The 56,328-nt window shown below is 54.1% G+C and carries 56 protein-coding genes (1 of these 56 only partly in view); 34 read left to right on the forward strand and 22 right to left on the reverse strand.

Features of this window, described 5'->3' with window-relative positions; all coding sequences use genetic code 11:
* The first annotated feature begins 321 nt into the window (after positions 1–321).
* From AUQ43_RS02890 to AUQ43_RS02905, 4 genes are all read left to right on the forward strand, one after another.
* Entirely contained in the window at positions 322–621 is a 300-nt protein-coding gene (locus AUQ43_RS02890; protein ID WP_062954324.1) for a DUF2282 domain-containing protein, read from the forward strand.
* 127 nt (positions 622–748) lie between these two features.
* Positions 749–1,627 carry a DUF692 family multinuclear iron-containing protein gene (locus AUQ43_RS02895; protein ID WP_062954325.1) on the forward strand — a complete coding sequence of 293 codons (879 nt, stop codon included), beginning with the start codon at positions 749–751 and terminating at the stop codon, positions 1,625–1,627.
* The gene (locus AUQ43_RS02900; protein WP_062954326.1) at positions 1,624–2,418 is read left to right on the forward strand and encodes a DNA-binding domain-containing protein; all 795 of its coding nucleotides are present in this window, start codon (positions 1,624–1,626) and stop codon (positions 2,416–2,418) included. The genes AUQ43_RS02895 and AUQ43_RS02900 overlap by 4 nt, the downstream gene beginning before the upstream one ends.
* On the forward strand, positions 2,405–2,947 hold the full coding sequence (locus tag AUQ43_RS02905) for a DoxX family protein (RefSeq protein WP_062954327.1): 543 nt from the start codon (positions 2,405–2,407) through the stop codon (positions 2,945–2,947). Before AUQ43_RS02900 ends, AUQ43_RS02905 begins: the two co-directional genes overlap by 14 nt.
* 32 nt (positions 2,948–2,979) lie before the next feature.
* Here AUQ43_RS02905 and AUQ43_RS02910 read toward each other — a convergent pair whose 3' ends face one another.
* Positions 2,980–3,741: a GntR family transcriptional regulator gene (locus tag AUQ43_RS02910; RefSeq protein WP_062955222.1), complete on the reverse strand. Its 762-nt coding sequence runs from the start codon at positions 3,739–3,741 to the stop codon at positions 2,980–2,982.
* A gap of 334 nt (positions 3,742–4,075) precedes the next feature.
* On the opposite strand from AUQ43_RS02910, the gene AUQ43_RS02915 reads away from it, so the two are divergent.
* The 5 genes from AUQ43_RS02915 to AUQ43_RS02935 all read left to right on the forward strand — a co-directional run bounded on the left by AUQ43_RS02915 (position 4,076) and on the right by AUQ43_RS02935 (position 9,703).
* Positions 4,076–5,194, forward strand: a complete 1,119-nt coding sequence (locus tag AUQ43_RS02915; RefSeq protein ID WP_181838587.1) for a TRAP transporter substrate-binding protein — start codon at positions 4,076–4,078, stop codon at positions 5,192–5,194.
* A 1-nt stretch (position 5,195) separates the two neighbouring features.
* Complete coding sequence (locus AUQ43_RS02920) at positions 5,196–5,765, forward strand: TRAP transporter small permease subunit (RefSeq protein WP_062954328.1); 570 nt, start codon at positions 5,196–5,198, stop codon at positions 5,763–5,765.
* 6 nt (positions 5,766–5,771) lie between these two features.
* A complete protein-coding gene (locus AUQ43_RS02925; RefSeq protein ID WP_062954329.1) occupies positions 5,772–7,097 on the forward strand; it encodes a TRAP transporter large permease subunit in 1,326 nt (441 codons plus the stop codon).
* 120 nt (positions 7,098–7,217) lie between these two features.
* Positions 7,218–8,807 (forward strand): gamma-glutamyltransferase family protein, encoded by a 1,590-nt coding sequence (locus tag AUQ43_RS02930; protein ID WP_062954330.1) that lies wholly within the window; start codon positions 7,218–7,220, stop codon positions 8,805–8,807.
* A 239-nt stretch (positions 8,808–9,046) separates the two neighbouring features.
* On the forward strand, positions 9,047–9,703 hold the full coding sequence (locus AUQ43_RS02935) for a hypothetical protein (protein WP_147250485.1): 657 nt from the start codon (positions 9,047–9,049) through the stop codon (positions 9,701–9,703).
* A gap of 110 nt (positions 9,704–9,813) precedes the next feature.
* Here the strand turns inward: AUQ43_RS02935 and AUQ43_RS02940 are convergent, their stop codons facing one another.
* The gene (locus tag AUQ43_RS02940; protein WP_062954332.1) at positions 9,814–10,755 is read right to left on the reverse strand and encodes an aldose epimerase family protein; all 942 of its coding nucleotides are present in this window, start codon (positions 10,753–10,755) and stop codon (positions 9,814–9,816) included.
* A gap of 273 nt (positions 10,756–11,028) precedes the next feature.
* Here AUQ43_RS02940 and AUQ43_RS02945 point away from each other — a divergent pair, with 273 nt between their 5' ends.
* The 4 genes from AUQ43_RS02945 to yjfF all read left to right on the forward strand — a co-directional run bounded on the left by AUQ43_RS02945 (position 11,029) and on the right by yjfF (position 15,644).
* A complete protein-coding gene (locus AUQ43_RS02945) occupies positions 11,029–11,976 on the forward strand; it encodes an ABC transporter substrate-binding protein (RefSeq protein WP_297006876.1) in 948 nt (315 codons plus the stop codon).
* A 146-nt stretch (positions 11,977–12,122) separates the two neighbouring features.
* The gene (locus AUQ43_RS02950) at positions 12,123–13,619 is read left to right on the forward strand and encodes a sugar ABC transporter ATP-binding protein (protein WP_062954334.1); all 1,497 of its coding nucleotides are present in this window, start codon (positions 12,123–12,125) and stop codon (positions 13,617–13,619) included.
* Positions 13,620–13,660: 41 nt separating this feature from the next.
* Entirely contained in the window at positions 13,661–14,680 is a 1,020-nt protein-coding gene (locus AUQ43_RS02955; protein ID WP_232310567.1) for an ABC transporter permease, read from the forward strand.
* Positions 14,667–15,644 carry a galactofuranose ABC transporter, permease protein YjfF gene (yjfF, locus tag AUQ43_RS02960; protein WP_062954336.1) on the forward strand — a complete coding sequence of 326 codons (978 nt, stop codon included), beginning with the start codon at positions 14,667–14,669 and terminating at the stop codon, positions 15,642–15,644. Before AUQ43_RS02955 ends, yjfF begins: the two co-directional genes overlap by 14 nt.
* 186 nt (positions 15,645–15,830) lie before the next feature.
* On the opposite strand, the gene AUQ43_RS02965 is transcribed toward yjfF, so the two are convergent.
* Positions 15,831–16,580: a FadR/GntR family transcriptional regulator gene (locus AUQ43_RS02965; RefSeq protein ID WP_062954337.1), complete on the reverse strand. Its 750-nt coding sequence runs from the start codon at positions 16,578–16,580 to the stop codon at positions 15,831–15,833.
* Between the two features lie 394 nt (positions 16,581–16,974).
* Complete coding sequence (locus AUQ43_RS20220; RefSeq protein ID WP_157088427.1) at positions 16,975–17,121, reverse strand: hypothetical protein; 147 nt, start codon at positions 17,119–17,121, stop codon at positions 16,975–16,977.
* On the opposite strand from AUQ43_RS20220, the gene AUQ43_RS02970 reads away from it, so the two are divergent.
* A complete protein-coding gene (locus AUQ43_RS02970) occupies positions 17,120–17,893 on the forward strand; it encodes an SDR family NAD(P)-dependent oxidoreductase (protein WP_062955224.1) in 774 nt (257 codons plus the stop codon). The two genes, AUQ43_RS20220 and AUQ43_RS02970, sit on opposite strands and share 2 nt — an antisense overlap.
* A 59-nt stretch (positions 17,894–17,952) precedes the next feature.
* On the forward strand, positions 17,953–18,942 hold the full coding sequence (araD1, locus tag AUQ43_RS02975; RefSeq protein ID WP_062954338.1) for an AraD1 family protein: 990 nt from the start codon (positions 17,953–17,955) through the stop codon (positions 18,940–18,942).
* Between the two features lie 173 nt (positions 18,943–19,115).
* On the opposite strand, the gene AUQ43_RS02980 is transcribed toward araD1, so the two are convergent.
* The gene (locus AUQ43_RS02980) at positions 19,116–20,333 is read right to left on the reverse strand and encodes an MFS transporter (protein WP_062954339.1); all 1,218 of its coding nucleotides are present in this window, start codon (positions 20,331–20,333) and stop codon (positions 19,116–19,118) included.
* Between the two features lie 107 nt (positions 20,334–20,440).
* On the opposite strand from AUQ43_RS02980, the gene AUQ43_RS02985 reads away from it, so the two are divergent.
* On the forward strand, positions 20,441–21,457 hold the full coding sequence (locus AUQ43_RS02985; RefSeq protein ID WP_062954340.1) for an AraC family transcriptional regulator: 1,017 nt from the start codon (positions 20,441–20,443) through the stop codon (positions 21,455–21,457).
* Here the strand turns inward: AUQ43_RS02985 and AUQ43_RS02990 are convergent.
* Positions 21,442–22,203, reverse strand: coding sequence for an IclR family transcriptional regulator (locus tag AUQ43_RS02990; protein ID WP_062954341.1), 762 nt, complete (start codon positions 22,201–22,203; stop codon positions 21,442–21,444). The genes AUQ43_RS02985 and AUQ43_RS02990 overlap by 16 nt on opposite strands.
* A gap of 135 nt (positions 22,204–22,338) precedes the next feature.
* On the opposite strand from AUQ43_RS02990, the gene AUQ43_RS02995 reads away from it, so the two are divergent.
* From AUQ43_RS02995 to AUQ43_RS03015, 5 genes are all read left to right on the forward strand, one after another.
* On the forward strand, positions 22,339–24,066 hold the full coding sequence (locus tag AUQ43_RS02995; RefSeq protein ID WP_062954342.1) for a thiamine pyrophosphate-requiring protein: 1,728 nt from the start codon (positions 22,339–22,341) through the stop codon (positions 24,064–24,066).
* Between the two features lie 815 nt (positions 24,067–24,881).
* Complete coding sequence (locus tag AUQ43_RS03000; protein WP_062954343.1) at positions 24,882–26,696, forward strand: alpha-amylase family glycosyl hydrolase; 1,815 nt, start codon at positions 24,882–24,884, stop codon at positions 26,694–26,696.
* Between the two features lie 182 nt (positions 26,697–26,878).
* Positions 26,879–27,964 (forward strand): hypothetical protein, encoded by a 1,086-nt coding sequence (locus AUQ43_RS03005; RefSeq protein WP_147250484.1) that lies wholly within the window; start codon positions 26,879–26,881, stop codon positions 27,962–27,964.
* A gap of 157 nt (positions 27,965–28,121) precedes the next feature.
* Positions 28,122–28,595 (forward strand): hypothetical protein, encoded by a 474-nt coding sequence (locus AUQ43_RS03010; protein ID WP_062954345.1) that lies wholly within the window; start codon positions 28,122–28,124, stop codon positions 28,593–28,595.
* A 159-nt stretch (positions 28,596–28,754) separates the two neighbouring features.
* Positions 28,755–29,240 (forward strand): PAS domain-containing protein, encoded by a 486-nt coding sequence (locus AUQ43_RS03015; RefSeq protein WP_062954346.1) that lies wholly within the window; start codon positions 28,755–28,757, stop codon positions 29,238–29,240.
* Between the two features lie 14 nt (positions 29,241–29,254).
* On the opposite strand, the gene AUQ43_RS03020 is transcribed toward AUQ43_RS03015, so the two are convergent.
* Both AUQ43_RS03020 and AUQ43_RS03025 read right to left on the reverse strand, forming a co-directional pair.
* Positions 29,255–30,487: a hypothetical protein gene (locus AUQ43_RS03020; protein ID WP_062954347.1), complete on the reverse strand. Its 1,233-nt coding sequence runs from the start codon at positions 30,485–30,487 to the stop codon at positions 29,255–29,257.
* Positions 30,480–31,316, reverse strand: coding sequence for a mannosyl-3-phosphoglycerate phosphatase (locus tag AUQ43_RS03025; RefSeq protein ID WP_062954348.1), 837 nt, complete (start codon positions 31,314–31,316; stop codon positions 30,480–30,482). Before AUQ43_RS03025 ends, AUQ43_RS03020 begins: the two co-directional genes overlap by 8 nt.
* Positions 31,317–31,605: 289 nt before the next feature.
* On the opposite strand from AUQ43_RS03025, the gene AUQ43_RS03030 reads away from it, so the two are divergent.
* The 4 genes from AUQ43_RS03030 (at position 31,606) to AUQ43_RS03045 (ending at position 34,892) form a co-directional block, all read left to right on the forward strand.
* Complete coding sequence (locus tag AUQ43_RS03030; RefSeq protein ID WP_181838586.1) at positions 31,606–32,514, forward strand: ABC transporter substrate-binding protein; 909 nt, start codon at positions 31,606–31,608, stop codon at positions 32,512–32,514.
* 198 nt (positions 32,515–32,712) lie between these two features.
* On the forward strand, positions 32,713–33,879 hold the full coding sequence (gene pobA, locus AUQ43_RS03035) for a 4-hydroxybenzoate 3-monooxygenase (protein WP_062954350.1): 1,167 nt from the start codon (positions 32,713–32,715) through the stop codon (positions 33,877–33,879).
* A 231-nt stretch (positions 33,880–34,110) separates the two neighbouring features.
* Positions 34,111–34,404, forward strand: a complete 294-nt coding sequence (locus AUQ43_RS03040) for a YqjD family protein (protein WP_062954351.1) — start codon at positions 34,111–34,113, stop codon at positions 34,402–34,404.
* Positions 34,401–34,892 (forward strand): hypothetical protein, encoded by a 492-nt coding sequence (locus tag AUQ43_RS03045; RefSeq protein WP_062954352.1) that lies wholly within the window; start codon positions 34,401–34,403, stop codon positions 34,890–34,892. Before AUQ43_RS03040 ends, AUQ43_RS03045 begins: the two co-directional genes overlap by 4 nt.
* A 41-nt stretch (positions 34,893–34,933) precedes the next feature.
* Here AUQ43_RS03045 and hpt read toward each other — a convergent pair whose 3' ends face one another.
* Both hpt and AUQ43_RS03055 read right to left on the reverse strand, forming a co-directional pair.
* A complete protein-coding gene (hpt, locus tag AUQ43_RS03050; RefSeq protein ID WP_008891923.1) occupies positions 34,934–35,470 on the reverse strand; it encodes a hypoxanthine phosphoribosyltransferase in 537 nt (178 codons plus the stop codon).
* Positions 35,471–35,694: 224 nt separating this feature from the next.
* Positions 35,695–36,438, reverse strand: coding sequence for a glutathione S-transferase (locus tag AUQ43_RS03055; RefSeq protein WP_084271970.1), 744 nt, complete (start codon positions 36,436–36,438; stop codon positions 35,695–35,697).
* A 277-nt stretch (positions 36,439–36,715) separates the two neighbouring features.
* Here AUQ43_RS03055 and AUQ43_RS03060 point away from each other — a divergent pair, with 277 nt between their 5' ends.
* Positions 36,716–36,934 (forward strand): DUF3126 family protein, encoded by a 219-nt coding sequence (locus AUQ43_RS03060; protein WP_062954353.1) that lies wholly within the window; start codon positions 36,716–36,718, stop codon positions 36,932–36,934.
* A 61-nt stretch (positions 36,935–36,995) separates the two neighbouring features.
* On the opposite strand, the gene AUQ43_RS03065 is transcribed toward AUQ43_RS03060, so the two are convergent.
* Positions 36,996–37,226, reverse strand: a complete 231-nt coding sequence (locus tag AUQ43_RS03065; protein ID WP_062954354.1) for an MTH895/ArsE family thioredoxin-like protein — start codon at positions 37,224–37,226, stop codon at positions 36,996–36,998.
* A gap of 16 nt (positions 37,227–37,242) precedes the next feature.
* Positions 37,243–38,571, reverse strand: a complete 1,329-nt coding sequence (locus AUQ43_RS03070) for a permease (protein ID WP_084271971.1) — start codon at positions 38,569–38,571, stop codon at positions 37,243–37,245.
* Positions 38,572–38,974: 403 nt separating this feature from the next.
* Between AUQ43_RS03070 and fdhA the strand changes: the two genes are divergently transcribed.
* Positions 38,975–40,171: a formaldehyde dehydrogenase, glutathione-independent gene (fdhA, locus tag AUQ43_RS03075; RefSeq protein WP_062954355.1), complete on the forward strand. Its 1,197-nt coding sequence runs from the start codon at positions 38,975–38,977 to the stop codon at positions 40,169–40,171.
* A gap of 167 nt (positions 40,172–40,338) precedes the next feature.
* Positions 40,339–40,998 carry a hypothetical protein gene (locus AUQ43_RS03080; protein WP_062954356.1) on the forward strand — a complete coding sequence of 220 codons (660 nt, stop codon included), beginning with the start codon at positions 40,339–40,341 and terminating at the stop codon, positions 40,996–40,998.
* Positions 40,999–41,066: 68 nt separating this feature from the next.
* Here the strand turns inward: AUQ43_RS03080 and AUQ43_RS03085 are convergent, their stop codons facing one another.
* The 3 genes from AUQ43_RS03085 to AUQ43_RS03095 are packed head-to-tail and all read right to left on the reverse strand — an operon-like array spanning position 41,067 to position 43,775.
* Positions 41,067–41,861 carry a siderophore-interacting protein gene (locus AUQ43_RS03085; protein WP_062954357.1) on the reverse strand — a complete coding sequence of 265 codons (795 nt, stop codon included), beginning with the start codon at positions 41,859–41,861 and terminating at the stop codon, positions 41,067–41,069.
* Positions 41,858–42,355: a MarR family winged helix-turn-helix transcriptional regulator gene (locus tag AUQ43_RS03090; RefSeq protein WP_062954358.1), complete on the reverse strand. Its 498-nt coding sequence runs from the start codon at positions 42,353–42,355 to the stop codon at positions 41,858–41,860. Before AUQ43_RS03090 ends, AUQ43_RS03085 begins: the two co-directional genes overlap by 4 nt.
* Before the next feature lie 16 nt (positions 42,356–42,371).
* On the reverse strand, positions 42,372–43,775 hold the full coding sequence (locus tag AUQ43_RS03095; protein WP_232310568.1) for an MFS transporter: 1,404 nt from the start codon (positions 43,773–43,775) through the stop codon (positions 42,372–42,374).
* Positions 43,776–44,091: 316 nt separating this feature from the next.
* Between AUQ43_RS03095 and AUQ43_RS03100 the strand changes: the two genes are divergently transcribed.
* Entirely contained in the window at positions 44,092–45,297 is a 1,206-nt protein-coding gene (locus AUQ43_RS03100) for a calcium-binding protein (RefSeq protein WP_181838585.1), read from the forward strand.
* A 21-nt stretch (positions 45,298–45,318) separates the two neighbouring features.
* Here the strand turns inward: AUQ43_RS03100 and AUQ43_RS03105 are convergent, their stop codons facing one another.
* Positions 45,319–45,990, reverse strand: coding sequence for a class I SAM-dependent methyltransferase (locus AUQ43_RS03105; RefSeq protein ID WP_062954360.1), 672 nt, complete (start codon positions 45,988–45,990; stop codon positions 45,319–45,321).
* A gap of 129 nt (positions 45,991–46,119) precedes the next feature.
* Here AUQ43_RS03105 and AUQ43_RS03110 point away from each other — a divergent pair, with 129 nt between their 5' ends.
* Positions 46,120–47,172: a hypothetical protein gene (locus AUQ43_RS03110; protein ID WP_062954361.1), complete on the forward strand. Its 1,053-nt coding sequence runs from the start codon at positions 46,120–46,122 to the stop codon at positions 47,170–47,172.
* Here the strand turns inward: AUQ43_RS03110 and AUQ43_RS03115 are convergent.
* A complete protein-coding gene (locus tag AUQ43_RS03115; protein WP_062954362.1) occupies positions 47,167–48,378 on the reverse strand; it encodes a TIGR03862 family flavoprotein in 1,212 nt (403 codons plus the stop codon). The genes AUQ43_RS03110 and AUQ43_RS03115 overlap by 6 nt on opposite strands.
* Positions 48,379–48,657: 279 nt before the next feature.
* Between AUQ43_RS03115 and AUQ43_RS03120 the strand changes: the two genes are divergently transcribed.
* The 4 genes from AUQ43_RS03120 (at position 48,658) to AUQ43_RS03135 (ending at position 51,933) form a co-directional block, all read left to right on the forward strand.
* The gene (locus tag AUQ43_RS03120; RefSeq protein WP_232310569.1) at positions 48,658–49,719 is read left to right on the forward strand and encodes an ABC transporter substrate-binding protein; all 1,062 of its coding nucleotides are present in this window, start codon (positions 48,658–48,660) and stop codon (positions 49,717–49,719) included.
* A gap of 79 nt (positions 49,720–49,798) precedes the next feature.
* Complete coding sequence (locus AUQ43_RS03125; protein WP_062954363.1) at positions 49,799–50,572, forward strand: ABC transporter ATP-binding protein; 774 nt, start codon at positions 49,799–49,801, stop codon at positions 50,570–50,572.
* On the forward strand, positions 50,562–51,395 hold the full coding sequence (locus AUQ43_RS03130) for an ABC transporter permease (RefSeq protein ID WP_062954364.1): 834 nt from the start codon (positions 50,562–50,564) through the stop codon (positions 51,393–51,395). Before AUQ43_RS03125 ends, AUQ43_RS03130 begins: the two co-directional genes overlap by 11 nt.
* Before the next feature lie 49 nt (positions 51,396–51,444).
* Positions 51,445–51,933 carry a GNAT family N-acetyltransferase gene (locus AUQ43_RS03135; protein WP_062954365.1) on the forward strand — a complete coding sequence of 163 codons (489 nt, stop codon included), beginning with the start codon at positions 51,445–51,447 and terminating at the stop codon, positions 51,931–51,933.
* Here AUQ43_RS03135 and AUQ43_RS03140 read toward each other — a convergent pair.
* The 5 genes from AUQ43_RS03140 to pcaQ all read right to left on the reverse strand — a co-directional run.
* Complete coding sequence (locus AUQ43_RS03140; protein ID WP_062954366.1) at positions 51,930–52,880, reverse strand: helix-turn-helix domain-containing protein; 951 nt, start codon at positions 52,878–52,880, stop codon at positions 51,930–51,932. The genes AUQ43_RS03135 and AUQ43_RS03140 overlap by 4 nt on opposite strands.
* Before the next feature lie 123 nt (positions 52,881–53,003).
* A complete protein-coding gene (locus AUQ43_RS03145) occupies positions 53,004–54,395 on the reverse strand; it encodes a TRAP transporter large permease (RefSeq protein WP_062954367.1) in 1,392 nt (463 codons plus the stop codon).
* A complete protein-coding gene (locus tag AUQ43_RS03150) occupies positions 54,388–54,885 on the reverse strand; it encodes a TRAP transporter small permease (RefSeq protein WP_062954368.1) in 498 nt (165 codons plus the stop codon). Before AUQ43_RS03150 ends, AUQ43_RS03145 begins: the two co-directional genes overlap by 8 nt.
* An 83-nt stretch (positions 54,886–54,968) precedes the next feature.
* Positions 54,969–56,000: a TRAP transporter substrate-binding protein gene (locus AUQ43_RS03155; protein ID WP_062954369.1), complete on the reverse strand. Its 1,032-nt coding sequence runs from the start codon at positions 55,998–56,000 to the stop codon at positions 54,969–54,971.
* Between the two features lie 238 nt (positions 56,001–56,238).
* On the reverse strand, positions 56,239–56,328 hold the final stretch of the coding sequence (gene pcaQ, locus AUQ43_RS03160; RefSeq protein WP_062954370.1) for a pca operon transcription factor PcaQ. Its footprint extends 852 nt past the window's final position; only the last 90 of its 942 coding nucleotides appear in the window; its start codon lies off the right edge, out of view — the gene reads right to left on this strand; the stop codon is at positions 56,239–56,241.

Consider the following 56,328-nt stretch of genomic DNA (forward strand, 5'->3'; position numbering starts at 1 on the left):
CCGATGGTACTTTGTCTTAAGGCACGGGAGAGTAGGTCACCGCCGGGCCTTCCAAATACAGCATCATATTCCCTATAAACACACGACTTTGAAAACCCTCGACCTTAACTGGTCGGGGGTTTTGTCGTTTCAGGTTTACATCATCATTGTGCGTTACCACCTCACGGAACGGTTCACGCGGTTGTGAGGAGATGTGGGGAATGTCTCACGTGTCTTTGACTGCGCGTGTGCGAATGGTGCAGTGACGAAAATACACATCGCGCTTACGGTTAAGTCATCGCTTGGAATTGATGTTCCTAATTTAACCGAAGGGAAACGACGATGAAAAAAGCAATGGTTTTGGGCGCAGCATTGAGTGCTGCTGTTTCGATGGCTGCAGTCGATCAGGCAGCTGCCGATGGCGCCAAGGAGAAATGTTTTGGTGTGTCGCTGGCTGGTCAGAATGACTGTGCCGCTGGTCCGGGTACAACCTGTGCCGGGACGTCGACTGTCGATTATCAGGGCAATGCCTGGAAACTGGTTCCGGCAGGTACCTGCGAGGATATGAGCTTCACCACGGCGGATGGCCGCGAAGTGACGGGCAGCCTCGAAGAACTTGATCGTGATCTCCCGCAGGGCTAACGCCCAAACCTAACTTGCCCCCTCTATGGGCGGTCAGCACCGATCTGCATGTTTGCAAATGTCTCCTCCTGTCCCGATGTGCTGACCGCCCGCCCGAGCTACGACTTACTGTTTGAGGTTGCTTGCCATGAAAACGCCAACACAGCTTGCTGATCGAAAGCTTCCTGACCAGGCAGGTGTCGGCTTCAAGGCCGAGCACGCGCAAGATGTCTTTGACGCAGCACCGGCTGCGGGCTGGTTTGAGGTGCATCCGGAAAACTACATGGTTGCCGGTGGGCCACGACTTGCCATGCTCGAAGAGCTTTGTGCCCGGTATCCGGTCTCGATGCATGGGGTCGGGTTGTCGCTTGGCGGCGGGGAGCCGTTAAACAAGAACCATCTGGCCGATCTCAAGCGTCTGGTAGACCGGTTCAACCCCGCCATGGTGTCTGAACATATTGCATGGTCCGCGCATGAGGGGCTTTATATGGCCGACCTGCTGCCAACGCCGATGACGAAAGCTTCGCTTGCGCAGTTGGTGGATGCGATCAATACGGTGCAGGACTTTATTGGCCGCCGGATCCTGATTGAAAACCCGACCTCTTACGTGCCGCTGCCACAAAATTCGATCCCCGAGCTTGAGTTTATCAGGGAGGCCGCTGAACAGAGTGGCTGTGGTTTGCTGATTGATGTAAACAATGTTTACATTTCGGCCCATAATTTGGGCTTTGATGCCAATGCGTTTATTGATGCGGTGCCCGCTGATCTGGTTGGTGAAATTCATCTGGCCGGGCATGAGCGTGACGCGAACCCCGTAGATGATGTTCTGATCGATACCCATTCACGTCCGGTGGCCGATCCGGTATGGGACCTGTTTGATCGGCTGATTGCCCGCATCGGGCGCCGGCCGACGCTGATTGAATGGGATAATGACGTGCCCGGTTGGGATGTGTTGGCGCGTGAGGCAGCCCTTGCTGATCGCCACCTTGAATATGCCGTGAATGGGCAGCTTGAGGCCGCGTCATGAGGGATCTCAGGACATTTTATGACGGCTTTGCCGAAGCGCTGCGTGCACCGGAACCGGACGCGGTGCCGCATAGTGTTGCCGAAGGTTATGCGCACCGCTTTGCAATTTACCGCAACAATGTTCATCGCGGTCTTTATGACGCGCTGGGCGCTGCTTATCCGACTGTGCGCAAGCTGGTTGGAGATGGCTTTTTTGACCGCCTTGCACAGGGTTTTGTGCAGACAGAAACATCGCGTGCAGGATCGCTTGCCCTTTACGGCGCAGGCTTTGCCGACTTTCTTGAGACCCATTCTGTGCGCGAAAGTCTGCTATACCTGCCAGATGTCGCGCGGCTTGAACGCGCGCGGCTTGAGGCCAGCACAGCTGACGATGCCGAACCGCTTCTGGCTTCCGACCTTGTCGGGTTTGAGGACCATCTTGAGGGCATGAAGCTGAACGCCCATCCGGCGTGTCGAGTAGTTACATCAGAACACCCGGTATTTGCAATCTGGACCGCACAGAACGGAGATGCCAGCGGACAAAGCGGCAAAACCCGCATTGTGCAGCGGCCGGTAACTGTTCTGATTGCGCGACCTTTCATGCATGTCGAGATGCATCTTTTAAGCGCCGGGCAGGCTGCATTCTTTGAGGCGGTGACGCGTAACGGGCTTGGCCTTGGGGATGCCTGTGCCAAAGCACTTCAGGCTGATCCGGATTTTGATGTCATCGCCCGTTTTGCAGAATTTTTGACAATGGGTGCGTTTGACGCCCGCATGGATACCCCGAAAGGAAACGGGCATGATGATGAATAATGTACATAACGTAATGGGCGGCTTTGCCCGTTTTGAGACGAAAATCGATTCCCTGGCAGGACGGGACTATGTCGGTCTTGGCGCCCGGGTTCTTTTTGTTGTTGTGTTGCTGCCATACTACTTCAATAGCGCGTTGACCAAAATTGATGGCTTTGGTCTGAGTGCGGGGGCATTTGCCCAGATCCTGCCACCAATTGCAGAACAGTATATGTATGATACGTCTGCCATCCCGTTCTTCCCGTGGCACCTGATCGTCTGGGCCGGGACGATTGGCGAGTTTGTCTTGCCGCTTCTGATCGTTGCTGGCTTGTTTACCCGACTTGCCGCCCTTGGCATGATTGGCTTTGTGATTGTGCAAACCGTGGTTGATGTAGCGTTTCATGGCGCGACCCTTGGCATGCTTGCCAACGGTCTGCCGACAGAGCTGATTGATCAGCGCCTGCTTTGGGTTTCGCTTTTGGCTGCTTTGGTGTTTGCCGGCGGCGGGGTGGTCTCGCTTGATCGGTTGGCGCGTAGGACAGTCGCCTAAGACCAGCCATAGAGCCGCGCCCTTAGGGGTGATTATTCCCCGACCGCGATGTCATTTGAAACGCCGTCAGAGGCCAAATCTTCTGACGGCGTTTTGCCGTCGCCTTCACGCAGGCTTGCCAGATATTCCTGACTGATGTCATGCACGGCCATGATGTGCCCGTAAAGGAGCTCTTCGGCGGCCTTGAAGTCACCGCGCAGGATAGCATCAACAATGCCCTGATGTTCGCCATGAGATGCGGCAAGGCGGGGTAGGCTTGAAAACTGTACCCGGCGAAATGGTGCAACACGACGGCGCACCGAAAAGGTAACATCAACCAGCACGTCGTTATGGGTGCCGCGATAGAGCGTGTTGTGGAAGGACCGATTCAGGGCCTCATAACCGTCGCTGTCGCCCAGACGGACTGTCTCGGCCAGTTCATGATGGAGCTTTTCAAGCGTATGGCGTTCTCCGCTGGTCATACGTTTGGCAGCAAGCCGCCCGCATGTCCCTTCCAGCTCTGCCATGCTTTCAAACATTGCCGTGAGGCGTTCGGGCGTTGCCAGTGAAACATATACGCCGCGATTTGGGATTTTTTCGGCAAGTTCAGTTGCCGTAAGCAGCTGAAGGGCTTCGCGAACCGGCGTGCGCGATACGCCAAACCGCTTGGCAAGAAGCGGTTCTTCAAGTCGGGTGCCGGGCGCCAGTTGCCCGGAAACAATATCATCCTCCAGTGCCTGGCAAAGCTGTGCGGCAATGCCGATCGGTTCTGGTTGTCCGATTGGGCTGGAAAGTGTTTGGCGGAGCATGGACATCTGGCGTTTCAACCCTTCTTGCGAGGTTTTGAGAGGTTAATCCCTCTGAATGTATACACCAGGTTAGTGTGGAAAGCCAAGTACGTCCGTACGGTGTAGATGCAGGCTTAAAAATCATGCGTAAAATTGTATAAAAATTATGCATTAAATTTACGCGCATCAAAGAAATGATCAAAAAATGTGCTTTTTGCGAAATGAATGAGTCGCAATAATTCTGTAAGTTGTTGAAAATAAAGGAATGGCATGTGTGTTGCTAGATGTATACACATCGTGAAACTCATTCCGATGAGCTTTCCTCCTAGAAGAAAACGCTATCTCTATCAGGGAGACTTCAATGACAAACATTAAACGACGCGACTTTCTGACCAAGTCGGCAATCGGCGCTGCGGCAACGGGGGCAGGGGTAATTGCCGCCCCGAACATCGTGCGCGCCCAGGAGACCTTTAACTGGAAAATGACCAATGCCTATGGTCCGGGATCACCCTTTTATGTGACGGGTCCGGGTAGCCCCGAAGATTTCTGCAAGCGCGTGACAGAAATGTCCAATGGTCGTCTGAACATTCAGCATTTCGCCGCTGGCGAATTGATCCCGGCCCTTGAGGGTTTTGATGCCGTTCAGGCCGGGACGGTCGAAATGAATGCCGCCAATGCCTATTTCTGGGCTGGTAAAATCTTTGCCGCGCAATATTTCACGACCGTGCCATTCGGCTTGAATTTCCAGGGCGTGAATGCCTGGTTGTACCATGGCGGCGGGCTTGAGCTGTGGCATGAGGTTTACAAGCCATATGGTCTTGTGGCTTTCCCGATGGGGAATACTGGTGTTCAGATGACCGGCTGGTTCCGCGAGCCCATTGAAAGCCTCGATGATTTCAACGGCCTTAAAATGCGTATTCCGGGTCTTGCCGGAAAGGTCTATCAGCAGATCGGTGTTGAAGTGAAACTGCTTCCGGGCGGGGAAATCTTCCCGGCACTGGAACGTGGTGTGATTGATGCGGCCGAATTCGTGGGCCCGTATCAGGACCGTCGTCTGGGCCTGCAGAAAGCAGCCAAATACTACTACACCACCGGCTGGCATGAGCCGTCCAACGTGACCGAACTTCTGATCAATCAGCAAGCATGGGAAAGCCTTCCGGCGGATCTGCAGGCGATTGTCAAAAATGCGGCACAGGCCTGCAACCTTGATAGTCATTCATGGTGTGAAGCCAACAACGCAGCCGCCCTGCGTGATCTGGTCGAGAACTTTGGCGTCACCGCCCAAACCCTGCCCGATGATGTCGTCACCAAGCTTAAGGACATTACGGCAGAAACGCTTGAAACCGAAGCGGCCAAAGACCCGATCACCAAGAAGGTCCATGACAGCTTCATGGCGTTCCGCGACACGCACCGTGAATGGGCTGCAATCAGTGAAAAACCCTATCACGGGATCATTTCCTCGAAAGGCGGGATGAGCTGATATGACGTCGACCCGTTCTGAACCGTTATTCGACCGCGCCCTTGGTTTTGTTGTCGATGCGGCCGGGTGGGTGGCTGCGCTCAGTGGTCTCGCACTTGTGCTTGTGGTCGGTGGCAATGTGTTGCTGCGCTATCTGTTTAATTCGGGGAGCGTCGCGATGCAGGAACTTGAATGGCATCTGGTTTCACCAATTGCCCTGATGGGGATGGCCTATGGCATGCGTCATGGTGGTCATGTCCGGGTCGATTTTCTTTATGAGCGTCTGGGCCCAAGGGCCCAGGCGATCATTGATGTCTTTTCTGCTGTGTTGATGGCTATTCTTGGTGCAGCCCTGATCTGGTTTTCGATCCCCTATGTCGAGCAATCCATCATGATGGGCGAAGGATCGCCTGATCCGGGGGGCTTGCCTTATCGCTTCATACTCAAGGCCTTTATCCCGATTGGTTTTGGTCTGTTGCTGATTCAGGCAATCGCACAGAGCTTGATCAGCTATCGCCAAATTTTCGCTGAACACAGCGCCCCTGCCTTTGATGCATCGAACGTGGCGAAACAAGTCGGTGCAGGAGACTAATCAAAAATGACCGGAAATGAATGGCTGGCCATTGGCATGGTCGGAGGCTTCTTTGGCTTCCTCGTGCTCGGTGTGCCAGTGGCGATCTCGCTTGCGATTTCGGGATTTGCCTTTGGAATTATGGGGTTTGGTACCGGCTTGTTTAACTTGCTGCCTGCCCGTGTGTATGGCGTTGTGACCAATTACACGCTGCTTGCATTGCCGCTTTTCATCTTTATGGGGGTGATGCTTGAAAAGTCGAAACTTGCCGAAGAACTGATCGATGTGATCGGCCACGCCATGGGACGCCTCAAGGGCGGCATGGGGCTTGCCATCGTAATCGTCGGCGTTCTGATGGGGGCATCATCGGGCGTTGTTGGGGCGACTGTTGTCACTGTCGGCTTGCTGTCGCTTCAGCCGTTGATCAACCGGGGCTATGACAAGGGGGTTGCCAGTGGCGTGATTTGCGCATCCGGGACGCTGGGACAAATTATACCGCCCAGTCTGGTTCTGATCTTGCTGGCGGACATTTTGGGGGAATCTGTCGGGACCCTGTTTGCTGCGGCCATGGTGCCGGGCTTGATCCTTGCGGGGATGCTTGGACTTTATCTGGTGCTGCTTGGTATCTTCAAACCCGAAATGGTGCCCGCGATCCCCAAGGATGAGCGCGATGCCATGAGCACGCAGCAATTGTTGCTCAAGATTGGCAAGGTCGTTGTGCCGCCGTTGGCCCTTGTCTTTGCGGTGCTTGGCTCGATTGTGGGGGGTGTTGCTGCCCCGACCGAAGCGGCATCCATGGGCGCGCTTGGGGCATTGCTTCTTGCGCTGTTTACCGGACGCCTGAATTTCGGTGTGATGCGCGATGTGCTGCATGACACTCTGATTACCAGCGCTATGGTATTCTTTATCCTGATTTGCGCACAACCCTTTGGTCTTGCGTTCCGCGGGCTTGGTGGCGAAGGGCTTGTGCATGCCCTGTTTGACTGGGTGCCAGGCGGGGATATGGGCAATCTTCTGTTCATGATGGCCCTGATCTTTGTCCTGGGCTTCTTCCTTGAATGGATCGAGATTTCCTATATTGCGCTGCCGATGTTTCTGCCGGTGTTCCAATATAGCGGGATCGACATGGCCTGGCTTGCCATTCTGGTCGCGATGAACCTTCAGACCAGTTTCCTGACCCCGCCGTTTGGCTGGGCTTTGTTCTTCCTGAAGGGGGTTGCGCCAAAATCGGTTTCCACAGTTGATATCTATCGCGGGGTGATTCCGTTTATCGGGATTCAGGCGGTTGCACTGATCTTGTTGTTCATGTTCCCGGGATTGACCAGCTGGTTGCCCGACCTGATTGGTTGGTAGGGCAATTCTACGATGTGAAAAGGCGCTGAACGAATTGTAAAAACAGCGCTATGAACAAACCGGGCATGTCGCACAGCACGCGGCATGCCCGAAAGCATAAGGCAGGGAGGCCACAGCACTATGTTACGTTCAAGAACCGCCCTCGGGGGCATGGTTACCGCACCCCATCATCTGGCGTCCGAGGCCGGGCGTGACATTCTGCGCGAAGGTGGCAACGCGGTTGAAGCCATGATTGCCGCGGCTGCGACCATTGCGGTTGTCTATCCGCACATGAACGCGATTGGTGGCGATGGATTTTGGCTGATCTCCGCGCCCGGCAAGGACCCGGTTGCCATCCGGGCCTGCGGCGGGGCGGCGGGGCTTGCAACGCCCGGCTTTTATCGCGAACAGGGCAAGGACGCGATCCCGGCCCGTGGTCCACTTGCGGCACTGACTGTCGCTGGTGCGATTGGCGGCTGGATCAAGGCGGCAGAGGTTGCTGCATCACTCGGCGGCAAAATCCCGCACAGTCGCCTGATGGCAGATGCGGTCCATCATGGCAAAGCTGGTGTGCCGGTTACCAAGTCGCAGGTTGCCCTGACCACGACCAAAATGGCGGAATTGAAAGACTCACCGGGCTATGTTGATACCTATGCCGCCAACGGTATTCCTGCCATTGGCGACGTGTTGAAACAACCGGCCCTTGCCGCAACGCTAGAACATCTTGGTCGTGTTGGTTTTGATGATTTTTATCGCGGTGATATCGCGCGAACCAATGCCCGCGGGCTTGAAGCGGTCGGAAGCCCGCTTCGCCTTGCCGATTTTGAGGCCTACGACGCCAAAATCATGACGCCGCTCTCGGTCAAGCTTTCGACCGGTACCGTTTTCAACATGGTCCCGCCGACCCAGGGTGTGGCGTCGCTGATGATCCTTGGCCTGTTTGATCGGCTGGGATTGTCCGGTGCGACACTGGACGGGTTTGACCATGTCCACGGATTGATCGAGGCAACCAAGCGCGCTTTCCTGAAACGTGACGCCCATGTTGGCGATCCGGACCGGATGAGCATTGATCCGATGGCGTTGCTGTCTGATGAGATGCTCGATCATGAGGCAGTCAAGATTGATATGAAGACAGCACTTTCTTGGCCGCATGTTGCCAAGCCGGGCGATACGATCTGGATGGGGGCGGTTGACGCCAACGGTGTTGCGGTCAGCTATATCCAAAGCATCTTCTGGGAGTTCGGATCTGGTGTCGTGGTGCCGGAAACCGGCGTGCTTTGGCAAAACCGCGGCTCAAGCTTCACGTTGCATGATGGCCCCAATCAGCTTGGACCGGGCCGCTTGCCGTTCCATACGCTTAACCCGGCCTTGGCAAAGCTCAATGACGGATCGGTGCTGACCTATGGCACCATGGGCGGTGAGGGACAGCCGCAAACCCAATCGGCGATCTTTACCCGCAATGTGATGTATGGACAGGACCTGCAGGAAGCCGTCACCGCGCCACGCTGGTTGCTGGGCAAAACATGGGGCGAAGACACCACAACCCTTAAACTCGAAAGCCGCTTTGACCCGGCCCTGATCGAACAACTGAAAACAGTCGGTCATACGGTCGAAGTCGTTGGCCCCTATGAAGACATGATGGGCCATGCCGGCGGCATTCGATTGCGTAAGGATGGTGTGATGGAAGGTGCAACCGATCCGCGCGCGGATGGGGCGGTTGCTGCGTCTTGACGCAAAGGGTGTGCTCTCTATGTGTTGGGCGAAGTGTCTTCGAATGGTATATGCATTTTTTATGATTTTTTGCATAGGGTGAAATGGGCTGAAACAGAAGTGGCAGCTCATTGAGTGCTTTTCTCTGATTGAGTAAGGGATTCCTTTGGTAAATTTTTAGTATGGGTTTAGTGTTTGTTTAAATAAAAAACTCATTTCCGTGTTAGCAGAGATACATAATGTACTCCGTTGGAGGATCCATGCTTGTATATGTTGCCTACGTATTTTGTGCTGTTTTCGCTCTTTTGAGCATCTTTTTCTTGTTTAGTAATAGGCAGAATATAAAAAGTTTGAGTTTTTCTGAAAAATCATCAGTGCTTAGCAGTTCTGCTCAAGTTATCTTTATATCACTTGGTTCTGCAGTAGCACTCTCGTCACTTGATGTTGCTATACTGCAAGGAACACGTGCTCAGCAGTTTCGAACTTCAGAGATTCTCGAGAAATATGATCCGGATAAGATGGACGAGAAAATCCGGAAGTACAATGAGTTTATGAGCTTACTGCTCCGGAAGGCATATAGAAATGACCTTGAGCCGTCTGCACGTTTGGAAAAGGCTACAGAGCTCTTTCAGGCCGGTTTGGTGGAAGATCATGATTGGTTGACGGGGGCGCTGTCTGAGCTGCTTGTTTGTGGCGAAGTTGAGGTGTGTAACTCAGATAGAATAAAGAAAACAGTTTGTTTTTTAACTGACGACCAAATTCGAAACCTTGTTCGAGAGCCATTATTTAGCATACCGGGTTCGTTAAGTAATTTCGTCTTCGATTCACGCGAAAATATGGCGCGCCTTCAGCGAGAATCTTGCGGTGTGATTTCTTCTGCAATAGATTACTACGACGAAAAATGGCGCGTGCAATAGGTTCCACGGTAGTTATTTGTCCAAGTGATTTCTATTTCTTCTGGCTTCAATGAATCTTGCTTGTTATCAGTTTGTTTAGGCGAGGCTTAGTTTTACGAATGTGATCTGGTTTAAGTAATCTCCCACTCAATAACGTGGTGATACGTCTCGCCGGGTTTGAGCCACGGGCCTGGGAAGTCCGGGTTATTTGGGCTGTTGGGGTAGGTTTGCGGTTCAAGGGCGATGCCGCCCGATGTGTGAAGCGGCACGCCGTTTTCGGTTTTCATTGCATCATTGAAATGCTGCGCGAGATAGAATTGCAGACCGGCCTCGGTCGAAAACAGGTTGATCGACCGCTTGCTTGTTGGATCTGACAGGGTGGCGATCTGGCGCAGCTCGCCGCGGGGGCCGGTCAGGCAGAAATTGTGATCAAAGCCTTGGGACGCCTGCGGCAGCATATCGGAAATCCGCGCCGGGCTGCGGAAGTCATAACCCGTCCCCGTAACATCGCGGATTTCGCCCGTCGGGATCAGTTTGTCATCCACCGGAAGCCATTGATTGGCGTTGATTTTCAAGACGTGATCGCCGGCCGTCTTATCAAACGTGCCCGACAGGTTCCAATAGGCGTGGCTTGTCATGTTGACCGGGCAGGGCTGATCGCAGGTGGCGGTAATTTCAAGCCGCAGACGATTATCCGCAACCAGTGAATAGGTCGCAGATGCGCTCAGATTTCCCGGATATCCCTGGTCGCCATCGGGCGAGGTCAGCTTAAACGTAACACTGCGCTCTGTTTGATCGGAAATGGTCCACAGCCGCCTGTCAAAGCCATCCGGTCCGCCATGCAGGTGGTGTTCGCCTTCATTGGCGGCAAGCTGAACAACGTCGCCGTTTTCATCCCTGTAGCGCGACTTTTCGATGCGATTGGCATAACGCCCGCACACCGCGCCGATATAGCTATCCTGATCAAGATAGGCGGCGTCATCGATCAGGTTGACCGCGATATTGGTTTCGTGTCCGTCCTTTGGATCACGCAAATATAGCCCGCAAAGGCGCGCGCCAAGTGCAGAAACCAATACGCGAATCTGAGAGCTCTCTAATGCCGCGCGGGGGGCATTTTCGCCCTTTTGAAGTGTGTTAGTATGGGGTTTTGCCATGTATGGTATCGCGATGGTTTGTGACATTCGATTCTTGCCAACATATTGATTTTTATTGGTTTGGCCAAGTTTAAATGTCGCCGGGCGCGATCACACGAAAGGATTAGGCACTATATGGTTGAGAGCAAAGAAATCATATTGTAATACTATATGGCTTTTAAGCAATAAACCACTCTTAGGGAGGAAATCGTGGTGAATTTTAAGAAGCTCGCAGTTTCAACTGCAGCGCTGGGTGTTGCTCTTGGTCTATCAGTAGCCGCACAGGCCGAAATGATGATCGGCTTCTCGCAGATTGGTTCTGAAAGTGGCTGGCGGACATCCGAAACCGCGTCGATTAAAGCCGAAGCAGAACGTCGTGGTATTGATCTGAAATTCTCTGATGCACAGCAGAAGCAGGAAAACCAGATCAAGGCCGTCCGTTCGTTCATCGCACAGGGTGTCGATGGCATTCTTCTGGCCCCGGTGGTTGAAACCGGTTGGGACCAGGTTCTGAAAGAAGCCAAAGACGCTGGTATTCCGGTTGTTCTTGTTGACCGTGGTGTTGATGCCGACAAAGACCTGTATCTGACCAAGGTCGCATCGGACTTCGTAGTTGAAGGTGCCTTGGCCGCGGCTTGGCTGGCAGCAGAAACCAATGGCGTTTGTGACGTTGTTGAACTGCAGGGTACTGTTGGTTCGTCCGCTGCGAATGACCGTAAAGAAGGTTTTGAGTCGGTTGTCTCGAACTTCCCGGCCATCAATATCATCCGTTCGCAGTCCGGTGACTTCACCCGTTCCGGCGGTAAGGAAGTTATGGAAAGCTTCCTGAAAGCCGAAAACGGTGGTGCCAACATCTGTGCTGTTTACGCGCACAATGATGACATGGCTCTGGGTGCCGTTCAGGCCATCAAGGAAGCCGGTCTTAATCCGGGTGATGACATGCTGATCGTATCGATCGATGCCGTGCCCGATATCTTCAAGGCGATGGCCGAAGGCGATACCAACGCAACCATCGAACTGAACCCGCATCTTGGCGGCCCGTCCTTTGACGCGATCAAGGCGGCAATGAACGGCGAAGAAGTTCCGAAATGGATCAAGGCAAATGGCCCGCTCTATCTGCCAGATACCGCCGCGGAAGAATACAAAATGCGCAGCAAATAACATCTGATCCTTCCGGCGGGCTTTTGTCCGCCGGAAAGACCGGATTGCTACTCATTGCATCGGACGTGCTCCGGCGAATGCCGGGGTGCGTCCGACTGTATCCGCGACAGGATATCTAAAAAGAGTGACTGGGAGAGGGGCAGGATATGTCAAACACAGTGCTTTCAGTGCGCGGTGCGGGGAAGTTCTTTCCCGGCGTCAAGGCGCTGGAGGATGTTGATTTCGACCTTGAACGCGGCGAAATTCACGCCCTTCTGGGCGAAAACGGGGCCGGCAAATCGACCCTGATTAAAGTGATTACCGGTGTGCATCCCCGAGATGCCGGTAAGGTACTGCTTGAAGGGCAGGAAATTCATCCACAGCATCCGGGCGATGCCCAGGGTTTGGGTATTTCGACCGTTTATCAGGAAGTCAATCTGGTCCCGACGCTGTCGGTGGCCGAAAACCTGATGCTGGAACGTCAAACGCGCAAGTTTGGCCTGATTTCATGGAAAAAAACCGAGGCGGACGCCAAGGCCGCGCTTGAAACGCTTGGTCTTGATATTGATGTAAACCGACCGCTTGGCTCCTATTCAGTGGCCATTCAGCAGTTGGTTGCGATTGCGCGTGCCGTCGCACTTGATGCCAAGATGCTTATTCTTGATGAGCCGACAGCATCCCTTGATGGCGAAGAAATTCAGACGCTGTTTCGTATTATGCGCGAACTGCGCGACAAGGGGTTGGGGATTGTCTTCGTTACCCACTTCCTTGATCAGGTTTATGCGGTCACAGACCGGATTACGGTGCTGCGTAACGGGCGACTGGTCGGAACCTTTGTGACCAAGGAACTAGCCCAGATTGACTTGATCAATCACATGCTGGGTCGTGAACTGGCCGAAGTCAGTGCCCATCGGCATCTGGACGAGGGCAGCTATGATGGCCCGAAACGTCAAATCCAGATCAAGAACCTTGGCAAGAAGCGTGTGCTTGAACCGGTTTCACTTGATCTGAACGCCGGTGAGATTGTCGGCTTGGCCGGGCTTTTGGGATCGGGCCGGACGGAGCTTTCCGAGCTGGTGTTCGGGACCCAGAGAGCCGATAGCGGGCTTGTGTTCCTTGATGGGGAACCGGTCATGCTGCGTTCTCCGCGTCATGCGATCCGGTCGGGCTTTGGTCTGTGTCCTGAAGATCGCAAACAGGACGGCATTGTTGCCGAACTGAGTGTGCGCGAGAACATCGTGCTTGCCCTTCAGGGGCGGCGTGGTTGGCTGCGTCCGATCCCGCGCGCCGAGCAACAGAAATTTGCCGATGACATGATCAAGGCATTGGGCATCGCCACGCCAGACAGTGAAAAACCGGTCGGGCAACTGAGTGGCGGCAACCAGCAAAAGGTCATTCTGGCGCGCTGGCTGGTCTCCAAGCCGATCTTGCTCATTCTTGATGAACCGACGCGCGGCATCGATGTCGGTGCCCATGCCGATATCATCAAGCTGATCAAGGAGCTTTGTGACGAGGGGCTGGCCTTGCTGGTGGCTTCTTCGGAGCTTGAGGAAATCGTTGCCTTCGCTGACCGGGTTGCCGTGATGCGTGACCGCGAAAAGGTTTCGGAACTTGTCGGTGCCGAAATCACGCAAGACAAGATCATCGAGGCGATTGCGCGATGACCAGCTTGCAAGAGAAAAAGAAATTACGGGAAAGCAGCACCATGTCTGCATCTTCTTTGATAAGTCGGCCGTGGTTCGGTCCGGTAGCGGCACTTGTTCTGATTGTGCTGGGGATCGGGGTGATTTCGCCCGACTTCTTTAGTATCCGAATTGTTGACGGGCACCTTTATGGATCGCTGGTCGACGTGGTTCACCGTGGCGCGTCAACAGCACTTGTGGCTGTTGGTATGGCGATTGTCATCGGGACGCGCGGGATTGACCTTTCAGTGGGGTCGATCATTGCCATTTCCGGGGCGGTCATGGCGGTTTTGATCCGCGACACCGATTTGCATCCGGCAGTGATTATTCTGGCCGCACTTGGCGCCGGGGTGTTGTGTGGATTGTGGAACGGGGTACTTGTTGCGTTCCTTGATATTCAGCCGATCATTGCCACCCTGATCCTGATGGTCGCCGGGCGCGGTATCGCCCAGATGATCACCGGGGGGCAGATCGTGACCTTCCATGGCGAATTTTTCGAGGCCATTGGCAGCGGCTATTTGCTTGGCATTCCATGGCGCGTGATTATTGCGGCTGCGGTGATTGCCGCGATCTATTTCATCATGCGCAAGACGGCCCTTGGCCTGTTTGTTGAGTCGGTTGGTGGCAACGCACGCGCCAGCCGGGTTGCGGGCATTGATGCACGCGGCATCAAGCTGATGGCCTATGCGGCTTCTGGCCTGTGTTCGGCCTTTGCCGGGATCATTATCGCTGCTGATATTCGCGGCGCGGATGCCAACAACGCGGGGCTCTGGCTTGAACTTGATGCCATTCTGGCGGTCGTGATTGGCGGCGCGTCGTTGATGGGGGGACGCTTCTTTATCGGGATGACCGTTATTGGCGTTCTGATCATTCAGGCGCTGACCACCGGCATTCTGTTGTCGGGTCTTCCATCGCAATACACCCTGATCGTTAAGGCGGCTGTAGTGATGGTTGTTCTTCTTGTACAGGCGCCAAAGTCCCGTGAACTGGTCGGGCAGGCGATGGAACGGATGAAGCGGGGGAAATCCGATGAAAATCAATGAACGTTTTTACCCGATCCTGGCCACCATCGCCGTTCTGGTGTTGTTGTATGGATACGGGATAATTGAACATCGCGCCTTTTCCGACACCTATGTTCTGGGCGCGCTTTTGACGGACAATGCCTTTTTGATCATTACTGCTGTTGGCATGACCTTTGTCATTCTGTCTGGCGGCATTGATCTTTCGGTTGGCTCGATGATTGCCTTTATCGGGGTGCTGATGGCCGAACTTGTTGCAGGTTTTGGCATGCATCCCGTTACAGCAGCATTGATTTCCCTTGTTGTCGGTGCTGGTTTCGGGGCGTTTATGGGCGTGATGATCGCCAAGTTCGATATTCAGCCCTTCATCATCACCCTGGCTGGCATGTTCTTTCTGCGCGGGATGTGCTTCCTGATCAATCTGGATTCCGTTCCAATTGACCATCCGTTTGTCTCCGCCTTTAGCGGTTTCAAGGTGCCCTTGCCGGGCCGCGGTTGGTTGACAGCATCGGCTCTTTTGATGCTGGCGACCGTGATTGGCGGGGTCATCATTGCCCATTACACGCGGTTTGGCCGCAATGTGTATGCGATCGGCGGTGATCGTCACTCTGCAGAACTGCTTGGTATCCCGGTGCATAGCACCATTATCCGGGTTTATACCCTGTCGGGCTTCTTCAGTGCGCTGTCGGGTGTGGTTTTTGCCTTCTACACGGCATCTGCCTATCCGCTGGCAGCCGTTGGGGTCGAACTTGATGCCATTGCCGCTGTGGTGATCGGTGGCACGCTTCTGACCGGGGGCATGGGCTTTGTTCTGGGGACGTTCTTTGGCGGGATCATCATGGGCGTGATCCAGACACTGATCGCCTTTGACGGGTCGCTTAACAGCTGGTGGACCAAGATCATGATTGGTGCATTGCTGTTTGGCTTTATCGTCTTGCAGCGCCTGATTACCCGGTCCTTCTCGGGGATGCGGGCTGGTACGACATGACGTCAGTGACTGACGCCTGATTTATCGCAAGGGCGGCCGATTTGGTCGCCCTTGTTTTATGATGCGTGGAAACCTGAATCTGGTGACGGTCTTGCCTTCGTCACCAAGTCATCCCTTTGGAAACGAGAAAACCGGCCAAAGGGCCGGTTTTGCGTATTATCTTGGTATGTGTTTGGACCAATGGCGTTACAGGCCGATCTGGTCCCAGTCATGTTCAACCGACATGCCCAATTGATGGCGAAGCTGACGCATGGTCCGGCGCAGCAATCTATGCATGGTCGAGCGGGCTTCTTCAGGGTCGCGGTGACTGATGGCGGCAAAAACAGCCTGATGATCGGGCAGTGATTGCACATGGGGGGCAGGGCCACCGGATGACAGGCGGAACGACCCGATCAGGGCTGTTTCAATCAGCATGCCAAACGATTTCATGAAGTCATTACCCGATGCGTTCAGGATATTCTGATGGAAATCCAGATCGGTCAAATAGACGGCCTCGGTGCCCGGCTCGGCATTTTCCATCGAATCATAGGCATCGCCAATGGCCTTGATTTCATCGGGTGTTGCCCGTACAGCAGCCATGGCTGCTGTGTTGGGTTCAATGATCAGGCGGGTTTCAAACAACGCATACAGGAACGCCGGGTCCGGATCGGGGAAGTGCCATGACAGCACATCGGGATCAAGCAGGTTCCAGCTTGACCGTGGCTTAACGCGCGTCCCTGTTTTGGGGCGCGATTCAATAAGCCCCTTGGCCGACAGGATCTTGATTGCCTCACGAAGGGCTGTGCGCGATACGTCAAGGGATTCACTTAATGCCGCCTCTGTCGGCAGGACATCGCCAGGCACCAGCTTGCCCGAAACAATGCGTGCACCAAGATCATGTGCAACAATGCTGTGCAGGCTGCGTTTGGCGTAAGTTCTCGACATGGTGGACGACATATATTCCCTCCGGCGTGGCCCTGAATGGAAAGCGAAAGGCAAGAAGGCCCGCTTTGCAATTATTCATATAATATGAATTAATTTTCAGAGCAACTTATCTGGCACCCGCAAGGGCTTGTGCTGCAAAGCATATAATTATTTCGGAGATACCGGTACAGGGGTAATTATGTATTTTCGTATGTCATGAACTTATAAACAAAGTTTGCCCTGACCGAAAGGAAAGAGTTGGTGGTTTGACGCTTGACAGGCCCGGATATCCTGATCATTAATGTTATTGTATGAAGAATAAAAAACAAGATTTTCAGGAGGAAGCATCATGACGCCGTGCGAGGGAACGCGCCCGGCCCTTTAAGTGGGGCTGGATTGCATCGGCAGGGATGAGAAACAGCTGATCTCAGATTTCTTTTTTCTGCTGCGCCGCACATTTGGCAATGGATGAACTTTCTGTCAGTTTTGTCGTGAAATCATGACCGGCGCGTAAGGGAGTCTTGCGCGCGGCACCGAAGAACAGAAACCACATGACGGGAGATGAAACGATCATGTCTGATCGCATGCCGACACATTACACAAGCCTTGAAGACAAATCGGTATTCATCACCGGTGGTGCGTCGGGCATTGGCGAGGCGATTGTAACCGCCTTTGTTGAACAGGGCGCAAAAGTTGCCTTTGTTGACATCATGGAAGATGCAGGCAACGCACTTGTTGAAAAGCTTTCCAAGGATGCGCGCAACGCGCCGCTCTTCATCAAATGTGACCTGACCGATATTCCTGCCCTGCAGGCCGCAGTGGCCAAGGCCGCAGAAGTGAACGGTCCGATCACCGGCCTCATGAACAATGCGGCGAACGATACCCGTCATAAATGGCAGGATGTTACCCCGGAATACTGGGATGAACGCCAGGCGATCAATATTCGCCCGTCCTTCTTTGCCATTCAGGCGGTGGCGCCGATGATGCAAAAAGCCGGTGGCGGCGCGATCATCAATTTCGGATCGGTCAGCTGGATGATGGGGCAGGGCGGCATGCCGGGCTATACCACGGCAAAGGCGGCAACCCATGGCCTGACACGTGGCATGGCGCGCGACCTTGGCAAGGATCATATCCGCGTCAACACCCTTGTGCCCGGTTGGGTCATGACCCAGCGCCAACTTGACCTGTGGGTCGATGAAGCTGCCGAACGCGAAATCGACCAGCGTCAGTGCCTTAAAAACAAGGTCCTGCCGGACGATATCGCCCGCATGGCGCTGTTTTTGATTTCTGATGAAGCCCGCATGGTTACTGCGCAGAACTTCATCGTTGACGGTGGTTGGGTCTGATCCGCACCAGCAAAAAGACAACTCTTAGCAACTAACCCAGACCTTTCAGGACAGAATTAATGAGACTGGTTCAATTCAAAGATACGGCTGGCGCGCAGCATGTCGCCGTGGTCGAAGACGAAAACACCCTGATCCCGCTCAAGGGTGTTTCCACTACCCGTGAACTTGCGACCATCGCGCTCGCCAAGGGCATGACGATGATCGAGAAAGCCAAGTTGCGTATGGGCGACACCACCGTCGACTATAACGAAGTTGCTCGTGATGGCCGCCTTTTGCCGCCGGTTACCCATGTTGATCCGGCGCATTTTCTTGTGACCGGCACCGGCCTTACCCATCTTGGATCGGCATCGGCGCGTGCGAACATGCACAAGGCTGATAACAAGGACGCCAACGAAACCGATTCCATGAAAATGTTCCGCATGGGTGTCGAGGGCGGCAAGCCCAAGGCTGGCGAACACGGTGTACAGCCGGAATGGTTCTATAAGGGTGATGGTTCCATCGTTGCCAATCCGGGTGCCGATATTCCAAGCCCGTCCTTCGCCCTTGATGGCAGTGAAGAACCGGAAATTGCTGCGGTTTATGTCATTGACCATGATGGTACCCCGGTGCGCATCGGCTTTGCCATCGGGAACGAGTTTTCCGACCATGTGATGGAGCGCCAGAACTACCTGTATCTTGCGCACTCGAAGCTGCGTCATTGCTCTATGGGGCCTGAATTGCTGCTTGGTGATTTGCCAAGCCATGTCGAGGGCACTTCGCGCCTGTATCGCGATGGCGAGGTGATCTGGGAAAAGCAGTTCGTCAGCGGCGAAGACAATATGTCGCACTCGCTTGCCAACCTTGAATATCACCACTTCAAATATGACCTGTTCCGCCGTCCGGGCGATGTGCATGCGCATTTCTTCGGGACCGCGACGCTCAGCTTTGCTGATGGCGTGACCACGCAGGATGGTGATGAGTTCGAAATTGAATCGCCGCTATTTGGCCGTCCAATTCGCAACCGCTTGATGCAGCAGGCCGAACGCCCGCTCAACATCAAGGCGATCTGAGGTCTCTCTGAGACTCCCAAGGGCTAAAAACCCTGTCTACCTCCAAAACGACACGACTGCAGCCGGCCCAGAGATGGGCCGGTTTTTTTATGCGGCGGACATTCAAAAAAATAAGGACAGCAGGGAGATCTGCTGTCCTTGGTATGTTGTGTGGTGACGGCACGATAGGGGTGTTATGTCTGTTCGCTCACAATCGGGGCAGGGCGAAGTGCAATGGTCACAATAACCGATGCAACAACAAGCACGGTGCCACCCACGCCAAACACGCCAAGCGATCCGACGAAATCAAACAGAAGCCCGCCGATCACAGCACCGCTGGCAATCGCGGTCTGGAAACCGGCTACGACAAGGCCGCCGCCACTTTCGGCTTCGTCCGGGACGGTGCGTGTAATCCAGGTTGACCATGCGACGGGCACACCACCGAATGCAGCACCCCAGATCGCGACAAGGACGATGGTCGGGTTAAACGCACCATTGATCATCACCATGCCAAGGGTGGCGAGCCCCATGACAAGCGGCATCAGTGCGATGGTCATGCGCAGTGATTTTGCGATCAGCGCGCCTGCCAGATGGGTGCCCACAAAATTGGCAATCCCGAAGCCCAGCAACACGCCCGAAACGCCTGCCGTTGCCACGCCTGTGATGTTTTCAAGGAATGGGCGGACATAGGTAAATAGCGTAAAGTGACCGGTGATAATGATCACCAGCGAAAACAGGCCAAATTTCATGCCCGGACGATTGATTAGATCAATCAGGGTGCGAAGGGATGCGCGCCCGCGCGGTGGCAGCGATGGCAAGGTCATGAATTGCACGATAAAGGTGATTACACCAATACCGGCTGCGAGCATGAAGACGGCACGCCAGCTGATAATATCACCAAGGAAGCTGCCAAGCGGTGCGGCAAAAACGGTCGCGGCCGAAACGCCGCTAAACATGATAGCAAGGGCACGCGGAACGCTTTTCTCCGGGACAAGGCGCATGATGGTGGCAGCCGACATGGTCCAGAAGCCGCCCAGGCCAATGCCAAGGAGCACGCGACCGGCCAAGAGCAACGCGAAGTTTTCAGCCGTCGCCACCATAATGCTCGAGATCACCAGCAAGACCGAGAAGCTCAGCAGCACATTGCGGCGGTCAAACCGGCGGGTGACGGTTGCAATCAGAAGACTTGTGATCAGGGCAAGGATGGCGGTGGCCGAGACGGCCTGACCAGCCAGCCCTTCGGTGACATTCAGTTCGTTTGCCATTGGGGTGAGCAGGCTGACCGGTAGAAACTCGGCGGTTACGAGCCCGAACACCCCGAGCGTCATGGAAATCACAGCGGCCCACGCAGCAGGTGCAGGCTTGGCTGTTTGATCCGTTGCGGATGTGGGGCGGGATTGCGGTTCACTCATGGAAAAGTCCTTTGAGTTGATGTTTTGCTTTGCACCCAAAATAGTCTGGACCCGTCGGACGATCTATGACAGGCTGTCCGTATTAATTGATCAATCGTCCGAAAATCATGTCACCCACACCCAATATCGACCTCAACAGCCCATCTGATCAGATCGAAGGCCAGTTCAATGCATCCGGTCACGACATGGTCAGTGAACTTCTTTCAGGTGTCCGTCTACGCGGGCTTGATTACCGCCGGATCGAAATTTCCGCCCCCTATGGCCTGCGCTTTGGCGAGGATCAGGAAGAAAACCGCGCCTGGTTTCATTTCATCGGTCTGGGCACGGTACATCTGCGAACCAAAAGCGGTGCTGTCCATGTTTTGGGCTGTGGTGATGCGGTGTTGTTGCCCTGTGCAGGCATTCATGACCTTTACAGTGAAGATGGCGTGGCCCTTCGCAGTGTGGATGATTTTCAAAAGGCACGGCTTTGTGATGCCGCATCCGAAATCCGGGCCTGTGAGGCCGATGTTTGTCGGTCCAAGGATAATCTGATTTTCAGTTGTGCGATGGAGTTTGATCTGGGCTGGTTGCATCCTTTGGCCCACCTCAAGCCTGAAGTCATGCATATCGAAACCGTGCCGGATCATGATCCGCAGATCCCGGCGATACTCGATGTTATGACATCAGAACTTCGTGCAAAGCGTCCGGGATATGGCGTTATTCTGACACGGCTTGCCGATGTAGTGGCCGCGGCAATATTGCGGCGCTGGGTTGAGGCAGGCTGTGATGTGTGCGGTTGGGTCGAAGCTGTTCGTGATCCCAAGCTGGCGCGTGTTCTGGCAGCCCTTCACAAGGAGCCGGGGCGGAACTGGTCAGTTGCGGATATGGCGTCCGAAATGGGTGTATCGCGATCAGTCTTTGCCGAGCGGTTTGTCGCCTTGACCAAGGCAACCCCACAGCAATATCTGACCAATCTGCGCATGCGTCTGGCCAGCCAGTGGATCAGTCGCGAGAAGCTGCCATTGGACGAGGTTGCTGATCGACTTGGCTATGCCTCGGTTGCTGCATTTAGCCGTGCGTTCAAGCGCACCACGGGCAAATCCCCCGGTGCAATTCGGCATATAGATTACGCATCACCATAAATGACATTCCGGGCGCTTTTTGCTGCCGCGTTCAGCGCGGCCAAAACCCTGCTGTGATTCTGATCAAGGATTGCAGGCGATGCACCAAAGACGGAAAAGGCAGAGATCATCTTGCCGTGCGTCGTGGTGATCGGAACGGCGATGGCATAGATGTCATGTTCGCGTTCGCCATTGTTGGTGGCAAAGCCCTGATTGCGGATGGTGGCGAGTTCTGATTTCAGTGTATCGATATCGGTGATGGTGTGATCGGTCATGCCGGTCAGGCTGGCATTCTTGAAATAGCGATCCTGATCCTCTGTGTTCATATATGCCAGCCACAACTTGCCATGTGCCGTGCAAAAGGCATCAAGGCGCGATCCAATCCGGATATCGACATAAAGCGGCCGGTCTGGCAGGGCCTTGGCAATGCAGACCGCCATGTCGCGATCAAATTCTGTCGCCATGCAGGCTTCACCTGTTTCGCGTGCCAGCTGATCAAGGATCGGCTGCAGGATGGTCGGCAGACTGCCATCATGCAAAACGCGATCCCCCAGATCCGCAAATATGTATCCCAGCCTGAAAACCCCGCGCGACGTTGCCCGTAACGCCCCGGCATGTACCAGCGTGTGCAAGAACCGGTGCGCGGTGATCATGTTGATGCCTAGCGCATCGGCCGTTTCCTTGGCGGTCAGTTCGCTTTTCCCGGCGGCAAACAGATCAAGGATCTTGAACGCCTTTAGTACGGAACCATTGAGTTGACTGGTCATCGGATGGTTTTGCTCCACGCAAACAAAAAGAGGGCTGCCGTCCTGTCTTGACGGGCAGCGGATTTCAGTAATAAACTATATTATAAATCATATTTCAATTATAGAAATATTAAGCGAAAAAGCAAGAGGCGTCTGATGAAAAGCGACAAGCAGGAAAAACCCGGTCAAATCACCCTGACCGCCGGTGGGGCGGTTCTGGCCCGCATGAAGGCCATCGGGATTGACTACATCTTTGCCAATTCCGGGACCGACTTCCCGCCGATCATCGAAGGCCTGGCCGAGGCGGCGGCAAAGGATATCAGCCTGCCGCACGCGCTGATCATGCCGCATGAAAATGCGGCGATGGGCATGGCGCATGGTTACTACCTTGCGACCGGCAAGACACAGGCCGTAATGGCACACACCAACGTCGGGCTTGCGAACTGTGCGATTGGCGCGATCAATGCCGCGACCGAACATGTCCCGGTCGTTCTGATGTCGGGCCGCACCCCGGTGATGGAAAAGGGACGACTGGGTGCGCGCACGGTGCCGATTGGCTGGGGCCAGGAAATGCGCGATCAGGCCGCACTCGTGCGTGAAAGCACGAAATGGGAGTATGAGCTTAAATTCCCCGAACAGGTGCCGGATGTCGTCGACCGTGCCTATGCGATTGCATCATCGGTGCCCAAGGGCCCGACCTATGTCAGCCTGCCGCGTGAAGTTCTGTGCGAACCGTGCCCGGGTGACCAGATTGACGGGCCTTTGCGTATGCAGCCGGTTCCTGTCGCGCCACCGCAAGCATCGGTTGAGGCGGCCGCAGACATTCTGGCCAATGCCACGAACCCGATGATCATTGCCCAGCGTGGTACGGGCACGGCGGAAGCCTTTGGCCGCTTTGGCGATCTGGTTGATCAGTGGGGCATTCCGGTCGTGCAGTACTGGGCGATCCAGCTTGCGATTGGGACAGAACATCCAATGTTTGCCGGAATGGATCCGGCGCCCTGGCTTAAGGATGCCGATGCGGTGGTGGTGATCGATTGCCTTGCCCCCTGGTCGCCCGATATCCATGATTTGCGCGCTGACTGCAAAGTCATTCAGATTGGCCAGAACCCGCTTTATTCGCGCTTTCCGGGGCGGAATTTTGCCGCCGATATCTCGCTTGTTGGTGAAGCCGGTGACGTGATCATGATGCTGGCAGATGCCATGGATCGCCGCCACGAAGACCATAAATCGGTTTGTGCAGATCGCCGAGACAAAGTCGCAGAGACCAACGCCGAAACCCGCAAAAATGCGCTTGCAATGGCAGATGCCGGCGCGGTGGATCCGATGTCCAAGGCCTATGTGTCACGCTGTCTGTCCGATGCGATTGCCGGGCGCTCTGCCACGGTATTTTCCGAGCTGGGCTGTCCGCTGGAGCCGCTTTCGCTTTCAGAACACAGCAGCTGGTATCAGGAACCCCATTCCGGCGGGCTTGGCTGGTCTTTCCCGGCATCGATGGGCTATCAGTTGGCGGATAAGGACAAGCTGGTCGTCGCCACCATGGGGGATGGATCCTATATGTTTGCCAACCCGACGGCCTGCCATCAGATTGCCGAGGCACTTGAGCTTCCGATCCTGATCCTTGTTCTGAATAACAATGAATGGGGGGCCGTGCGCCAGTCGGTGACGGGCATGTACCCGGATGGCTTTGCTGCCAAAACCAATGAGATGCCGCTGACTGCGCTGAAACCCAGCCCCGACTTCACCAAGGTCGCGGAGGCCAGCCGCGCCTGGGTCGCCAAGGCCAAACGTGCCGAAGATTTGCCCGGTATCCTGCGCGATGCCATCAAGCATATCGACACCAACCGCACCCATGCTTTGGTTGAGGTGACGATTGCGCCATAGTAAGCGGGGCCGCAAAGGATTTCTTGCAAGGGTGTCGAGATAATCGATGCCCTTGCTAATTGAATGATATCAGTGCTCTTCTATCGATTGGATGCGTATATGCTATGTCAATAACAGGGGGGCATTGTGAAGTACTCGTCGCTAAGAAGGTATGTCGCCTTTTATAAGCTGAAAGTCGTCAAGTATGGTGGAGCCAGTTTAATATTATGGCCGATAATCGCTGGTTATCTTGATTATAACGATGTGATGCGGTCGACGGATTGGCTGAATTGTAGTGTCGCCACTATCCTTGGTTTGTTTGGTTTATTTGGTCCGCATCGCAGCCTGGTAACTTGTCGCATCACTCGCAAGCCAACTAAAAGCGGATGGCGGCGGCGCTCGCATCCGAAATGGCATTTGTTTTGGATGCATTGGTTGGGGCCATTCTTTCTAATGGCCTACTTCCTTACTGAGGACCCGTCCCATAGTTCTATCCTTCCAACATATACCTTCTGTGCCGTAACCGGTTTTTTTGTACCATTAATAGTTTGGCGGCCTCTAATCCTGCGGTTGCTTTTTGGTTTCGATAGGCGGACGCAAGTTTTTGGGTTTCTAAAATAGGCTATTATGCACAGAGTATTATTTTCCTTAGATGGCATGTCGTTCTTCAAACTTCATACTCGTTAATAAAAAATCCAAGTTTTCAACGTTTTAGTTGATTGTGTGATGTAGATTTGCGCAGTTTTCCATCACAATAAAATGCCTGCTTGCATCACAGGCAAATTCATTATTTCATTGGTCTAATTATTTGAATTGCCTGCCCGGAAGGAACCAGTATGGATCGTGTTGTCGGAACCTCGGGGCGTATTGCGTTTGCCAGCGCGATGCGCAACCTGCTTGCGGATGTGTATCCGGGCCACGACCACGCAGAACTGGTGCGCCGCGTGTTCGAGGTTTTGGGCTTGCCGATTGAGGGTGAAGGGCCGGAGCCCTGCGAGGAATACCTGCGCAAGTGGGATCAGCGCGACGCGTTTCTGATCACCTATGGCGACAGCATTCAGCAGGACGGCAAGAAGGGCCTGCAAAGCCTTGGTGAATTTCATCGCAAATGGCTGAAAGACTGGCTGACGGGCATTCATATTCTGCCGTTTCATCCCTTTACGTCGGATGATGGTTTTTCAGTCAGTGATTTTGATATGCTGCGTCCGGAACTGGGCGACTGGAGTGATGTCGAGGATCTGGCAAAGCATGGCACTGTCATGGCCGATCTGGTTGCCAACCATATTTCCGCATCCCATCCATGGTATCAGCAATTTCTGGCCGGGGAGAAGCCCGGTGTCGATTACATCAAAACCGCAAGTCTTGCCGATGACCTGTCCGATGTTGTGCGCCCGCGCAGTCACGAATTGCTTAATCATGTCGTGACCAAGGACGGCGAAAAGCAGGTCTGGTGTACGTTTAGCTATGATCAGGTTGATCTGGATTACGGCAATCCGGATGTGTTTTTCGAGATGCTCAAGGTCGTGCTTAATTACCTTAAGCACGGTGTGCGGGTGGTGCGCCTCGATGCGATTGGCTTTATCTGGAAGGAAGTCGGTACCACTTCCATCAACCTTGAACAGACGCACAAACTGATCAAGGCGATGCGACTGGCGTGTAATGCCGTGCATCCTGATGTGTTGTTCATTACCGAAACCAACCTGCCATTGCTCGAAAACCTGTCCTATTTCGGCAATCAGGACGAAGCGCATCTGATTTATAATTTCTCGCTGCCGCCGGTGATTATTCATGCGCTTCTCAGTGGCCGGTCTGACTATATCCGCAAATGCATCATGGCGATGCCACCGGCCCCGGCGGGATGTACCTTCTTTAACTTCACTGCAAGTCATGACGGTATTGGATTGCGTCCGGCGGAAAACCTGATCCCTGATGCCGATATTGATGGGCTTAAGGAACATGCCGTCAAGATGGGCGGGCAGGTCAGTTATCGGGCGCTTAAGGGCGGTGGGCAGAAGCCTTATGAGTTGAATGTCACGCTGTTTAGCATGCTGGCTGAAAACTTCGCGGGCGAGGCCACCATGGGCCTTGAGCGCTTTGTCATGAGCCAGGCGATAGCCATGTCGCTCGAAGGCATTCCGGCGATTTATATTCAGACGATCCTTTCGACCGAAAACGATCAAAAGGCCTATGAGGAAACCGGTATTCCAAGGCGCCTGAACCGGAAAATCTGGAAGCTTGATGATGCAGAGGAAACGCTGTCTCGTGAGGGTGTTGCGCGCTCTGCCTTTGATCAGTTGCGAGAACTCATGTCGATCCGTCAGGGGCAGCCGGCTTTCCACCCGAACGCAACGCAATATACGCTTAACCTTGGGCCGGACCTTTTGGGTGTGTGGCGCCAATCGCATCTGAATGAGCAAAGCATATTCTGCGTCTTTAACCTGACCGAACACCCGCAGGATCTTGATCTTTCAAAGATCAATCTGATCATGACCGAAGGCTGGCAGGACCTGATCACGCAACAAGTGATCGAAGATTATGACGGCGTGATGAAACTGGCCCCGTACCAGATTGTGTGGATTTCCAATCTTGATGGCCGCAATCGCACAGAAAGTCGCCTGCTGCAACGCTATCGGGATGCGATGCCGGTTTAAGGTCTATTATCGGTTGTTTGTTGGTTGCTTCATTAAATCTTCAGGTTGCAGTCTGAACTGTCCTGTTTTATTGCTTGTTACGTGAGGGGTATCTTAGCTCTTATGAGCTGCGCATTACCCATGCAGATGTTTTTTGTGATTGGCATTCTTTAAAACCCAGTGCGTTCTGATCGGAGCGAGGTATGCGTTTTACGTTCGGTGTTCTTGCTTCGCTGCTGATTTTATCGGGGTGTCAAACCTCTGGTGGGCGTACCCAAACCGGGTTCTCAGAATTACGGGAAACACAGTACAGAGTACTCATTAACGCCTTGGATGAAGTCTGCGTGGATAACATTGGCAATGCAGATGCAATTGACAAAGCAGCCCGTGCGTTAGCGATCGATAAACCGAAAACGAAAGAAAGCCAAATTGGCTTTAGAGAGGTTACCGCGACAATCTATCCCATTGGCGCGGGCGGAGGTTTTGCTGGTGTACTTGCGCAGAAAGAAGGTGAGAGCTGCGCGGTCATCACGAAGCAATCGGTCGAGTTCCGCAAAAGCATTGGCGATGCTTTTGGTCTGGAAATGGAAGATATGGGAACGTCTTTCGATTTCGGCGAAGTGCTGGATTTGCAATATGGATTTAGCGAAATCCATCGCCTTCCGGTTAAACAATACAAGATAATTACGGACAAAGGTCAGTTACTTGATGTCGTCGAGTTTATGACCCCAAACGCATTCCGCGAAGAAAGTTCAATATTTGGAATGGTGTCCGGCGCCCTTGCAAAGCGCAGGGCCAACCCCGACGAAACAGCCAGCGATATATTTTCAGCGGTACTAGATGAAGTTTGTTTGCCTCATGCCGGTAACGTAGACGCCATCAGAAGAGAAGCAGAACAGGTAGCGGGTTCGACTGGTGTTCAGTTTGATCGCCCTGAAGACAAGCTTTTTGCCGATGCGCTTCAAATGTATGTGCTGACTGCAGAGCCCGATGGTTCGGGAACGTTTATCGGTGTGTCGTCGGATGGCGGTCTCTGTGGATATTGGGCTGTTGATGCGAAACAGGCGAATTTTGACGTCTTTCGGTCGCATGATTTGATGCAAGTCGATTCTGAGATTCTTGACGATGGCTTGGTTGAACTTGGTTTTAGCCCGGACGAGAATGTCGCGGTGCTTCAAATCGCACTGCAACGCGAAGGCAAGCAGATTTATAGTGTCTTGGTCATAGATCGAGCATCCTATTCTGGAATGAATTTCCATGATCTTCCCGTGTTGCCGTGGGCGCTTTGATCCAAAACGGGGCGACAGCTTTTTTTACTGCTTACAGTGCTGCTTTAAATCATTAAATTGTAACGCGTATTTGGTGTACGGGAAGGCTATTGCGCACTGCTGTCTGTTTCCTGTATTCGTGGATTCAAGGACAGAAGATCAAGGGGCATGACGCGCAATGGCTTATGCGCAGGAAGTACGGATTCCACACTTGCCCGATGATACCGATCACCGTGTTCGGGCATATGTAGAAATTTGGTGGGATGCGGCGCGCAACGGGCAAGTTCCCAGCCGCAAGCGATTGCACACAGACGTCTTGTCGCAGTGGATCGACGATATCAGCATCTATGAGTACTTGCCGGAAAAGCGTGATTTCATCATTCGTATTGATGCCCCCAATATCATTGCGGCAAGCGGTGAATGTTATCTGGGGTGCTCTCCGCGCCAGATTGATCTGGATTTCGGGACGACAGTCTATCCGACTCTTCTTGAAGTGATTGCTTCCGGGAAGCCCGCCTTTCACCGGGTGGGGCTTGAACGCACAACCTGGGAAGAGTGGCTGCGTATCATGCTGCCCGTGCAGACATCGGATCGGTCAGGAAAGGTTATCCAGCAGGTCTTTGTCAGCCACTTTCTATGCAACAGAAAATAGCCGCCATACATGACGGAAAGCTTGTTTAGCGCTTTGCTCTCCCCACGTGAATAGTAGGCATTGGTTTGGGAGGATGGCAGCTGGTGACTGAGGATTCTGATATCGCATCGGATTTTCATCAAACCTCTGCATGCCATCTGACAGAAGGTGTGGGAAGTCATGATCAAGCTGGGCGGTGACAGGGAAATGGAAATTCCGCAGGAGTTTCTGGATGATGACGCTCCGCCGGATGCGCATACCCTGTTGGATTTCTGGAGCGCACATGCCAAGAACGGTCAAATTCCAACGCGCGAGGAATTTCGCCCGGACACACTAGAGCCCTGGATTGGCAACATCTGCATTTATGAGTACGTCCCGCAAAAGGACGATTTTCTTATATTGCTTGAAGGGGAGAATGTTGTTGCCCTTACCGGCGAGAACTGGCGCGGCGCATTCGCCCGTGAAGTCGATTGTCGTTATTCTTCGGGTTTGCATTCAGCAATGACGACAGTGCGCCTGAGCACAAAGCCCCAGATCCACCAATTGCGGATATTTCAAAAGGAATGGCAAAAAGCCATACGTCTTCTATTGCCGGTTTTGTTGCAAAAACCCGACAAGGAAGATGCGTTGCAAATCTTCCTTGCCATTTTTCCCATCGACGACTAGGCGCAGCTTTGCCCTTACTCCTTGCCGATCCCCATGTCATGAAGATCATCTTCAACGGCACTGGACAGCTGTTCGAAGATGTCGCCGACGGCACTTTCAACACGCTGCCAGCTTGGGATAAACGGGCTTTCCAGCGGATTTTCCAGATAGTGCTGACCAGCACTGATGATTACTTCAGACAGTACTTCAACGCAGTTTTCTTCTTCGTCGCGATTGATCTTGAGCCCGTTAAACAGGGCATCAGCACGATATTGTTCAATCAGGTCGAGTGCCGCACGATAATAGGTCGCCTTGAGCGTACGGAAGGTTTCCGGCGTAAAGACTGTGCCCTGAGTGGCCAGTTTGCGGAACAGGGATTTGGCAATGTCGCTTGCCATGCGCGACAGACCGTCATCCTTTTGCGCCGGATCGAATTCACGATGCTTGTGATCATAGATGTCGGCAATATCGACTTGGGCAAGCCTGTGAACTGTGTGATTGCGGTACATTTCAGACAGCATCGAAACCTCAAGGCCCCAGTCGGATGCCACACGCAGGCCATAGGCGACATCGGTGCGGATCGCCATTTCGCCAGACAATGCGTAGCGGAAGCAATCCAGGTAATTCAGAAAGTCTGTTTTGCCGACAACCTGTTTAAGCGCGCGGATCAGCGGTGTTACGAACAGGCGGCAAACGCGACCTTTAAGCGTGCCATTGGCAACACGTGCGTAGTAGCCCTTGGCAAAGGCGAAATTGAATGCCGGGTTGGCAATGGGATACATCAGCTTGGCGGGAAGGTCCGGCGTATAGGTCGCGATATCACAATCATGGATGCCAATGACCGAACTGCGCCCGGATGCCAGCGTATATCCAAGGCAGTACCAGACATTCCGACCTTTGCCGGGTTCATAACGTGCAAGATTGTTTTCAGCCAGACGTTCATGAACATTGCGCAGGCGTGGGCCATCATTCCACAGAATGCGAACATGTTGCGGCAGATCCTTGAAGAATTCGCGGGCATGCAGGTATTGCTGCGCATCGGCGCGATCAAGGCCCACGACAATCTGATCGATGTAGGTTGCCTGTTTAAGGCCCTCGACGATTGTGGTCATGGCGGGGGTTTCGAGTTCGGAATACAGGCATGGCAGGATCAGGGTCTGGCGACGCTGGCGGGCGAACGCGCTCATCTCATAGGCGAGTTCTTCCGGGTTTCGGTCAAGAATGCGATGAAGGGTTGTGATCGGGCCGCCCTGATGAAAATCAGCCATGAAGTACCTCGCTGTTTTTATTGGTATTGGTATCGGTTATCTGATCCAGAATCTCGTTCACCGCCTCATTCCACCCTGCGGGACCCGGTTGGGGCGCAATGCGCAAATTGGGGTGTTCGAGTAGCGGTAGCGTGTGTTTGCCGTGTTTGGACGGAATTTGAACGGCGTAGTCAGCCTCGGCCAGCATCGGGATGTCGTTTGGCGAATCTCCCAGTGCAATTGTCGTAAAACGCTGCCGGGACGCATCTTCAAGCCAGGTGACGGTCAGGCGTTCGACCATGCGCCGCATCGCCTGTCCCTTGCTCGACGGACCACACAATGTATGAAACCGCCCGCCCTTGACCAATCTCAGGTCCGCTTTTTCAGCAATCTCCCGTGCAAGGGCAATATCCTTGGCCGCAGGTTGCCAGATCAGTGGGTCCGAACAATGGCGCTGACCCGCACGGATCGCATCTTCAAGCGGCAGGCCCGTTTCTGTTGCGATGATTTCTGGGCTGACGGTCCGGAAACTGTCGAGCGGAACTGTTACGGCAGTCCTGATTGCTTCGCGGGTATGGTCAACCGTTTCGGTTGCCGGGCCATATTGTTCGACATTGCCATTTAACGCGATAACGCCGCCATTTTCGCCGATCAGGCCGTCAAACAGGCATGACGTCTTGTTGATGTGTTCAAGTTCGGCCAGCGTTTTCGAAGATACTGCGATCAAGGGTATGGAAAGCTGTTTCAAACGATCCAGTGCCGGGCGGGCGTCGCTCCAGCTGTAGGTGTCATGATCAAGCAGGGTGCCGTCAAGATCGGTAAAAATGGCGATGGCGCGGCTCTGAGGCATCTTCCCGTTCTGTCGCGGTTTTCAACGGTTTTGCGGCCATTGAATTGTGACCAACGCATAACCTTAGCACAGCGAATTGGATGGATCGACAGTTGAAAGGATGAAATTTTGATCACATCCGGTCAATGATCAAAAATCGTGCGGTCAGGGGCGCGCGGGTGATTGGCGTATTTCGGCTTTAAACCCAAAATGCAATGAACCATATAAACCAAGAAGTGGCTGGCGCGACGATGGTCAGTCCAAACCGATGTGTGACCTGGTCACGCGTCACATGGTGTCAGGGACATTGATGACGACAAAGTGGGTTGGTGCTCGTTGGCGGTTTTTCGCTGGGATGCTGTTTTGTGCGGCTATTTGGTTTGCGCCGTATTCCCTGCTTGCCCAGGAAAACAATGCGGGCGGGCGCGAAGCCGGGTTTGAGATCCAGTTTGTCATTGGCGAATGGCCACCAATGTTGACGGAAACCATGCCAGGTTTTGGCAAGCATTCCGAACGTGTGCGTCAGATTTTCGCCGAGATGGGGTATCGCGTCAAATTTGTGTTTTTGTCCTGGCAGCGCGCGTTCGAGTTAACGCGTCGCGGCGATTACGTTGCCACTTTCTCGTGGCTGTCCAGTAAGGATCGGATGGCGCAATTTCATATTCCAACCCAACCGATCGCCCATGCAAAACAGGTCGGGTTCTACAAGAAATCCCGCTTTCCCGATGGTTTGGAGGTCAATGGCTTTGATGACCTGCTTACCCTCGGTATCCGGCCGATTGGCGTTTCGAGTTACTGGTACGAAGAAGAATTCGCCAAACGCAATATAGATGCGGAAATAGCGGCCAACACGGAATCAGCATGGCGTTTTCTGGACGCAGAACGGGCCGACATCCTGTTTGAAGAAGAAGAAGTCGGTTGGCTGGATATGGCCAACTTTCTGGGTGAAGAGGTCGTCGACGCGTTTGGTACCACCGAACCCCTGACCACGGACGATATGTTTATCCTGTTTTCGCGAAATCATCCGCATGGCGAACGACTGTCACAAGAATTCGATGCTTTCATGCTGACAGACCGCGGACAGGAATTCTGTCAGAAATGGGCCATCTGTGTTCGAGATGCAGGCAATCTTCGTACACCTGACCTAAAGGATGTCCCCAAGATGCAAACGCCCAGTGCAGATGCCGCGACATCGCAAGGTGCGCAAGGCACAAACTGATCGCTTGGGCGGCTTTATGCAGAACCGAACAATGATCGAACTATAACCAACGCTAAATACATGTTCGATTTGTCCAATCATTATCCCGGTTTGTCCATTCAGTGCAAGCGGTAACGGGCGTATTGTTTCCGCAATGGAACGGTTCTTGTTCCAATTCAAAAACAGAACGAAAAACCGTGATCTTGTGAGGAAATCGCCATGCAAGTCCCTGTCGTCATCGTTGGTTCTGGCCCAGCCGGGCTGTTGTTGTCCCATCTTCTCCATGTGCAGGGGATTGATTCTGTCATCCTGGAACGCAAAAGCCGCGACTATGTCGAAGGACGCATTCGGGCAGGTGTTCTGGAAATGGGGACCGTTGACCTGATGAAGCGTGTCGGGGTTGATGCCCGCATGAACAAGGAAGGCATCATCCATGGCGGTATCTATATCAGCGTCAATGGCAAGCGCACACATGTGAATATGGAAGAACTCACCGGCGGTTCGACTGTGATGGTGTATGGCCAGACCGAAGTAACCAAGGACCTGATCCAGGCGCGCCTTGACCACGGTGGCGAGATCATCTTCGAGGCCGAAGACGTCAGCCTGCATGATATTGATGGCGACAAGCCAAGTGTTCGATATGTCAAAGATGGCAATGCACATGAGCTGAGCTGCGACTATATTGCGGCATGCGACGGTTTCCACGGTGTCGGGCGCAAGACCCTGCCGGGCGTGAAGGAATTTGAAAAAGTCTATCCGTTTGGGTGGCTTGGTGTTCTGGCCTATGCAAAACCTGTTGCCGATGAACTGATCTATGCCAAGCACGATCGCGGTTTTGCGCTGTGTTCGATGCGCTCGGACAAGGTCGTGCGCCACTATGTTCAGGTGCCCAGCACCGACAAGATCGAGGACTGGTCAGATGATCGTTTCTGGAATGAGCTGCGCACACGCCTTGGCGAAGAAGATGCCGAACTGGTCAATGAAGGCGAAGTGTTTGAAAAAAGCATCGCGCCGCTGCGCAGCTTCGTTGCTGAACCGATGCAGCATGGCCGCCTGTTCCTGGCGGGTGATGCCGCCCATATCGTGCCGCCAACCGGGGCGAAGGGCCTTAACCTTGCGGCAAGCGATGTGCACTATCTGTCCGAAGCATTGATCGCAAAATACAAATCCAACCGTGGTGACCTGCTGGAAAGCTATTCCGATACGGCGCTGGCGCGTGTCTGGAAGGCAGAGCGATTCTCATGGTGGATGACCTCCATGCTGCATACCTTTGGTGACCAGAAAGAGTTTGATGGCCGCATTCGTGATGCAGAACTTGAATATATCCTGTCGTCAAAAGCAGGTCTGAAAACCCTGTCGGAAAATTACGTCGGTTTGCCTTACTGATCGGCGTGACGGGGATACCCACCCCCGACGGAGAAGTCCCGCTCTCCAATTCCGCCCAGAAATCCGACAGGTTATGAAACGGTCCGCAGCCCACGCGGGCCGTTTCTTTTTTGGTCTTTTGCGACCCGATTTCTGATCATGCCAGGAAATCATCACATTTTCTGCGGGAACCATTAGCCATGTCAGCACGTTACCTGTGTGTTGCTGTTTTCAATATAATAGGAGAAAACCATGGCGACCAAGACCGAGACGACTGCTGATACTGCAAAGCTTCAGGCTGATGTTGATGCACTGCGCAGTGATCTGGCCGAAATCACCAAAACCTTGAAAACCATGGGTGGTGACGCGGCAGAAACCAAAACGCAGGCTGCAGCAGAACGCATTCGTGAAGTAACCGGTCAGGCCCGTGATCAGTTTGATCATGCGCGTGGTGTGGCCGTGGATCAGGTCCGTGATAACCCGCTGGCATCCGTTGCCGTTACCTTTGGCGTTGGCCTGCTTATTGGTCGTCTGCTGCAGAAATGATCAATCAGCTGACCGATATATTCGTCGATCAGGCAAAGGCCGCAGCCCGAAAGGGGGCGGCTTTTGCTGCGATTGCGGTCGTTATGCTGGTCGGGGCGGGGTTTCTGCTCGCCGCGATCTATATGGCGATTGCCGCGTCCTTTGGCCCGATTGCTGCGGCCATGGCGATTGGCGGTACGCTGATGACGCTGGGGCTGGTGGCACTTGCCGTGATGTCACAACGTGATCCCGGCGATGCCGTCGATCAGATATCAAGTGAAGAACATGCCGCGAAGGCCCGCAAGTCAGAAGATGACATGCTGTTTGACCTGTTGGTGCATTCGGCCATGACCGGCTATGCCACCGGGCAGGGTAACAAACCGCGCATGCAATCGGGATTTGATCAGATGATTACCGATCTTGGCGAACTGGGCATTTTTGATCCGCCAAAAGGACGGATGGAAACCCGGCAGACAGACCATGAAACGGAAACAAAAAAGGCGGGATAGCAAACGCGTCCCGCCTTTTTTGTATTCTGATATTGCCCGGCCTATTCGCCGTGGAAATGAACCGTGCCGATAAAGGGAAGGTTGCGGTTGTTTTGGGCATAGTCGATGCCGTAACCGACAACAAACTCATCAGGAATATCGAAGCCGCAGAAATCAATCGGGATTTCAACTTCGCGGCGCGACGGCTTGTTCAACAGCGTGCAGATTTCCAGACGGTTCGGGTCGCGGGTCTTCAACAAGCGAACCACTTCCGACAGGGTATAGCCGGTATCGATAATGTCTTCGACCAGAACGACATCCTTGCCGCGGATCTGACCATCAAGGTCCTTGACGATGCGCACATTGCGCGAACTTTCCGTGGAATCGCCATAGCTTGACGCAACCATGAAATCGACCTCGACCGGAACGGTCAGTTTGCGCACCAGATCGGCGATGAATACGAAGGAGCCGCGCAGCAGGCCGACAACAATCAGCTTTTCGGTGTCCTTGAAGCTTTCATTGATCTCGGCGGCGAGCGCATCGATCTTGGTGGCAATCTCGTCCGCCGTTATCAGCGGCTTGACATCATAATCGGCCATAAATTCCGGTCCTGAAGCGTTATGGGATGATGTTTCGCTTGCTAGCACAAGCTGGTCACGATGACCAGCCTGTGAATGGTAACAGAAGTATAATCCCGTAGGTCAAACACCGCGCAATCGCGCATTCCGCGAGACAGTTTTTAACGACTACACGCATAGGTGTAATGTGCTGTCTTGTCAGGTGTTATTGGGGCAGGGGGTAGTAATGGCCGGTTGGTCGGTTTTCAAGCCGCCTTGAAAATCACTGGTGTGTCGCCTTCGTGCCACTGGTCATATTTGGTCATGGCGCGTTCAAAAAGCTCGGCGGTCAGGAAATCATCAAGCCAGCGCTGCACATGGACGAACGGCATGGCGTCAAACGCCTCTTTGTCGGTATTGGCAAACTGGCGAATGAAGGGGGCAATGGCGAAATCAGCCAAGGCCGGGCGCGACCCGAACAGATATTTGCCAACCGCAAGACGGCCATCAAGACGGTTAAGGATCTTTTCCGCATCCCGGCGATGTTCGAGTGGGTCTACGTCTTCATACCGGTTGGGATATTTATAGCGGTCAAGGTGATGCTTGAACGGGCCATCATTTTGGGAAATCAGGGCCAGCATGTCGTCAAGCGTACCGCTTTCGGGTGTCAGCCATTCAAGCGGGTCATTTTCAGCAAGCGCCCAGACCATGATTTCAAGGCTTTCATCGATCACGGTGCCATCGGGCAGGACCAGAACCGGGACGGTTGCCTTTGGTGATACGTCGATCATGCTTTGCGGTTTGTCGCGCAAAACGACTTCGCGCAATTCGACATCAATGTCGGCGGCTAAAAGCGCCATACGCGCACGCATGGCATATGGGCAGCGCCGAAAGCTGTAAAGGATGGGTCGGGATTGCGCAGCGTCGTCCGTTTTGGCCTTCGCGGGTGGAAGGTCTTCAGGTGTGGGAGACGCAGTTTGGGACTTGGTTTTAAGCTCAATCTCGGACATATATTCGGATTAAACGGTACATGGCCCGAATGCAATAGACATTCTGATGACGGCACAAATGCACGGCCATTTGGCCGGTTGTCGGAAATGACGGAAAAATTGGCAGATTTTGCGACTTTTTTGGCCCTGTGGGCTTGATTTCACTGCCCGGTTTGTGGAAGGACAGTGCACCAGATTTCAAAACAGGTGCAGGAAAGAGGGCAGACGCCAAAGCGCGCATGCGATATCCTGTGATCCTGCAGATAACAGCCGTTGGAAAGAACAAGGGGCAAGTCCTATGACACCGTCAGAGATCGCACGCGTCGAAGATTACCTGCGTCGCACATTTGAAAACCCGAAAATCGCCGTTGATGTGCCCAAGAAAAAAGGTCACCCGGTTGAAATGCGCGTTGGCGACGAGTTCGTCGGTGTAGTGCATCGTGACGAAGATGAAGGCGAAGTCAGCTACTCGCTGAACCTTGTCATCCTTGAAGAAGATCTGCCGCCGGCAAAATGATCGTTGATCGGATCGATTTTGAAACGCCCCGTGCCTTTGCTGGCCGGGGCGTTTTGTATTGTTAGGCCAGCATCTGGCGAATTTCGTCGGGGGTGGCGACTTTGCCTTCGACCAGGATGTCATCATCGGCCATCAATGCCGGGGTGCGCATAATTCCCGCATCAATAATCTGGTTGGTGTCGGTGACCTTTTCGATTTCGTAGTCAAGATCAAGCGCCTGTGCGGCGGCTTCGGCGTTTTTTGCCAACGCCTGGCATTTTGCACAACCACTCCCATAAATGCTGAGTTTCATCTTCGATCTCCTGTGATCAGAACGATTGAATATTGCCATAGACAAAGCCGGAAATCGTCGCCATGACGACGACAAGCGCACAGTAAACAAGCGTTTTCTGCGTGCCGATCACGGTGCGAATAACCAGCATGTTGGGCAGCGATAACGCAGGCCCCGCCAGAAGCAGGGCCAAGGCCGGGCCCTTTCCCATGCCAGCCCCCATCAGGGCTTGGACAATTGGAATTTCGGTCAATGTTGAAAAATACATGAACGCGCCCAGAACCGATGCCAGCGCGGTCGAGCTTAGCGAATTGTCCCCGACTGCCGCCTGCACCCAGTCATTGGGGATCAGGCCTTCATGCCCCGGTCGGCCCAGCAACAGCCCGGCAATGAACACCCCCATGACCAGAAGCGGCAAAATCTGTTTGGTAAAATCCCAGCTTTGATCAACCCATTCGCGGTCCTGATTGCGGGTAAGTGCGATCATCATCAACCCGACCACACCAATGACAAAGGCCAGTTGCGGGTGGTCGGGAAAGACCAAAGCGGCAAGGATCACAACGGCTGCAAGCCCCGCGACCTGTTTGACCGACCAGTTCCACTGCCATATCAAAAGCCCGCTAAAGCCTGCAGCCAGAAGGCCGGTCGTGATCCATTTAAAGTCGTAAACCGCCATCCAGACCGGGCTGTCAGGCACCGCGGCCCAGTTGGCAAACACCAGAATGCCGATCATCAGGCCAAAAAAGGCAATGGTGATTGAAAGCGGTTTGCCATCATCATCCGGGCCAAAGCCGCGTTTGGATTTCTGGGCGCGATCATGTTCCTCGTGACGATAGATCAGATGCATGATCAATCCGATGACAATCGCAAAGACGATCGCACCGATCCCGCGCGCAAGGCCAATCTCGGCCCCCAATACCTTGGCCGTGACGACAATCGCGATGACATTGATCGCGGGCCCTGAATACAGAAACGCTATCGCCGGACCAAGCCCTGCACCACGTTTGTAAATTCCGCCAAACAGCGGCAATACCGTGCAGGAACACACCGCAAGCAACGTGCCCGAGACTGATGCCACGCCAAGTGCGACCGGGCGCGAAGCATCCGGTCCCAGATAACGCATGACAGAGCCCTGACTGATATATACCGCCATAGCCCCGGCAATCACAAAGGCCGGAAGCAGGCACAGAATGACGTGTTCGCGGGCATACCAATTGGTCAGATAGACGGCCTCAAGCACGGCATTATCAAGCCGCCCCGTGCCAGCCGGGATGAAATAGATCGCAAGGAAGCCAAGGGCGATGGCGGCAAACAGCCGGCCTTCACGCGGGTTTTCCCGGTAAAGTGCGATCAGGCGGTGCAACATCCGACGGCCTCCAAATGACCAAGACAGGAATTTCTGTTTGTAATCTATCCAGATTGTCGGGCGATTACCTTGATACATCGCAATGTTGTGCGCTGCAGCGACGCGGGACATGCGTTCCTGCCATTTTCAGCGCTGCAAGGATGCGGACAAAGGCCCCGGGGCAACTTTCGAAAGGCGGTTTTGGATCAATCGTCGCAAATCTTCTGAGCACAAGAGGAAGTTTAGGGGCGGCAGTCCAGTTCGTTTGACAGTCGTGCGAACACACTCCTACCGTTTTGATTGCACGGCGCGGGTTTAAAGCGCGCGGTGGGTTCAGTTCGGGCGGCAGCGCGGCACAAGATCGCATGGACCCGGACATCAACAACAATCCTGACACTCCAAATCAGGGAAGAGGAAACAGAATATGAGCAGTCCATCAAATCGTGGCGTTGTATTCAAAGGTCCGGGAAAAGTCGCAATTGAAAACATCGCGTTTCCGGAATTGGCGCTGGGCAATCGCAAATGCGACCATGGCGTCATCCTGAAAGTTATCACCACCAATATCTGTGGCAGTGACCAGCACATGGTGCGTGGCCGCACGACGGCGCCCGAGGGTCTGGTTCTTGGCCATGAAATCACCGGCGTGATCGTCGAGGCCGGCCGTGATGTCGAGTTCCTTAATGTCGGTGACGTTTGTTCTGTGCCGTTCAACATTGCCTGCGGGCGTTGCCGCAATTGTAAATCCGGCCTGACCGGCATTTGCCTGAATGTAAACCCGGCGCGTCCGGGGGCTGCTTATGGCTATGTCGATATGGGCGGCTGGGTCGGCGGACAGGCCGAATATGTCATGGTGCCCTATGCCGATTTCAATCTTTTGAAATTCCCGGACTCAGATCAGGCGATGGAGAAAATCCGCGACCTGACGCTTCTGTCTGACATCTTCCCGACCGGCTTCCATGGCTGTGTCACGGCGGGTGTTGGTCCGGGCAGCACGGTTTATATCGCCGGTGCCGGTCCGGTTGGCCTTGCGGCGGCAGCATCGGCGCACCTTCTGGGTGCGGCCTGCGTGATTGTCGGTGACATGATTGATGATCGCCTTGAACAGGCACGCAGCTTTGGCTGTGAAACCATTGATCTTAAAAAAGACATGCCGATGGAAGACCAGCTTGAAGCCATCCTTGGCGAACGCGAAGTTGATTGCTTTGTCGATTGCGTGGGCTTTGAGGCCCATGGCTGTGGCTGCAACCACAATCACGAAGCGCCGGCAACGGTTCTGAACTCTGCCATGCAGGTCACCCGCGCAGGTGGCTCTATCGGTATTCCGGGCCTTTACGTGACCGAGGATCCCGGTGCAGTCGATGATGCCGCCAAGGTGGGCGCACTTAGCATGCGCTTTGGCCTGGGCTGGGCGAAATCCCATTCGTTCCACACCGGTCAGTGCCCGGTAATGAAGTATCACCGCAACCTGATGCAGGCGATCCTGTTTGAAAAGATCGATATCGCCAAGGCGGTCAATGTCCAGATGATCAATCTGGATCAGGCCCCGAAAGGCTATGCCGACTTCGATGGCGGGGCTGCGAAGAAATTCGTCATCGACCCGCATGGCAGTGTCGCTGCGTAGACCGGCAGTCGCCGACTGAAACAATCAACGCCCCGGTCATCCTGGCCGGGGTGTTTTGCATTCCGGTGGGGCGGTTCAAAACGTACGTCTGGAAACAAATGTGTCCGCAGGACGTTGAAGTGAACGTGCACAAGGCATGCGAAGACACATTTTTTCAGGGGTAACCCATGGGATCATGGATCGAGCAACACGCCACCCTGCTTCAGGTAGGCGTTAGCATCGCGACATTGATGATCTGGATTTTCTATGCGCAATTGCTGTTTCAGAGCTACCGCCGTGTGCGACGCCCGAAAATCGTCATCAACCAGATGCTGGGCAGTTCAGACAAGGCGCGCTTTTTGATCAGTAATATGAGTCAGGAAGCCATACATATCGACAAGGTGCTTGTCTGTGTTGGCGAAGGCCAGCACCAGATATGTGAACAGGTCACCGACGCAGACCCGGAACAGTTTGTCAAAGAACGTGATCCGAACCAGTCGCCGCTTTCTGCCAGACTGGAAGAGGTGACATTGCAGGGGCCGCTTGAACCGGGCGGCTGTATCGAGCTTGGCGCGCTTCAAAATCTTCTTGGGCGCATTGAACGGCGTTCGCAGCTATCCCGTGACGCCCAGAATGATCAGCAAGACAGTCTGTCACGCAGCGACCAACAACGGATCGAAATCATGGTGATCGGTGTCTATAGCTCCGAAAAAGGGGTGATTGGCGCAAGTCGGGCCTTTGTGTGTGAGCAGGATGGCAACCTGCACCCCGAAGCGGTTCAGACAACCCAGCATGCCGGATTTTTCGAACGCCGCCGCATGGCGCGCCTGCACGCGCAATATGTCTGATCATCCCCAAACATAAACGGACCCCGTTAAAGGGGCCCGATAGATGGATTTTATTGGAGGTACAGCAATCAGGCCGCCTTTTTGGCGTCCTCGGACTTGATGACCTTGTGGGTGTCCTCATTCATGCCAAGTTTCCAATAGCTTGAAATATAAAGATCATCCTTGCCAAGGCCGCGGTCCTCGCGGAAGTAGCTGCGCAACGCCCGCATGGATGTAAATTCGCACGCCGCCCAGACAGAAAGCCGACCGCCTTCATGCCATGGCAGGCGCTTGACCACATCGCTTAGAACTGTGTTCCGTTCACCCGGGCGCGGATTGATCACCCATTCAATCGTGATGTTGTCAGGCTTTTTCAAATCCTGCATGTCGGCCTCTGACCGGACTTCGATCACGGCATAGCCGCGCGCGTCATCGGGCAGGGTTTCCAGATTGACCGATACGGCGGGCAGGGCCGTCATATCACCAACAATCAGGAACCAGTCCGCCGTCGGATCAACAAGCTTTTTCGGGCCGGGGCCACCGATGGTGATCACATCACCCGGCTGGCAATTGACCGCCCAGTTCGAGGCTGGGCCACCATGATCATGGTCGTTATCGCCATCATCACCGGCACCATGCATTACGAAATCAATATCGATCTCGCGGCCATGGTCGGTCATGCGGTCATGACGTACCGTATAGGTCCGGCGTAACACGCGGCCTTTGTCATCACCCTCGATCGGAAACATCAGTTTGACATATGCACTTTCCTGATCATTCGGAAAGTCCTTCATGCCGTCACCGCCAAGGGTGACGCGCAGCATATTGGGGGTGACGTAGCCCTTTTTGATCACGGTCAGATCGCGTGGGGAAGGTTTGCTCATTTGTTCGCTCCTTGGTCTTCGGGGGTGTTACCCGCAAAGTCCAGTTTCTTGCATTTGTGGGTTTCCAGATTGTCAGACATCAGATTGGCGATCTCGACAAAATCATGGATCTGCTGTGGCGTAAGACCGCGCGTCATTTTGGATCTGACTTCTTTTTCAACAGCGCGGAAATCTTCCATTTTCGCACTGCCAGCGGCCGTCAAATGCAGGGTTTGGCTCCGTCGATCTTCGGGGTGCGGGCGGCGTTCAATCAGCCCGTCATTTTCAAGTTCTTTCAAAAGGCGCGTGATCCGGCCTTTGTCCTGACCGGATTTCTCGGCCATTTGCTGGGCGGTGATGCCGGGGATGCGGACGATCCATTTCATCACCCGCTTGTGCGAGATCGGCATCGGCATGTCGGCTGCCTGCATCGCATGCATCAAACGCCGTTTATAGGCATGCACAAGACGATGCAGGGTTTCACCCGGGACGTGGACCTGATCTTCGTCGGTCATGGCTTTTATTTCATCCTTATACGTTTGACGCGATCAAGCCGGTGCGAAGGGCATGGCGACGGCCTTCGCAGATCAGCGCTGATAGCAGGGCCGATCCACTGGCCACCAACATGATGGTCTGCAGATCAAACATGCCGCTGGTCCCAATCAGGATTGCCGCAAGTGCCGCACCAATTGATTGACCGGTCAGGCGCGCGGTGGACAGCAATCCGCTGGCACCACCCGAACGATCCCGCGGCGCACTGGTCAGCATCAGGCGGTTGTTGGGGGCCTGAAACAGCCCAAAGCCCGCACCGCACAGCGCAAGGGTGGCAACGATTGCGCCGTACCCGTCGGAACCTGCCGCCAGCGTTATGCCATAAAGCCCGGCGGCAAACAGACCCATGCCAATGCCGGTCAGACGCACCGGGGAATAACTGTCGGCCAGTTTCCCGGCAAGCGGGGCGACAATGGCCGCTGCCAATGGCCATGGTGTCATCAATAATCCCGTCATGGTCGCGCTATAGCCCAGCACATCGTGGAAATAGAACGGCATGGTGACGAACGCAATCATCATGGCGCAAAAACCTGCGACAGATGATGCGATTGAACAGGCAAAGACCGGCAACCGCAATAAATCAAGCGGCAGCATCGGGCGCGGGCGTGACAATTGACGGCGCACCAGAAACACCCCGGCAATCAGGGATGTGGCAAATTGCGCCGCAATCAAAAGCGGGTCGCTTTCAATCCCGACATTGCCAAGGGCCGCAACCAGCCCGCCAAAGGTCAAAACGTTCAGGATCGCACTGATATAGTCAAACCGTGCACGACTTGGCGCATTAAAGGGCAGGCTAAAGAACCCGATGACAATGGCCAGCGCCGAGATCGGCAGATTGATCAAAAACAGCCAGTGCCAGCTTCCAACGGCCAGAATGGCCGATGCAATCGTTGGTCCGGCGGCGGCGGAAACGGAAACCGTCATGGCAATCCAGCCAATCGCCTGCCCAAGTTTGGCTTGCGGAAAGACATGGCGCATGATCGCGGCATTGATGCTCATGATCGCAGCCGCCCCCAACCCTTGCAACACACGCGCAGCGGTCAAAAGCTCGATCGTCGGAGCCATGGCACATAGGGCCGATGCCACGCCAAATAATGCAATACCGCACAGATTGACCTTGCGAAACCCGATCGCCTCGCCAAGGGCCGAGAGCGGCAGTAGTGCCACAACAATGGCAAGCTGATAGGCCGTTACCACCCAAATCGCGTGCGCGGGCGTTACCCCCTGGTCGTTGGCAATGGTCGGCAGGGCAACATTCACGATCGTGCCGTCCAGCACGGCCATCATGATGGTCAATAGAATGGCTGCCGTCGCAAACATGTTACGCGGGGCGGGCAGGCCATCGGGATAGATCCGGGGGGAAATACGTAAAACACGTGGCATGGGGCAGGGTGCTTTCATCGGTGGTGCGAAGGGGCCAAGTAACCGGCAGGTCATTGCGTCGGAAAAGCGTGGGGCGCTTATCGGGTCCTAGCGCAAGTCCCTAAATGGTTGACTTAATCAACTACATGAGGATGGTTGATATTGTCAACCATAAAGTTGCGAATTAGTCGCAAAAGAACGTATTTGCGTCAGCTAAGTGGTTTTACTTGCTAACCTTTCGGGTGATTGAATGTGCCCGCAATGTGGGTATGGTTAAGTCAAATATAAATAAAACTGTCCTTGGGGGAGCTGATAACAGCTTATGGGGACGACGGAAATGCCCAGACAGGCATGGAAAACAAGTGCATGCGCCGTATCGCTGTGTGCGTTACTCGCCGCGTGTAGTGCACAGGAACAAGCGGACAAGCTTTATTCAGAGCGTACCGTCAGGTTCCACAAAATCTTTGTCGATGAATATGATGTCATTGGGGAACATCGCGTCTTTGACATCCTGCGCAAGACGGATACGGACCAGACACAGGCGTTGGACCTTGATCTGGGCGTTCTTGGGCGAAGGATTGCCGAGGGTGGCGACGGCAATGACCGTATTCAGGCAGGTTCGCAGGAAAAAGTCATCATCTTTGGCGGGCCTGGCGATGACGAATTGATCGGCAGCCGCGAAAGTGACCTTCTGGTCGGCGAGGACGGCAAGGATACGCTCCGTTCCGGGGCCGGGCAGGATTATCTGATTATTGACGAGTTCGATGACTTTGATGGCGGGCCGGATACTGATCGGGCGATTTATGCTGGGACAGCTGATCTTGATCTGAATATTTCGGACCATAACGTCGAAATCTTCAATTCCGGCGCGGGCGACGACTTTATTCACACTGATCTTGAGCGCGAGGCCGCGATTGATGGTGGCCCCGGAACAGATCGCCTTTATGGCGGTTGGGGAAAGGACTGGTTGCTTGGCGGAAGGGGCCGCGATTTCCTCGATGGCGGGTATGGTGATGATACCTATCTGTATCGGTACGGAGACGGGCGCGACACCATTACTGATTTCTCGTTTAACCGCCGGACAGACAAGCTTTATGACGTTTATTCGGATGGCTCCCGCCGGAACTATCGCGAAAAGGTTGTGCGCATCAAAGAACACGCCGGACGGGATCGCATCCTGTTTGGCAAGGGTGTCGCGCCGCGCGATGTGATCATCCGGTTTGACGGCCCTGATTTGTTGGTTGGACTCAGGGATGCGAAACATCCCGGCGCTGAAATTTCCGAACTTTCCGATCAAATCAGATTGTCAAACTGGACTGACAATTGTGATCAGATCGAGTTCTTTGAATTCCAGTCCGGTGCCACCGTTGATCTTGTCCGTCTGGTTGAGGTTTATGACATCACAGGGCGCGACGACGTGTTTGATTTCGGCAAGATGACGTCGTTTGATGCCTATGGCTATGACAAGACATCTGAATTGCCGGCCTGCGACCCGCGTGAAGAAACAATCAGCATTCGCGAAGTCGACCCGCCATCTGATTGAAAGGCGCGTTGATCAGAGGACCTATTTCACCCGGTACACATCATAGAAAATGTGTTTCTTGTCGGCGAAATCTTCGTGATTGGGCAGGTAGGGCATGGGCTCTGAATGGGAAATCAGTTCCCACTTCCGGGCCTTGGTGGTGGCCTGAATGGCCTTGGTGAAGGCATCATCATAAAGATCGGTGCGCTGGGTAAAGCAGACAATTCCCCCGCGCTTCACAACCCGGCAGAACTCGGAAAACAGCTGCTTGATCTCACGCACATAGGTCAGTGTGCCAATGCATTGAACGGCGGCAAAGCCATTGTCGCCAAAGGCCAGTGTCTTGTTCATATCACGCTTTTTAAGATGGCGATAAACGCCCTTGGCCTCTGCCGCCTGCAGGGATTCCAGCGACAAATCAATGCCGGTAATGTCCGTATATCCGGTCTTTGAAAGCTCCAAACCCGTTAACCCGGTGCCACATCCGGCATCCAGAACGGGTGCGTCAAACGGCACCCCGTGCTCAACCATGATGGCCGCCGCCCGCTTGGGCGCATCATAGCCCATCTTGGGCAAATCCGCATCATAGCTTTCAGCCCACTTGTCGTAATAGGCGGCAAGGGCGTCCGGCCCGGCGTCTGTCATCCGCGTCAAATCAGATGCGCTGTCGGAAATATCCGTGCCTTTGGAATTGCCATCGCTGGCACCCGTCATGGCTCACCTCACTGTTTTTGTTCTTGGATTTTTTAAATCTTGGAGGTGCGTATTAAGGCACAACCGCTATCGTAAGGCAAATTTGGGATCTGCGATTTCAGTGGAGGTTATAAGTTGATAGTTCCGTCGATGCTCGAAATAATTGGAAAAAGCGCAATTTATGGTAGTTTTGTGAAGGTGGGAATTTTCTCTAAATATGCTGTGAAAGATCCTTCGATGTGGGATAAAAATGGGTATCTTGCCAAATTTAAGCGATATTGGGCGAGGGCGAACTCCAGTAGTAGACAGGCAATTGAGTTCCGCCTTTATCTCTCATTTTGTAGCGAGTTTTTGGTGCGCGCAGCTTTGGTTCATAAGTCGCCTGTGTTGAATGCAAGCGTTGACGAGGCAAGCCTCAGGTTTGGCGGTGGCATACCTGGCGCAGGCAATGAACGTTCTGTAAAGTTTGAAACCGCCATAGCTCGTTTGAAGCTTTTGGTACCTAACCTAAACGACGAAGAGCATAAGGCTTTGGTAGCCGTTTCAGCATTTCGGAACACCGAGTTGCACAGTGACAAAGATGGTTTCTTGGGAGACCAACTGGAGACCATTAAACCCAGCATCCTATCCGCATTTGTGAAAATCTCAGAATTTATGGATGAAAACCTTGAGGACATTCTTGGCAAACGAGAAGCTGATCAAGCTCGTGAAATATCAAAGCAGATCAGTATCAAAAAGAAGCGCAGAACGGTTGATCTGATTAAGATCGAGAAAGAGAGATTTTTCTCACAGTCACAAGAGGAAATTGATAAGGCGCGAGGTGAAGCTGAGTTCCAGTTCGAGTATATGATTTCCACTAAGGGGCAGCATGTATGGGTCGACAAGTGTCCTGCATGCTCAAGCCGAGCGCTTATCTATGGGCACCCGATAGGTCATGGTGAGCCTTTTTTGAGAAACGAAGAAGTGGTCCAAGAGGTGCGGGTTCAGCCAGATGGGTTAAATTGCAGGTGCTGTAACTTGAAGCTTAAAGGCCTTGATGAAATGATCGCCGCTAATTTTAAGCATGAATACACACATATTGACGCTCTCGATCCATTAGAATTCCATGGAATAGATCCGATGGAGCACGTAGATATCGATAAGATAATTCAGGATTATGAAGAGGATCGTGAAGCTCAGTATTTAAGTTGGCGCGATCTATAAACACCCGCTCAAAAAACACCCACTCAACAAATACCCACCCGTCGGGGCTTCCCAATCGACCATTTCGCCGAGGCAGTAGGTGCCGGGGCGGTTGATGAGTTGGAAATTGTCATCCAGTTCTTCCCATGCGACACCGCCTGCGGTGCTGATGGCCTCGTCGATTGGACGGGGCTTTTTGATGTGAAGCGTGAGGTTCTTGATGGCGGTGGCGAGTGCGGTTGGGTCGTTCAGGGTTTCGCGCGGGGTGACTTCGAAAATGAGGGCTGTTTTGGTGGCATCAAGGCCGAGTGTTTTGCGCAGGTGGTTGCCCATCGAGTTTTTGCCGCGTGGCTTTGACAGGCGCTTGGTGACGTCATCAAGGTTGCGGTCAGGGGACAGGTCGAGTGTCAGCGTACCAACACCGGTTTCAAGCCATTGATCGCGGAGCGTTGCCGAGATGGCATAGACCGCACTGCCTTCGATGCCGGTTTTGGAAATGACGAACTCGCCGCGCACCGTCTGGTCGCCACATGTGAGTGTCACGGCCTTCACCGGGGAGCCTGCGCATTTGTCGATCAGATGGTCGGTCCAATTGATCTCAAAGCCGCAATTGGCCGGTTTGAACGGATTGCACTTGATCCCGGCATTGGTAAGGATTTCCATCCATTTGCCGTCTGAGCCCAATCGTTTCCAACTGCCGCCGCCAAGGGCCAGAATGGTGATGTCGGCGGTGGCGGTAACTTCGCCATCGGGCGTTCTGAAAACAGCCTGATCGGCGTCGTTCCAGCCGGTCCAGTAATGGCGATAATGGATGGTGCAGCCCAAACCATCAAGTCGGCGGAGCCAAGCGCGCAAAAGTGGGCTTGCCTTCATCGCGGTCGGAAACACCCGGCCTGACGAGCCGACAAAGGTTTCAACACCCAAGCCTTCACACCATTCGCGGATTTGATTGGGCCCGAATTTGCGCAAATGCGGTTCAAGCCGGGCGCGCGATGTGCCATAGCGGGTCAGGAAGGTTTCAAGATCTTCGCTGTGCGTGATGTTAAGCCCCGATTTCCCCGCCATGAGCAACTTGCGCCCGGCACTTGGCATGCCCTCAAAAATCGTTACGGCATAGCCATCACCGGCCAGCCGTTCGGCCGCCATCAGGCCTGCCGGACCGGCCCCGATCACCATCGCGGTTTTGCCATTTTGGGCGGGTTTTGAGGCGGGCGTTTTGGTGGGCATGATCGGCCTTGTAAATTTGGGGCGATTGAGGGCAACAACGCGGTTTTAGCGACTTTGGCAGTGCATGGCAATTTGTGCAAAGGGCCGCGCGGTGAATAGGCATCACGGCCCATAGGTTCCACCATCAGGCGAAAGATCATTTCGTGCTGTTTGCCTGTCTGGGGCAAAAGCCGCCAATTTGCATTCAATATACGCTAAACATTGGCAATTCGCTGACAATTCGGCTACCAGATTGAAGAACAGATAATTGATTCAAAAAGAAGACCCTGAGGAGGAAACATGCGTTCTTATGATCTGGTGAGCGGAGCCAAGAAGGCTGCGCGCCGTTCGGTACTGGCGGTCGCAGTTGGTGCGGCTGTTCTTGGTGCTGGCGTTGCCCATGCGGCAGAGAAAATCAACATTGCCGCCCTGACATTCGTGTCAAGCTCGCCGCTGTTTATTGCCAAGGAAAAGGGATATTTCGAGGCCGAAGGGCTTGATGCGGATATTACCTTTTTCCGTTCGGCACAGCCGGTTGCGGTGGCAATTGCCGCCGGGGATGCCGACTTTGGCGTGACGGCCTTTACGGGCGGTTTCTTTAACCTTGCGGGCAAGGGTGCGCTTAAGGTGATCGGGGCGCAGCTTCATGAAGATGTCGACTATGACGGTTCGGCAATTCTTGCATCGAACAAGGCCTATGAGGCCGGTTTGACGTCGGTGGACAAGCTTGGCGGGCACAGCTTTGCGCTGTCGCAGGTTGGCTCATCTTTCCACTACATGATCGGCAATGTTGCCGAGAAGGCCGGTGTTGATATTGAAAGCATGGAGCTTAAGCCGCTTCAGTCGGTGCCCAACATGATCGGTGCGCTCAAAAGCGGACAGGTTGACAGCATGATCATTGTCCCGCACATCGCCAAGCCGCTGCACAACGCGGGTGCTGCGCATATCATCGGCTGGGTCAAGGATTACGTGCCCTATCAGGTTGGTGGCCTGTTTACCTCGACCGCGAATGTCGAAGAACGCCGCGGTGTGGTCGAAAAATTCGTGCGCGCCTATCAGAAGGGCGTGGCCGATTACCGTGCGGCCCTGCTGGCGACCGATGGTGATGGCAATCTTGTGAAGTCCGATACCACCGACGAGATTCTCGAGATCGTGCACAAATATGTCTACAGCGATCAGCCCGCCGAGAAGGCCTATCCGAAAATTCGTAATGGCGCGATGTTCATTACCGAGGAAGGCAAGCTTGATGTCGAAGACGTCAAGGCGCAGGTGAAATGGTATCAGGAACGCGGTTATGTTTCTGACAGCGCCAACCCGGATGACTTCATCGATACCAGCTTCATTGCGCCGCTTGGCCAGTAAACTGTTGTGATATCCGACCGGGCCGAAAGATTGCTTTTCGGCCCGGTTTGCTTTTTTGTTGATTAGTAAAGAGAGCGCCATGCGCCTTCATATCAAAAATGTCAGCCACCGATATGATCAGCTCGAGGTATTGCGCGACATTGATTTTGGCATCGAACCGGGCGAGGTCGTGGCTCTGATCGGCCCATCGGGATGTGGCAAATCGACATTGCTGTCGATCATTGGTGGCCTGCTTGCGCCAAGTGACGGCGAAGTACTGATGTGTGATCAGGCCACGCCGGAAGGGTGTCTGAATCCGCTGACCTATGTGTTTCAGGATTTTGCACTTTTGCCCTGGCGCACGGTGGCGGGCAATATCAGCCTTGTGCTCGAAGATCACCCGCTGTCCAAGGCCGAGCGCGAGGAACGTATTGCCGAGGTGCTGGCGCAAACCAATCTGTCGGATTTTGCCAATGCCTATCCCAAGCAGCTTTCAGGCGGCATGAAACAGCGTGTGGGCATTGCGCGTGCGCTTGCGGTACGTCCGGCCGTGCTTTTGATGGATGAACCGTTATCGGCCCTTGATGCCCAGACACGTATTTTGCTTCTGGAGGAGTTTGCCGATCTGTTTGCCCGCACGGGTATGACGGCGGTTTATGTGACCCATAACCTTAACGAGGCCGTGCGACTGGCCCATAAGGTCGTGGCGTTGCGCCGTCGTCCAGGCACGATCAAGGAAGTCCATACGATTGATGTGCCGATCCAAAACCGTCAGGAAGGCATGCCCGAATTGATCGCCCATGAGCAGGCCCTTTGGGACCTGATCCGTGACGAGGCGATTGCCGCAGACAAGGAGCTTGAAAATGTCGCGTGATATTGATCAGGCCACGACGGGATCAAGCGCACCATCGAGTTCAGCAACCAAAGTCCGTTTTCGTGCTACCGGCTTTAACCCCAAGGCCAATCCGGTTGCCGCATGGGGCAGCTTCATTGCCGTGATCGCGCTTTGGCAACTAGGATCGAGTAGCGGCGTAATTTCCGAACTCGCGATGCCAAGCCCGGTTGCGGTTACCAAGGCGCTTTGGCAATTGCTTGTATCGGGTGATCTGTGGCGGCATCTTGGGGCGTCGCTTCAGCGGCTTGTGGGCGGCTGGATCATGGGAACTGTGGCCGGATTGGTCGTTGGTTTTCTGGTCGGCATGTTTACATGGGCGCGCTCGCCCGGTGTGGCCCTGGTTTCGGCCCTGTTTCCGATCCCGAAAATCGCATTGTTGCCGCTTTTCATCATCTGGTTTGGTATCGGGGAACCTTCCAAATTCGCCACCATTGCCTTTGGCGTGTTTTTCCCGACCGTGATCAACACATTTGGCGGCGTGGATAATGTGCAGCGCAATCTGATCCGCATGGGTCAAAGCTTTGACATGCCGATGGTATCGATCATTCGCAAAATTATCCTGCCCGGTGCGCTTCCGACCATCCTGTCGGGCTTTCGCATTTCGTCGTCTATTGCGATCATCTTGCTGATTGCTGCTGAAATGATCGGTGCGCAATATGGCATCGGGGCTTTGATTTTGGCAGCCGGGAACCTGTATCAGACCGATCAGTTGATTGCCGGTGTGGTGGTCTTGTCACTGATGGGGCTGTGTGTTTCGTGGTTGCTTGGGCGACTTGATCGCTGGCTTCTGGCGTGGCGTTAGAGACCGAGCAAAATTCCGATTTGGTTCGGCTCTCAAGGATGGAATTCAGATGACTGGTTACTGGGAAGTTCCCGCACCCGACGAACTGCCACGCATCGTTGCGATGATGGAAGATGTGCAGTTTTACGACGCAATTGCCCGCGTGCCCGATGAACAGTTGAACGCGGCACTGGCCGGATCAAAGGACACGGCACTTTGGGTGTTTCGCGTTGATCAGAAGGCGGTGGCCTATGTCTATATGACCGAGATGGCGACACGCCTGCCCAAGGTCGATGAGTTTGGCGTGTTTGAACGCGGAAAGGGCTTTGGCAAGGCGGCCTTATCAAGCCTTGCTGCCAAAATTGCCGAAACGCCTGATTATGAAAAGCTGTGGCTGAATGTTGTCGATGGCAATGACAACGCGCTTAATCTGTATCGCAAGGTCGGGTTTGGCGAGGAAAAGTTCATTGCCAAGGGCTGGAAAACGCGGTCTGGCCGGGTGGTGGATCAGGTGCGTATGTGGCTGACGCTTGATACGGTGCGGGGCTTGGCACCTTAACGCTGATCAGTTCGGAACCGGGCCGGGGATACCCCGGCCTTTTTGGTAAAGAAGCGCGAAAAATATCCGGCATCGCGAAAGCCCAGTTCATCGGCGATCTGTTGAATGGCGATGTCGGTATAGATCAGGGTCCGTTTGGCTTCCAGCATCAGGCGGTTTTGCACCACCTCGCTTGCGGTCATGCCATAAATGTCCTTGGCAATGCGGTTAAGCTGGGTGGTGGTGACGCCAATTTCGCGGGCATAGAATTCAAGCGATTTGTGCTGCTTGTAAAAGGTTTCGACCAGCGTCTGAAACTTGCGGAATTTTTCGGTCTTTTGTTCCTGGCGCGACAGGCGCGCGGACTGATCCTGCGGCACGGTGCGCCCGATGCCAAGCAACAGCAAACCCAGAATATGACGAAGGGCAAACAGCCGTCCGGTATTGTGGCTGTAATATTCCGTGACCAATTGCGAAATCAAAAAGTCGGCCGGGCTGTTGACATCGCCAGAAGATGACCGCGTATCAACGCAGATCGCCTGATCCAGCCGAGCGAGAAGTTTTGGCGCGGGGCTGAGAATTTCCTGCAGGTGATAGTCGGTCAGTGAAATCACCCAGCCATCAATATCATCACTGAATTTAAAGCCATGCACGGTGCCGGGCGGCACTGTGATCAACTGGCCTGCCTGCATGGTCAGATGTTGGTCATCAAAGCTGATTTCCGCCTGTCCACGGGTGATGTAAAGCAGCTGAAACAGGTTGGTATGGCGATGTGGCTTGATGTGCAGATCGTGCAGGCGCGATCGTTCGGGAATGCTTTCAAGGTGGAAGAATTCCGGCTCCGTGACCGGTTGCGGGTCGGATGCGCCGTTGGTGTTGGTGTCCAGATCATAGCCATTGCGCGCGGGGGGGCTCGTTGCCGCATCGCGTTCGCCATAAAGCTTATAGATCGGGATCTTGTTGCGCATCGGTGTTTTGTTCTGCGGTGGATTTAAGGAATTTCGTTGGGGCAGTTTAGACTGTTTTCCGTCCAACAAAAAGAAAAGCCCGCCACAAGAAGGGGCGGGCTTTTGCAAGACATTTGATCGTCGCTAATTGCCAAGGATTGTTGGCACAAACAACGTTAATATCGGCGCAAAGATCAGTAACAGAATACGGACGATCTCGGCGCTAAAGAATGGCATCACACCGCGGAAGGTCTGGCTCATCGGCACACCCTTGGCGAGTGCATTGATGATAAACACATTCAATCCCACCGGTGGTGTAATCAGCCCCAGTTCCACGACAATGAGCGCCAGGATACCAAACCAGATTTTAAGATCCTCGGTCCCCATGCCATAGGCCGCGGTGGCCGCCGTCGCCCAGTCGCCGCCATTGATGTCAACAAGGGCCGGCCAGAAGAACGGGATCACCACCACGATCATCGACAGGCTTTCCATGAAGCATCCCAGCAGGATCAGGGCAAGCAGCATCAACACCATAACAAGCCACGGATCAAAGCCACTGGTGGCGGCGGCTTCGGCCATATATGCCGGAAGGTTGGCGCGGCTAAAGAAGCCCTTGAGGATTTCCGCACCCAGAAGGATGAAGAAGATCATCGAGGATGTAATCGCCGTATCCTTAAGCGACTGACGCAACCCTTTCCAGGTCAGCCCGCCTTTGCCGCGAATGCGCATGTAGGCGCCGTAAACCAGAATGGCGAACACGCCCACGCCGGCCGCAGGTGTCGGCGTAAACAGACCCGCACCAAGACCGAGAATGATCGATCCAAAGATCACCATCACCGGGATCAGGCGCAGAAGGGCTTCCTTGCGTTCCGCCGCTGGCATCGGTTCGGGTTTCGGGGCCAGTGAAGGGTTCAGGCGAACCTGAATGGCAATCACCGCCATAAAGAACAGAACCGCAATCAGACCCGGAATGATGGCCGCCTGAAACATCTGAATAATAGATGCCTCTACCGTCACGGCATAAATCACAAGCGCGACCGATGGCGGGATCAGAATGCCAAGCGTCCCGCCCGCAGCCAACGTTCCGGTTGCCAGACGGGGCGAATATTTCAGACGGTCAAGTTCGGGCAGGGCAACCTTGCCCATGGTTGATGCAGTGGCAAGGGATGATCCGCACACCGCACCAAAACCGGCGCACGCCCCGATGGCTGCCATGGCAACACCGCCACGGAAGCGCCCCAGCAAGGCATTGACACCCTGAAACAGATCGCGTGACAGGTTGGCCTGACTTGCAAGATAGCCCATCAGAACAAACAGCGGTACGACCGAAAGTTCATAGTTCGAGACAATCCCGTAAAGCAAGGATTTGAACTGCTGCAGATAGGGGTCAAAGCGCAGGAACGGGAAAAACAGGCTGAGCACATAGTTGCCGCCAATGCCGACACCCACCATGGCAAGGCCAACCGGAACCCGCAGCGCAAGAATAACAAAGAGAAGGGCAAGGCCACCAAGGCCGATCAATTCACGTTCAGACATCGGCCTCTCTCTCGAAAATCTGGTTTCCGGCAATTGCGGCCCACAGGAACATCGCAATGATGCCCGGCACGTAGAACGGCCAGATCGGCCAGCCCAAAATTGCGGAAAGGGTATTGTCGCTGCGCACTTCAATCAGGCCATGGACCATCATGTAACCAAGGAACAGTGCGAGCGCGGTCATCAGAATGGCAGACAGGGTATCGACAACGCGCGCGAACCAGTCGGGAAACATCTTGATGAATACGTCAACCGCGACATGCCCGCGATGTGCCTGACAATAAGGGAAAAACATCAACGCCGCCGAACTGACGATCATGCTGACAAAGTCCTCATAGCCGATGATGGCCGGGACGTTGGCATCAAATAGCCGGGCGATCTTGTCGAGGCCAAAGGCCGTCACATTGACAATCGTGACAATCGAGATCAGCAGGGCAAGCATGCCACCGGCAACGGCAAGCCACGAAGCGGCCTTGTAAAGCACGTTTTTCATATCTCTAACATTCTTGCGGGAAAACAGGGTCACATATCAGCATGATACGTGACCCCACAAGATTTACCAGCAACGTCGCAATGTTACTTGGTGTGGGCCTGAACGGCTGCCTTTGCATCTTCGACAAGTTTCGCGCCATCAATGCCGTTTGACGTGGATTCTTCAATCCAGCGATCAATAACGGATGCGGCCGCATCATCGAAGGTTGCCTTTTCAGCAGCGGTCAGCTGAACAACCTGGCCCTTGCCTTCGTTGACCATACGCTTGCCGACTTCTTCAACGCCGTTAAAGACGTCGCCGATCTGGGCAGCAAAATCACGGCCAGAGTTACGGTCGATGATTTCCTTGAGATCGTCTGGCAGGCTCTCGTAACGGTCCTTGTTCATGGCGAACAGGAAGGTCGAGGTGCCAAAGCGCGAATTAACGCCTTCGCCTTCAACAGAATAGGAAATCATTTCAGCCAGTTTCAGCGGCGGTACAACTTCGAACGGTACCAGGCCACCATCAACCACGCCCAGCGACATGGCCTGCGGCAGGGCCGGAACCGGCATGCCAACGGGCTCAGCGCCCCAGGCTTCGATCACCCAGGAACCGGTACGGGTCGGGGTACGCAGTTTCAGACCTTTGACGTCATCAACGGTGCGGACTTCCTTTTCCGTCAGGTGAATGGCCTGACCGGCATGCACATGAACCGCAAGCGGATGAATGTCGGTAAGGTCTTCGGCGTACTGGTCTTTCAGGTCCCACATCGCAAGGTTGGTTGCGCGTGCGTCGCCCAGATGAACACCCGGAAGCTCAAAGACTTCAAGACGCGGGAACACGCCCGGGGTATAGCCCGGAAGGGTCCAGACGATATCGGCCACGCCATCACGGACCTGACGATACAGTTCCGGCGGGTTGCCGCCCAGCGACATGGACGGGAAGATTTCAAACTTGATGCGGCCGTTTGATTCTTCTTCGATTTTCTGCGCCCACGGTTCAATCATCTTCGACTGGGCCGGTGCTTTCGGGCCCAGGAAATGGTGGACGGTCAGGGTAACTTCCTGTGCGTGTGCGCCAAACGACACCATGGTCGCGACAGCAGCACCGGCAAGCAATTTGGTGATCTGTTTCATTCTCTTCCTCCTTTGAACGTCTTGTCGCGTCCATTGCGCTGACAAACGTTTCAGCCACGATGCGCATCTAGCGTGCGAAGTTTTCCAAGAGTTCTTTTTCTTGTTATTGATTTTGTTGTTTTTATTGATCGCATGATCTGCGTCTGGTGCACGTCAGTCATGCCGAATTGCCTGCAATCTAATCTGTGCGCGATGGTTATGTATAATGATATGTAAGCACATATCCATAACCAAATGATTATGCTTTTGACTCGGCCTGAGAGCTGTGATGACGCGCTGCTTCTTCGCGTACGGCATTAATCAGCATTTCGACCGGCGGCGAAACCGG

This window comes from Thalassospira sp. MCCC 1A01148 (assembly GCF_001613795.1).
Lineage (GTDB): Bacteria > Pseudomonadota > Alphaproteobacteria > Rhodospirillales > Thalassospiraceae > Thalassospira.

Bases quoted from the DNA above. Each gene is read 5' to 3' on its own strand.
- AUQ43_RS02890 (WP_062954324.1), top strand. From the start codon at position 322: ATGAAAAAAGCAATGGTTTTGGGCGCAGCATTGAGTGCTGCTGTTTCG.
- AUQ43_RS02895 (WP_062954325.1), top strand. From the start codon at position 749: ATGAAAACGCCAACACAGCTTGCTGATCGAAAGCTTCCTGACCAGGCA.
- AUQ43_RS02900 (WP_062954326.1), top strand. From the start codon at position 1,624: ATGAGGGATCTCAGGACATTTTATGACGGCTTTGCCGAAGCGCTGCGT.
- AUQ43_RS02905 (WP_062954327.1), top strand. From the start codon at position 2,405: ATGATGATGAATAATGTACATAACGTAATGGGCGGCTTTGCCCGTTTT.
- AUQ43_RS02910 (WP_062955222.1), bottom strand. From the start codon at position 3,741: ATGTCCATGCTCCGCCAAACACTTTCCAGCCCAATCGGACAACCAGAA.
- AUQ43_RS02915 (WP_181838587.1), top strand. From the start codon at position 4,076: ATGACAAACATTAAACGACGCGACTTTCTGACCAAGTCGGCAATCGGC.
- AUQ43_RS02920 (WP_062954328.1), top strand. From the start codon at position 5,196: ATGACGTCGACCCGTTCTGAACCGTTATTCGACCGCGCCCTTGGTTTT.
- AUQ43_RS02925 (WP_062954329.1), top strand. From the start codon at position 5,772: ATGACCGGAAATGAATGGCTGGCCATTGGCATGGTCGGAGGCTTCTTT.
- AUQ43_RS02930 (WP_062954330.1), top strand. From the start codon at position 7,218: ATGTTACGTTCAAGAACCGCCCTCGGGGGCATGGTTACCGCACCCCAT.
- AUQ43_RS02935 (WP_147250485.1), top strand. From the start codon at position 9,047: ATGCTTGTATATGTTGCCTACGTATTTTGTGCTGTTTTCGCTCTTTTG.
- AUQ43_RS02950 (WP_062954334.1), top strand. From the start codon at position 12,123: ATGTCAAACACAGTGCTTTCAGTGCGCGGTGCGGGGAAGTTCTTTCCC.
- AUQ43_RS02955 (WP_232310567.1), top strand. From the start codon at position 13,661: ATGTCTGCATCTTCTTTGATAAGTCGGCCGTGGTTCGGTCCGGTAGCG.
- yjfF (WP_062954336.1), top strand. From the start codon at position 14,667: ATGAAAATCAATGAACGTTTTTACCCGATCCTGGCCACCATCGCCGTT.
- AUQ43_RS02965 (WP_062954337.1), bottom strand. From the start codon at position 16,580: ATGTCGTCCACCATGTCGAGAACTTACGCCAAACGCAGCCTGCACAGC.
- AUQ43_RS02970 (WP_062955224.1), top strand. From the start codon at position 17,120: ATGTCTGATCGCATGCCGACACATTACACAAGCCTTGAAGACAAATCG.
- AUQ43_RS20220 (WP_157088427.1), bottom strand. From the start codon at position 17,121: ATGATCGTTTCATCTCCCGTCATGTGGTTTCTGTTCTTCGGTGCCGCG.
- araD1 (WP_062954338.1), top strand. From the start codon at position 17,953: ATGAGACTGGTTCAATTCAAAGATACGGCTGGCGCGCAGCATGTCGCC.
- AUQ43_RS02980 (WP_062954339.1), bottom strand. From the start codon at position 20,333: ATGAGTGAACCGCAATCCCGCCCCACATCCGCAACGGATCAAACAGCC.
- AUQ43_RS02985 (WP_062954340.1), top strand. From the start codon at position 20,441: ATGTCACCCACACCCAATATCGACCTCAACAGCCCATCTGATCAGATC.
- AUQ43_RS02990 (WP_062954341.1), bottom strand. From the start codon at position 22,203: ATGACCAGTCAACTCAATGGTTCCGTACTAAAGGCGTTCAAGATCCTT.
- AUQ43_RS02995 (WP_062954342.1), top strand. From the start codon at position 22,339: ATGAAAAGCGACAAGCAGGAAAAACCCGGTCAAATCACCCTGACCGCC.
- AUQ43_RS03000 (WP_062954343.1), top strand. From the start codon at position 24,882: ATGGATCGTGTTGTCGGAACCTCGGGGCGTATTGCGTTTGCCAGCGCG.
- AUQ43_RS03005 (WP_147250484.1), top strand. From the start codon at position 26,879: ATGCGTTTTACGTTCGGTGTTCTTGCTTCGCTGCTGATTTTATCGGGG.
- AUQ43_RS03010 (WP_062954345.1), top strand. From the start codon at position 28,122: ATGGCTTATGCGCAGGAAGTACGGATTCCACACTTGCCCGATGATACC.
- AUQ43_RS03015 (WP_062954346.1), top strand. From the start codon at position 28,755: ATGATCAAGCTGGGCGGTGACAGGGAAATGGAAATTCCGCAGGAGTTT.
- AUQ43_RS03020 (WP_062954347.1), bottom strand. From the start codon at position 30,487: ATGGCTGATTTTCATCAGGGCGGCCCGATCACAACCCTTCATCGCATT.
- AUQ43_RS03025 (WP_062954348.1), bottom strand. From the start codon at position 31,316: ATGCCTCAGAGCCGCGCCATCGCCATTTTTACCGATCTTGACGGCACC.
- AUQ43_RS03030 (WP_181838586.1), top strand. From the start codon at position 31,606: ATGACGACAAAGTGGGTTGGTGCTCGTTGGCGGTTTTTCGCTGGGATG.
- pobA (WP_062954350.1), top strand. From the start codon at position 32,713: ATGCAAGTCCCTGTCGTCATCGTTGGTTCTGGCCCAGCCGGGCTGTTG.
- AUQ43_RS03040 (WP_062954351.1), top strand. From the start codon at position 34,111: ATGGCGACCAAGACCGAGACGACTGCTGATACTGCAAAGCTTCAGGCT.
- AUQ43_RS03045 (WP_062954352.1), top strand. From the start codon at position 34,401: ATGATCAATCAGCTGACCGATATATTCGTCGATCAGGCAAAGGCCGCA.
- hpt (WP_008891923.1), bottom strand. From the start codon at position 35,470: ATGGCCGATTATGATGTCAAGCCGCTGATAACGGCGGACGAGATTGCC.
- AUQ43_RS03055 (WP_084271970.1), bottom strand. From the start codon at position 36,438: ATGTCCGAGATTGAGCTTAAAACCAAGTCCCAAACTGCGTCTCCCACA.
- AUQ43_RS03060 (WP_062954353.1), top strand. From the start codon at position 36,716: ATGACACCGTCAGAGATCGCACGCGTCGAAGATTACCTGCGTCGCACA.
- AUQ43_RS03065 (WP_062954354.1), bottom strand. From the start codon at position 37,226: ATGAAACTCAGCATTTATGGGAGTGGTTGTGCAAAATGCCAGGCGTTG.
- AUQ43_RS03070 (WP_084271971.1), bottom strand. From the start codon at position 38,571: ATGTTGCACCGCCTGATCGCACTTTACCGGGAAAACCCGCGTGAAGGC.
- fdhA (WP_062954355.1), top strand. From the start codon at position 38,975: ATGAGCAGTCCATCAAATCGTGGCGTTGTATTCAAAGGTCCGGGAAAA.
- AUQ43_RS03080 (WP_062954356.1), top strand. From the start codon at position 40,339: ATGGGATCATGGATCGAGCAACACGCCACCCTGCTTCAGGTAGGCGTT.
- AUQ43_RS03085 (WP_062954357.1), bottom strand. From the start codon at position 41,861: ATGAGCAAACCTTCCCCACGCGATCTGACCGTGATCAAAAAGGGCTAC.
- AUQ43_RS03090 (WP_062954358.1), bottom strand. From the start codon at position 42,355: ATGACCGACGAAGATCAGGTCCACGTCCCGGGTGAAACCCTGCATCGT.
- AUQ43_RS03095 (WP_232310568.1), bottom strand. From the start codon at position 43,775: ATGCCACGTGTTTTACGTATTTCCCCCCGGATCTATCCCGATGGCCTG.
- AUQ43_RS03100 (WP_181838585.1), top strand. From the start codon at position 44,092: ATGCCCAGACAGGCATGGAAAACAAGTGCATGCGCCGTATCGCTGTGT.
- AUQ43_RS03105 (WP_062954360.1), bottom strand. From the start codon at position 45,990: ATGACGGGTGCCAGCGATGGCAATTCCAAAGGCACGGATATTTCCGAC.
- AUQ43_RS03110 (WP_062954361.1), top strand. From the start codon at position 46,120: ATGCTCGAAATAATTGGAAAAAGCGCAATTTATGGTAGTTTTGTGAAG.
- AUQ43_RS03115 (WP_062954362.1), bottom strand. From the start codon at position 48,378: ATGCCCACCAAAACGCCCGCCTCAAAACCCGCCCAAAATGGCAAAACC.
- AUQ43_RS03120 (WP_232310569.1), top strand. From the start codon at position 48,658: ATGCGTTCTTATGATCTGGTGAGCGGAGCCAAGAAGGCTGCGCGCCGT.
- AUQ43_RS03125 (WP_062954363.1), top strand. From the start codon at position 49,799: ATGCGCCTTCATATCAAAAATGTCAGCCACCGATATGATCAGCTCGAG.
- AUQ43_RS03130 (WP_062954364.1), top strand. From the start codon at position 50,562: ATGTCGCGTGATATTGATCAGGCCACGACGGGATCAAGCGCACCATCG.
- AUQ43_RS03135 (WP_062954365.1), top strand. From the start codon at position 51,445: ATGACTGGTTACTGGGAAGTTCCCGCACCCGACGAACTGCCACGCATC.
- AUQ43_RS03140 (WP_062954366.1), bottom strand. From the start codon at position 52,880: ATGCGCAACAAGATCCCGATCTATAAGCTTTATGGCGAACGCGATGCG.
- AUQ43_RS03145 (WP_062954367.1), bottom strand. From the start codon at position 54,395: ATGTCTGAACGTGAATTGATCGGCCTTGGTGGCCTTGCCCTTCTCTTT.
- AUQ43_RS03150 (WP_062954368.1), bottom strand. From the start codon at position 54,885: ATGAAAAACGTGCTTTACAAGGCCGCTTCGTGGCTTGCCGTTGCCGGT.
- AUQ43_RS03155 (WP_062954369.1), bottom strand. From the start codon at position 56,000: ATGAAACAGATCACCAAATTGCTTGCCGGTGCTGCTGTCGCGACCATG.